The organism is Erythrobacter sp., from assembly GCF_030066995.1.
Classification (GTDB): domain Bacteria; phylum Pseudomonadota; class Alphaproteobacteria; order Sphingomonadales; family Sphingomonadaceae; genus Erythrobacter.
In genome coordinates this window covers 228,585-286,255 of record NZ_JASJAP010000004.1, presented here as the reverse complement: position 1 = coordinate 286,255, position 57,671 = coordinate 228,585, and the positions used below count along the sequence as shown (strand labels likewise).

General features: G+C 61.8%; 47 protein-coding genes, 1 tRNA gene and 2 pseudogenes (2 of these 50 cut by a window edge). 31 read left to right on the top strand and 19 right to left on the bottom strand.

The annotated features are described in order from the left end of the window. The 4 genes in view from QNI87_RS11440 to QNI87_RS11425 are tightly spaced (at most 46 nt apart) and all read left to right on the top strand, a layout consistent with a single transcriptional unit that may run on beyond the window. On the top strand, positions 1 to 309 hold the 3' portion of the coding sequence (locus QNI87_RS11440) for a flagellar biosynthetic protein FliR (RefSeq protein WP_300596562.1). It extends 492 nt beyond the left edge of the window; the window shows 309 of its 801 coding nt (coding positions 493-801); the start codon falls outside the window, past its left edge; the stop codon is at positions 307 to 309. Next, positions 306 to 1,451 (top strand): flagellar type III secretion system protein FlhB, encoded by a 1,146-nt coding sequence (locus QNI87_RS11435; RefSeq protein ID WP_300596560.1) that lies wholly within the window; start codon positions 306 to 308, stop codon positions 1,449 to 1,451. The genes QNI87_RS11440 and QNI87_RS11435 overlap by 4 nt, the downstream gene beginning before the upstream one ends. Positions 1,452 to 1,497: 46 nt before the next feature. Further along, entirely contained in the window at positions 1,498 to 2,925 is a 1,428-nt protein-coding gene (gene fliD, locus QNI87_RS11430) for a flagellar filament capping protein FliD (RefSeq protein WP_300596558.1), read from the top strand. An 11-nt stretch (positions 2,926 to 2,936) separates the two neighbouring features. Then, positions 2,937 to 3,311, top strand: coding sequence for a hypothetical protein (locus QNI87_RS11425; protein ID WP_300596556.1), 375 nt, complete (start codon positions 2,937 to 2,939; stop codon positions 3,309 to 3,311). Here QNI87_RS11425 and QNI87_RS11420 read toward each other — a convergent pair. After that, positions 3,308 to 4,186, bottom strand: coding sequence for an alpha/beta hydrolase (locus tag QNI87_RS11420; RefSeq protein WP_300596554.1), 879 nt, complete (start codon positions 4,184 to 4,186; stop codon positions 3,308 to 3,310). The two genes, QNI87_RS11425 and QNI87_RS11420, sit on opposite strands and share 4 nt — an antisense overlap. A gap of 14 nt (positions 4,187 to 4,200) precedes the next feature. Then, positions 4,201 to 5,424 (bottom strand): Na+/H+ antiporter NhaA, encoded by a 1,224-nt coding sequence (gene nhaA / locus QNI87_RS11415; RefSeq protein ID WP_300596552.1) that lies wholly within the window; start codon positions 5,422 to 5,424, stop codon positions 4,201 to 4,203. A 231-nt stretch (positions 5,425 to 5,655) separates the two neighbouring features. Here nhaA and QNI87_RS11410 point away from each other — a divergent pair, with 231 nt between their 5' ends. The 5 genes from QNI87_RS11410 (at position 5,656) to QNI87_RS11390 (ending at position 12,551) form a co-directional block, all read left to right on the top strand. After that, positions 5,656 to 6,696, top strand: coding sequence for an efflux RND transporter periplasmic adaptor subunit (locus tag QNI87_RS11410; RefSeq protein ID WP_300596550.1), 1,041 nt, complete (start codon positions 5,656 to 5,658; stop codon positions 6,694 to 6,696). A 23-nt stretch (positions 6,697 to 6,719) separates the two neighbouring features. Continuing rightward, positions 6,720 to 9,845 (top strand): efflux RND transporter permease subunit, encoded by a 3,126-nt coding sequence (locus QNI87_RS11405; RefSeq protein WP_300596548.1) that lies wholly within the window; start codon positions 6,720 to 6,722, stop codon positions 9,843 to 9,845. After that, a complete protein-coding gene (locus QNI87_RS11400) occupies positions 9,842 to 11,248 on the top strand; it encodes a TolC family protein (protein ID WP_300596546.1) in 1,407 nt (468 codons plus the stop codon). The genes QNI87_RS11405 and QNI87_RS11400 overlap by 4 nt, the downstream gene beginning before the upstream one ends. 159 nt (positions 11,249 to 11,407) lie before the next feature. Beyond that, entirely contained in the window at positions 11,408 to 11,908 is a 501-nt protein-coding gene (locus QNI87_RS11395) for a flavin reductase family protein (RefSeq protein ID WP_300596544.1), read from the top strand. 10 nt (positions 11,909 to 11,918) lie between these two features. After that, complete coding sequence (locus tag QNI87_RS11390) at positions 11,919 to 12,551, top strand: TetR/AcrR family transcriptional regulator (protein WP_300596542.1); 633 nt, start codon at positions 11,919 to 11,921, stop codon at positions 12,549 to 12,551. Positions 12,552 to 12,573: 22 nt separating this feature from the next. Here the strand turns inward: QNI87_RS11390 and QNI87_RS11385 are convergent, their stop codons facing one another. Next, positions 12,574 to 12,987, bottom strand: coding sequence for a PaaI family thioesterase (locus QNI87_RS11385; RefSeq protein ID WP_300596539.1), 414 nt, complete (start codon positions 12,985 to 12,987; stop codon positions 12,574 to 12,576). 628 nt (positions 12,988 to 13,615) lie between these two features. Here QNI87_RS11385 and QNI87_RS11380 point away from each other — a divergent pair. Beyond that, complete coding sequence (locus tag QNI87_RS11380) at positions 13,616 to 16,984, top strand: autotransporter domain-containing protein (RefSeq protein ID WP_300596537.1); 3,369 nt, start codon at positions 13,616 to 13,618, stop codon at positions 16,982 to 16,984. Positions 16,985 to 17,469: 485 nt separating this feature from the next. On the opposite strand, the gene QNI87_RS11375 is transcribed toward QNI87_RS11380, so the two are convergent. From QNI87_RS11375 to QNI87_RS11345, 7 genes are all read right to left on the bottom strand, one after another. After that, positions 17,470 to 17,790 carry a hypothetical protein gene (locus QNI87_RS11375; RefSeq protein WP_300596535.1) on the bottom strand — a complete coding sequence of 107 codons (321 nt, stop codon included), beginning with the start codon at positions 17,788 to 17,790 and terminating at the stop codon, positions 17,470 to 17,472. Further along, entirely contained in the window at positions 17,787 to 18,029 is a 243-nt protein-coding gene (locus tag QNI87_RS11370) for a hypothetical protein (RefSeq protein WP_300596533.1), read from the bottom strand. Before QNI87_RS11370 ends, QNI87_RS11375 begins: the two co-directional genes overlap by 4 nt. Continuing rightward, positions 18,026 to 18,973: an RHS repeat-associated core domain-containing protein gene (locus tag QNI87_RS11365; protein WP_300596531.1), complete on the bottom strand. Its 948-nt coding sequence runs from the start codon at positions 18,971 to 18,973 to the stop codon at positions 18,026 to 18,028. Before QNI87_RS11365 ends, QNI87_RS11370 begins: the two co-directional genes overlap by 4 nt. Positions 18,974 to 19,153: 180 nt before the next feature. Beyond that, on the bottom strand, positions 19,154 to 20,308 hold the full coding sequence (locus tag QNI87_RS11360; protein WP_300596529.1) for an HlyD family efflux transporter periplasmic adaptor subunit: 1,155 nt from the start codon (positions 20,306 to 20,308) through the stop codon (positions 19,154 to 19,156). Beyond that, the gene (locus tag QNI87_RS11355; protein ID WP_300596527.1) at positions 20,305 to 22,437 is read right to left on the bottom strand and encodes an ATP-binding cassette domain-containing protein; all 2,133 of its coding nucleotides are present in this window, start codon (positions 22,435 to 22,437) and stop codon (positions 20,305 to 20,307) included. The genes QNI87_RS11360 and QNI87_RS11355 overlap by 4 nt, the downstream gene beginning before the upstream one ends. Positions 22,438 to 22,448: 11 nt before the next feature. Beyond that, positions 22,449 to 23,810, bottom strand: coding sequence for a TolC family protein (locus tag QNI87_RS11350; RefSeq protein ID WP_300596525.1), 1,362 nt, complete (start codon positions 23,808 to 23,810; stop codon positions 22,449 to 22,451). A gap of 219 nt (positions 23,811 to 24,029) precedes the next feature. Continuing rightward, positions 24,030 to 25,097, bottom strand: coding sequence for a CDP-alcohol phosphatidyltransferase family protein (locus QNI87_RS11345; protein WP_300596523.1), 1,068 nt, complete (start codon positions 25,095 to 25,097; stop codon positions 24,030 to 24,032). A gap of 226 nt (positions 25,098 to 25,323) precedes the next feature. On the opposite strand from QNI87_RS11345, the gene QNI87_RS11340 reads away from it, so the two are divergent. Next, positions 25,324 to 26,109, top strand: coding sequence for a CDP-alcohol phosphatidyltransferase family protein (locus QNI87_RS11340; RefSeq protein ID WP_300596521.1), 786 nt, complete (start codon positions 25,324 to 25,326; stop codon positions 26,107 to 26,109). On the opposite strand, the gene QNI87_RS11335 is transcribed toward QNI87_RS11340, so the two are convergent. Continuing rightward, positions 26,082 to 27,245, bottom strand: a complete 1,164-nt coding sequence (locus QNI87_RS11335) for a glycosyltransferase family 1 protein (RefSeq protein ID WP_366146184.1) — start codon at positions 27,243 to 27,245, stop codon at positions 26,082 to 26,084. The genes QNI87_RS11340 and QNI87_RS11335 overlap by 28 nt on opposite strands. Positions 27,246 to 27,528: 283 nt before the next feature. On the opposite strand from QNI87_RS11335, the gene QNI87_RS11330 reads away from it, so the two are divergent. The 9 genes from QNI87_RS11330 to QNI87_RS11290 all read left to right on the top strand — a co-directional run bounded on the left by QNI87_RS11330 (position 27,529) and on the right by QNI87_RS11290 (position 36,764). Next, positions 27,529 to 28,629 (top strand): inositol-3-phosphate synthase, encoded by a 1,101-nt coding sequence (locus QNI87_RS11330; RefSeq protein WP_300596518.1) that lies wholly within the window; start codon positions 27,529 to 27,531, stop codon positions 28,627 to 28,629. Positions 28,630 to 28,673: 44 nt separating this feature from the next. Beyond that, a complete protein-coding gene (locus tag QNI87_RS11325) occupies positions 28,674 to 29,462 on the top strand; it encodes an NTP transferase domain-containing protein (RefSeq protein ID WP_300596516.1) in 789 nt (262 codons plus the stop codon). Next, positions 29,443 to 30,654 (top strand): glycosyltransferase family 1 protein, encoded by a 1,212-nt coding sequence (locus QNI87_RS11320; RefSeq protein WP_300596514.1) that lies wholly within the window; start codon positions 29,443 to 29,445, stop codon positions 30,652 to 30,654. Before QNI87_RS11325 ends, QNI87_RS11320 begins: the two co-directional genes overlap by 20 nt. Beyond that, positions 30,651 to 31,745 (top strand): hypothetical protein, encoded by a 1,095-nt coding sequence (locus QNI87_RS11315; protein WP_300596512.1) that lies wholly within the window; start codon positions 30,651 to 30,653, stop codon positions 31,743 to 31,745. Before QNI87_RS11320 ends, QNI87_RS11315 begins: the two co-directional genes overlap by 4 nt. Then, positions 31,745 to 32,584, top strand: a complete 840-nt coding sequence (locus tag QNI87_RS11310; protein WP_300596510.1) for an ABC transporter permease — start codon at positions 31,745 to 31,747, stop codon at positions 32,582 to 32,584. Before QNI87_RS11315 ends, QNI87_RS11310 begins: the two co-directional genes overlap by 1 nt. Further along, positions 32,581 to 33,279, top strand: coding sequence for an ATP-binding cassette domain-containing protein (locus QNI87_RS11305; protein WP_300596508.1), 699 nt, complete (start codon positions 32,581 to 32,583; stop codon positions 33,277 to 33,279). Before QNI87_RS11310 ends, QNI87_RS11305 begins: the two co-directional genes overlap by 4 nt. Then, positions 33,276 to 34,208, top strand: coding sequence for a class I SAM-dependent methyltransferase (locus QNI87_RS11300; RefSeq protein WP_300596506.1), 933 nt, complete (start codon positions 33,276 to 33,278; stop codon positions 34,206 to 34,208). Before QNI87_RS11305 ends, QNI87_RS11300 begins: the two co-directional genes overlap by 4 nt. Before the next feature lie 6 nt (positions 34,209 to 34,214). Then, positions 34,215 to 35,525: a glycosyltransferase family 1 protein gene (locus QNI87_RS11295; protein ID WP_300596504.1), complete on the top strand. Its 1,311-nt coding sequence runs from the start codon at positions 34,215 to 34,217 to the stop codon at positions 35,523 to 35,525. A gap of 81 nt (positions 35,526 to 35,606) precedes the next feature. Further along, on the top strand, positions 35,607 to 36,764 hold the full coding sequence (locus QNI87_RS11290; RefSeq protein ID WP_300596502.1) for a polysaccharide biosynthesis/export family protein: 1,158 nt from the start codon (positions 35,607 to 35,609) through the stop codon (positions 36,762 to 36,764). Positions 36,765 to 37,002: 238 nt separating this feature from the next. On the opposite strand, the gene QNI87_RS11285 is transcribed toward QNI87_RS11290, so the two are convergent. Further along, positions 37,003 to 37,269 (bottom strand): hypothetical protein, encoded by a 267-nt coding sequence (locus QNI87_RS11285; RefSeq protein WP_300596500.1) that lies wholly within the window; start codon positions 37,267 to 37,269, stop codon positions 37,003 to 37,005. A gap of 306 nt (positions 37,270 to 37,575) precedes the next feature. Here QNI87_RS11285 and QNI87_RS11280 point away from each other — a divergent pair, with 306 nt between their 5' ends. After that, a complete protein-coding gene (locus QNI87_RS11280) occupies positions 37,576 to 40,359 on the top strand; it encodes a DUF3857 domain-containing protein (protein ID WP_300596498.1) in 2,784 nt (927 codons plus the stop codon). 291 nt (positions 40,360 to 40,650) lie between these two features. On the opposite strand, the gene QNI87_RS11275 is transcribed toward QNI87_RS11280, so the two are convergent. After that, positions 40,651 to 42,021: a glycoside-pentoside-hexuronide (GPH):cation symporter gene (locus QNI87_RS11275; protein WP_300596496.1), complete on the bottom strand. Its 1,371-nt coding sequence runs from the start codon at positions 42,019 to 42,021 to the stop codon at positions 40,651 to 40,653. A gap of 72 nt (positions 42,022 to 42,093) precedes the next feature. Here QNI87_RS11275 and QNI87_RS11270 point away from each other — a divergent pair, with 72 nt between their 5' ends. Genes QNI87_RS11270 through QNI87_RS11260 form a run of 3 tightly spaced genes read left to right on the top strand, consistent with a single transcriptional unit; the run spans position 42,094 to position 46,133 of the window. Next, positions 42,094 to 42,897: a phytanoyl-CoA dioxygenase family protein gene (locus tag QNI87_RS11270; protein WP_300596494.1), complete on the top strand. Its 804-nt coding sequence runs from the start codon at positions 42,094 to 42,096 to the stop codon at positions 42,895 to 42,897. A gap of 4 nt (positions 42,898 to 42,901) precedes the next feature. Further along, positions 42,902 to 43,750, top strand: coding sequence for a hypothetical protein (locus QNI87_RS11265; protein WP_300596492.1), 849 nt, complete (start codon positions 42,902 to 42,904; stop codon positions 43,748 to 43,750). After that, positions 43,743 to 46,133, top strand: coding sequence for a glycoside hydrolase family 3 C-terminal domain-containing protein (locus QNI87_RS11260; RefSeq protein WP_300596490.1), 2,391 nt, complete (start codon positions 43,743 to 43,745; stop codon positions 46,131 to 46,133). The genes QNI87_RS11265 and QNI87_RS11260 overlap by 8 nt, the downstream gene beginning before the upstream one ends. Here QNI87_RS11260 and QNI87_RS11255 read toward each other — a convergent pair. The 3 genes and pseudogenes from QNI87_RS11255 to QNI87_RS11245 all read right to left on the bottom strand — a co-directional run bounded on the left by QNI87_RS11255 (position 46,130) and on the right by QNI87_RS11245 (position 49,136). Further along, positions 46,130 to 47,596 (bottom strand): annotated as a pseudogene (locus QNI87_RS11255) (TonB-dependent receptor). The gene QNI87_RS11260 and the pseudogene QNI87_RS11255 sit on opposite strands and share 4 nt — an antisense overlap. Positions 47,597 to 47,894: 298 nt before the next feature. Next, positions 47,895 to 48,290: a Plug domain-containing protein gene (locus QNI87_RS11250; protein WP_300596488.1), complete on the bottom strand. Its 396-nt coding sequence runs from the start codon at positions 48,288 to 48,290 to the stop codon at positions 47,895 to 47,897. A 759-nt stretch (positions 48,291 to 49,049) separates the two neighbouring features. Continuing rightward, positions 49,050 to 49,136 (bottom strand) — tRNA-Leu (locus QNI87_RS11245). Between the two features lie 223 nt (positions 49,137 to 49,359). On the opposite strand from QNI87_RS11245, the gene QNI87_RS11240 reads away from it, so the two are divergent. After that, the gene (locus tag QNI87_RS11240; protein WP_300596486.1) at positions 49,360 to 49,626 is read left to right on the top strand and encodes a hypothetical protein; all 267 of its coding nucleotides are present in this window, start codon (positions 49,360 to 49,362) and stop codon (positions 49,624 to 49,626) included. A gap of 1,095 nt (positions 49,627 to 50,721) precedes the next feature. Here QNI87_RS11240 and QNI87_RS11235 read toward each other — a convergent pair. Then, positions 50,722 to 50,844, bottom strand: a pseudogene (locus tag QNI87_RS11235) (MJ0042-type zinc finger domain-containing protein); the annotation flags it as partial. 179 nt (positions 50,845 to 51,023) lie between these two features. On the opposite strand from QNI87_RS11235, the gene ftsE reads away from it, so the two are divergent. The 4 genes from ftsE to QNI87_RS11215 are packed head-to-tail and all read left to right on the top strand — an operon-like array spanning position 51,024 to position 53,952. Beyond that, positions 51,024 to 51,806 (top strand): cell division ATP-binding protein FtsE, encoded by a 783-nt coding sequence (ftsE, locus tag QNI87_RS11230; RefSeq protein WP_300596484.1) that lies wholly within the window; start codon positions 51,024 to 51,026, stop codon positions 51,804 to 51,806. Further along, entirely contained in the window at positions 51,803 to 52,705 is a 903-nt protein-coding gene (locus QNI87_RS11225) for a cell division protein (RefSeq protein ID WP_300596482.1), read from the top strand. Before ftsE ends, QNI87_RS11225 begins: the two co-directional genes overlap by 4 nt. A 13-nt stretch (positions 52,706 to 52,718) precedes the next feature. Further along, positions 52,719 to 53,249, top strand: coding sequence for a YdcF family protein (locus QNI87_RS11220; RefSeq protein ID WP_300596480.1), 531 nt, complete (start codon positions 52,719 to 52,721; stop codon positions 53,247 to 53,249). A 22-nt stretch (positions 53,250 to 53,271) separates the two neighbouring features. Beyond that, positions 53,272 to 53,952, top strand: coding sequence for a lysophospholipid acyltransferase family protein (locus tag QNI87_RS11215; protein WP_300596478.1), 681 nt, complete (start codon positions 53,272 to 53,274; stop codon positions 53,950 to 53,952). Positions 53,953 to 54,099: 147 nt separating this feature from the next. On the opposite strand, the gene QNI87_RS11210 is transcribed toward QNI87_RS11215, so the two are convergent. Together QNI87_RS11210 and QNI87_RS11205 are read right to left on the bottom strand one after the other, a co-directional pair. Further along, positions 54,100 to 55,002: a prephenate/arogenate dehydrogenase family protein gene (locus QNI87_RS11210; protein WP_300596477.1), complete on the bottom strand. Its 903-nt coding sequence runs from the start codon at positions 55,000 to 55,002 to the stop codon at positions 54,100 to 54,102. Continuing rightward, a complete protein-coding gene (locus tag QNI87_RS11205; protein ID WP_300596475.1) occupies positions 54,999 to 56,111 on the bottom strand; it encodes a histidinol-phosphate transaminase in 1,113 nt (370 codons plus the stop codon). Before QNI87_RS11205 ends, QNI87_RS11210 begins: the two co-directional genes overlap by 4 nt. A 91-nt stretch (positions 56,112 to 56,202) precedes the next feature. Here QNI87_RS11205 and QNI87_RS11200 point away from each other — a divergent pair, with 91 nt between their 5' ends. Beyond that, positions 56,203 to 57,303, top strand: coding sequence for a homoserine O-acetyltransferase (locus QNI87_RS11200; protein ID WP_300596473.1), 1,101 nt, complete (start codon positions 56,203 to 56,205; stop codon positions 57,301 to 57,303). Then, positions 57,296 to 57,671, top strand: the 5' portion of a protein-coding gene (gene metW / locus QNI87_RS11195; protein WP_300596471.1) for a methionine biosynthesis protein MetW. 227 nt of this gene lie beyond the right edge of the window; only the first 376 of its 603 coding nucleotides appear in the window; its start codon is at positions 57,296 to 57,298; the stop codon falls past the right edge of the window. The genes QNI87_RS11200 and metW overlap by 8 nt, the downstream gene beginning before the upstream one ends.

The window sequence follows — 57,671 nt, the reverse complement described above, 5'->3', positions numbered from 1 at the left end:
TTTGCGATAGGGCCGGGCGCGGCGCAAAGCATCGTGTTCTTCATGGCCTATGGGTTTGCCACAGCCGCTGCGATTGCCCTGCCGGTCGTGCTTGTCCTCTTGCTGGTGCAACTGGTCACAGGGATCATTTCGCGCTCCGCGCCCGCGCTCAATCTCTTTGCACTGGGCCTTCCGGCTGGGACGCTCGCCGGGATCACCGCATTGATTGTCGGCCTTCCCATTCTGATCGAGCAATTCGTCGCCCTGCTTGAGGTCGCGTTGAGCGAAACGGGCAACCTCATCGAGATCTCCGGCGGGCTCGCACCATGAGCGAAGACAGCGACGACAAAACCTTCGAGGCGACCGACAAGAAAAAGCGCGACGCGGCGAAGAAGGGCGACGTCCTGCGCTCCAAAGAGCTGGGGACAGCAGCCGCCATGGCGACGGGCGCGCTCACGCTCAGCCTGGTCGGGCCGTGGCTGTTCGGCGGGATCGGAAACATTGCACGCACCAGCCTGAACTTCGATGCTTCCGCCCTGGAATATCGCGATCCGGGCGCGCTGGTCGCGCAGGCCGCAGGCGAGATCCTGCCGCCCATATTTGTGATCGGGTGCACCGCGGTCGTGACCACGCTGATCTCGCAATTGCTGCTGGGCGAAGGCGCGCGGTTCAATCCCAGCGCGATCGGCTTCAAGGGCTCGAAGATCAATCCTGTCTCCGGGCTCAAGCGCATTTTCGGCACGCAAGGCCTTATCGAGCTGGGCAAGAGCGTTCTGAAGCTTGCGTTGCTCGCCAGCCTTGCCTGGTGGTGGGCATCGCAGAACCTTGCACCGCTAATGGGGCTGGGGCGCGGCACTCTTGAAGCGCAGCTGGCCTTTGGGTGGGAGGCGGGGTTGAACCTCGTCGCCCTGCTGATTTTCGGCCTCGGGATCATCGCCGCGGTGGATTACCCGCTGCAGCGCTTCCAGCGGAACAAGCGCCTCATGATGAGTCTCAAAGAATTGCGCGACGAGACCAAGCAGGCCGAGGGCTCGCCCGAAGTGAAGAGTGCGCGACGGCAGCGCCAGCGTGATCTGGCGCGCGGCGGTGTGGCCAAGGCGATGAAGGAGGCGGAGTTCGTAATCGTCAATCCGCTCCACTACTCGGTGGCGCTGACCTACGATCCCGACCGCGCGCCCGCGCCGATCCTTGTGTGCAAGGGGCGCGGGGAAACGGCTCTCGCAATGCGCGATATTGCCGGTGAGGAGGGGCTGCCAATCCTCGAATACCCCGCGCTCGCTCGGTCTGTCTATTTCACCACTCAGCCCAACCAGATGGTGCGCGAGGAACTCTACGTCGCCATCGCCGCGCTTGTCGCGTTCGTGCTCTCTCTAAAGCGTGGAGAGCGCCCGTCTCGCCCCCGCGTCGAAGTGCCCGAAGACTTGCGTTTCGACGGGGAAGGGCGGCCCGACATCGCCGCTTCGCGTGCGTAGAACATGGCACTCTTAAGCTCTGGCGGCAGCAACCGTACTGTGTATCATGTCTGACACTGGCTCCTCCATCATTTCGGCGCTCGGCGCGGGCAGCGGTATCAACTTCAACCAGCTTGCCAACGATATCTCCGAGGCCACCTACAGCTTTCAGCGCGAAACCCTGCAATCGCGCAACGAAGCGCTGCAGACGCAGATTTCTGCGGCCGCGCAGTTGCGCGGCTCGTTGACCGACCTGTCCGGCGCGCTTGGCGACCGGATCCGCACCGGCGACGTCTCGCCGCGCGGGCGCATCGGCAACGCCAATGTTGCGCAAGTCTCAAGCGCCACCGGCACCAGCCCGAGCGGGAGCTATTCGCTCGAAGTTACCCAGCTTGCGGACAGTCAAACGCTGGTCTCGCCGAGCTATTCGAGCCGCGACGATCTGGTCGGCGAAGGGACCTTGCGCATCCGCTTCGGCGCGGTGTCCGACGCGACCTTCACCGAAGACCCCGATCAGGCGGCCTTGGAAATCAGCGTTGGCCCGACCGAAACGCTTACCGATCTAGCCGCACGCATCACCCTCGAAAGCGAGGGCGCACTGGAAGCCTATGTCGCGCAAGGTACGGATGGCGCGCAATTGGTCATCAAGGGGCGCGATGGGGAGCAGAACGGGTTCGTTATCGAGCCGACCAGCGCCGGGCCAGGTCCATCGAACACGCCTGGTGATCTGAGCTATCTTGCCTGGTCGCCGGCGAGCGACACCGGCCAGCTGCGGTCCAGCGCCCAGGACGCCCTGTTTGAATTGGACACGGTGCCCATGCGCTCGGCGAGCAATCGGGTGACCGATTTGCCGGAAGGCATCGAGTTGACGCTGACCGGCACCAATTCCGGCAATCCGACGCAGGTTGAATTCACACAGAACGCCGACGCCATCACCGGCGTCATGAACGATTTGACTGCGGCGCTGAACGACATTGTTGCGCTTCTCAATGGCGCGGGCGAAGGGGAAAACCCCTTGCAAAGCGATCCAGGAGCGCGCGAATTGCGCCGTGACCTGTCGGCGCTGACCAACACCGTGGTCATGCCGAACGCCGAGCCCGGTGAGCCGAGCACGCTTGCAGACCTTGGGCTCTCGCTGACGCGCGATGGGACCTTCCGGATCGACAGCGCCCGGCTTGAGCAAACCCTGAGAGACAGCCCCGAAGCCGCCGCGTCGATGTTCACGACGGGTGCCTTTGGCGTCTTTGCAACCATCGACAATCTTGCGCGGGAAAACACCGCGATCGGCAATCCGGGATCCCTTGGCGGCTCGATCACCCGGTACGAAAACCAGATCGAACGCAACGACGCGCGGCTGGAGCGGATCGCCGAGCAGCAGGAGAACCTGCGCGCCCAGCTTGCACGCACCTACGCCGCGGCGGAGAGCCAGATCGCTGCGTCACAATCGACGCTCGATTTTATTCGTCAACAATTCAATATCTCGGATGACGGTTGATGCAGTCGCTGGTGCGAACACCTTCCGCCGCCTATGCGCGGGTCGATCTTGACGCGCGAATTGAAGCCTCCAGCGGCGGTGATCTGACACGGATTTGCCTGGAGGAGGCCGTTGCTGCGCTGGGTCAGGCGCTGATCGCTCTCAGGCGCAAGCCTGCAACGTTTCCGCGCGACGCGTTGACCCGAGCGCACGGCATCGCCGTTCACCTCGCGCGGTCGGTCGCGCCCGATAGCCCAATGCACGATGCGCTGGTGCAATTCTATGGCGGTCTTGCCGCAAGTCTCGCGCGCAATATGGCCGAGCCGCGTCTTGAAGAGATCGCACAGGCGCGCGTGGACTTCCAGGATTTGCTCAGCGTCGCTGGCGAATGCCGACGATCCGTCTAGCCGGCTATCGCTTCGCTGATTATCGCCGCCGCGTCAGCCGGATCCTCGAAGGGGTGGAAGTGAGTGCGGTCCGGGCGCGGCAAGTCGGTGCCCTTGGGGATCTGGTCGGCTAGCATCGGCCAGGTCGGGGAACCTTTGAAATCCATGGCTTCGGTTCGCTTGGCGCGGACGACCAGAGTGGGGGCTTCGATCCGTTTAACCGCTTCGTGAATGCCGGAATTGCTCAGACTTGAGCTGTAAATGCTGGCTTCCATTTCCGGGGAACAGGCAAGTTCATAGCTCTGTCCATCCGGCTTTCGCCTCAGGCCGAAACGGCAATAGTCCTCAAACACCCGGGCTTCGAATAACGCGTAAGGCTCGCGCGAGCGAAACCGCTCCATCATCGCCTCGATGCTGGCAAAATCGCGCTTGCGGCGGATCGCTGGATGCGGGGCGCTCGCCATGGAGGCGGCGCCCTTGGCCGTGTAGCGGTCTGGCTCCATTATCACCGGATCGAACAGGATGAGGCGGCTGAACGCGTGCGGGGCATCGGCGGCGCATTGCGCAAGGATGTGAGCCCCCATCGAATGGCCAACGCCCACAGCGCGGCGGATGCGCAGCTGGTCAAGCAGGCCCGCGACCTCGCCAATCACGGTGCCCCAATGATCGATCGGCCCGCCTTCGGAGCGACCATGCCCGTGCAGATCGACGCTGATGACGCGGCGACCGGGAAAGTGTTCGATGATCGCGTCGAACACTCTTGAGTGAAACCCCGTGGCATGCGCGAAGAGCAGAGGCGCTTCGTTATTGCCTGGATCGGCGCGCCATTCCCAATAGGCGACCTTCACGCCCTTGACCCCGGCGCTGCGAGCAATGGGCTCGGCTCTGACGTTCACGACCTACACCTCGGCTACTTCGCGAAGTCGGGAAGCGCTTCCGCGTTGTCGGTCGACTCGTCAACCGGCGCCGCGTCGGGCAGGGCAGACTTGATGAGGAAGTAGCCCGAGAGGGCCGCGACCAGCGAGCCGGCGAGCACGCCGATCTTGACCGCGTCAACCTGCGCGGGGTCTTCAAAGGCCAACCCGCCAATAAAAAGGCTCATCGTGAAGCCGATAGCGGCGAGTAGGGAGAGACCGTGGATCTTTCTCCAGCCAATGCCTTCGGGAAGGGAAGCGAAGCCGATCTTGACCGCAATCCAGGCCATGCCGACAATTCCGATCTGTTTGCCGATCAACAGACCAAGCGCAATCCCGAGCGGGAGCGGGCCAAGGATCATCGCAGGCGACACGCCGATCAAAGACACGCCCGCATTGGCAAAGCCGAAGATCGGGATCACCAAGAACGCGACCCATTTGTGAAGGGTGTGCTCCATTTCGTAGAGCAGGTTGGTGTTTTCGCGCGTCTGGGTCGGGATCATCATCCCCGCCGCCACTCCGGCAAGCGTCGCGTGGACACCGGATTTGAGCACGAACACCCACATGATCACGGTCAACACCACATAAGGCATACCTGAGGCGAGCCGCATGCGATTGACCGCGAAAAGCAGCGCGTAAACCACCGCAGCGCCGATCAGCATGTCGGTCTTGATTTCACCCGAATAAAACAGAGCAATGACGGTGATAGCGCCGATATCGTCGATCACCGCGATGGCGAGCAGAAGCGCCTTCATCGCCACCGGTACGCGCGGGCCAAGCAACGAGAGGATGCCCAGCGCGAAGGCGATATCGGTCGCCGCGGGGATCGCCCAGCCGTTGATGTTGGCAGGCTCGTTTAGGTTAAAAGCGACGAAGACCAGAGCGGGGATGGCCATCCCGCCGATCGCCGCCATCAGCGGCAAGGAGGCCTTGTCCCAGCTCGACAGCTGGCCGCTCAGCATTTCGCGTTTCACTTCCAGGCCAATAAGAAAGAAAAACACCGCCATCAGCCCATCGTTGATCCACAAGAGCAGCGGCTTGTTGATCTCGAACGCACCATAAGAGAGGTTAAGCTTGGATTCGAGCGTGCCGAAATAGAAGGGCGCCAGCGGGCTGTTCGCGATGATCAGCGCCAACAGGGCCGAGGCGATGAGGACAATCCCCCCCGCGCTCTCCTGTTTCAGGAAGTCTTTCAGTGCGTCTCCAAACCGATCGATCATTCGCCCGTCCTTAGCCTCAGCGGTTATCTCTGAACCGTAAGCCTAACGTGCAAAAGGTGCATGTGTGCCCGAAAAACGATCGGCGTTTGCGAATCGCGAACAACTGTTTACGCATTGCGATGCTGAATGATTTTACCCCGACCGCGCCCTTGTGTGCCGCGAAACGGGGACAAAAGGGGACATTGGGCTTTTACGATGCGTCTTTTGCGCTCCCAAGAATCGACTGGCCCCATGGCCATTCTGGCAGCGTCTGCGCTTGCGCTTGCAGGGTGCGGAGCGGAGGCAGTCGAAGTCGTCGACAGTGAGCCAAAGCCCGCCAAGCTCATGGTCGTCAAATCCGCGAGCGAAACGAACCAGGTCAGCTTTCCAGCGGTCATCCGCTCTGTGCGAAGCACCGACCTTGCCTTTCAGGTGGGCGGAGAAATCGTCGAATGGAACGCGATCGACGGGGCGCTGTTCTCTCGCGGAGACGTGATTGCAAGGCTCGACTCAACCAGTTTCAAAGCCGCCGTGGAGCAGGCAGAGGCGCAATTCATCAACGCGGAGAGCGAATATAAGCGTGCCCTACGTTTGATCGAGGAGGACGCGGTTTCGCAAAGCGTCGTGGAAAGCCGCGAGGCGCAGATGCAGGTTGCTGAAGCCGAGCTCGACACCGCCCAGAAGAACCTTTCCGACACGGTGTTGCGCGCGCCGTTCACAGGCGGTGTGGGCCTGACCTATGTCGAAGAGTTTCAGAACGTGGGCCCGCAACAGCCAGTGCTTGTGCTGCAGAGCCGGGCCGTCGAGGCGATCGTCAATGTCCCGGCCAGCTTTGTGCTGACCTCCAACCAGCGCGCGCCAACTAACATCATGGTGGAACTGGACGCTGCGCCCGGGCGCCAGTTCCCGGCCGTATTTCGAGAAGCGCGCGGGGTCGCCGACAGTTCGACGCAGACTTTCGAAGCGCATTTCAGCTTTACGCCGCCGTCCGAACTGCTCGTCCTTACCGGGATGACCGCCACTCTCTTCTTTGAGAGCCAAGTCCTTTTTGATCCGGACGTACCGGATCAGATGGAAGTGCCACTGTCGGCGATTATGGTCGAAGGTGACAAAAGGCTGGTCTGGGTTGTCGAAGGCCCGGACAAGACGCTGGGGCAACGCGAAGTCACGATCGGAGACGAGGTTGGCGAGATGATGCGCGTTACCAGCGGGCTGAAAGCCGGTGAGACGATCGTTTCCGCCGGTGGCAATTATCTGCGAGAGGGCGACCGGGTTCGTCCCTGGTCCGACTGATCCGGGCGCCGGGACAGACGCTCATGGACATTGCCGCATTCAGCATCCGCAATCGGCTGATCATGTGGATCGTGATCATCCTATCGCTGGGCGCGGGGTGGACCGCTTACCAGAATATGCCGCGTTTCGAGGATCCAGAATTCACGATCCGGACCGCGCAGATTTTCACCGCTTATCCCGGAGGGTCGCCGGAAGAGGTCGCGCGTGAAGTGTCCGCACCGCTCGAAGAAGCGCTTCAGGACATGGCCGAAGTCGATGAGATCCGTTCGGTTTCCTCGGCTGGATTTTCGGAAATATCGGTCGACATCAAATACGCAGACAGCCCCACCAAAGATTCGCTGCAGGGCATTTGGAACAAGCTGCGCAACAAAGTTCGCGATGCAGTTGCGGACTTGCCACCGGGCGCGTCGTCAAGCCAGGTCTTCGATGAATTCGGCGACGTTTTCGGGATCTATTACGTCCTGACCGGCGATGGCTTCACGATGCCGGAATTGCGGCGCTACGCGAAGCAGTTGCGTCAAGACCTGCTAACCGTTGACGGTGTTGGCAAAGTCAATCTGACCGGTGAGCAGGAAGAGGTCATCTATGTCGAGATTTCGCGGCAGCGGGCCGCATCCCTTGGCACGACAGTCAGCGCGCTTTTCCAGCAGCTTTCCACGCAAAACACTGTCGTTGACGGCGGCACCGTCGAAGTCGACGGCAAGCGATTGGTCATAACGCCCAGCGGCGATATCGATTCAGTCCAGGCAATTTCCAACCTTCTCGTGTCGTCTTCCGAGGGGCGCGTGGTGCAGGTGAGCGATATCGCGACCGTGACGCGCGGCCTGCGCGAGCCCAAGAGCTTCATCACCTATTGGGATGGCAAGCCCGGCCTTGTGATGGGAGTAGCGGCGGTCTCCGGCAGCAATGTCGTTGCGGTCGCAGAGCGACTGGCGGACAAGATGGCGCAGCTTGAAAACCAGCGCCCCGTCGGCATCGAAATGCACGAATTCTACAATCAGGGCGAAGTGGTGGACGAATCCGTGTCGGCCTTCCTCGTCAACGTGATCATGGCGCTGCTCATCGTGCTTGGCGCGCTGGTCGTTTTCATGGGGTTCAAGTCGGGGCTGGTCATTGGCATCGGCCTCTTGCTCACCATCGCGGCAACGTTGGGCACGATGTATTTCGGCGATATTCCGATGCACCGCATCTCGCTCGGCGCGTTGATCATCGCTCTCGGCATGTTGGTGGATAACGCGATTGTCGTGGCCGATGGCGTTTTGACCGGCTGCCAGAATGGCCGCAAGATCATCGAGATCGCTAGCGATGTCGTCAAACGTTCGATCTGGCCGCTTCTGGGCGGGACGCTGGTCGGTATCCTTGCCTTTGCGCCAATAGGTCTGGCTCCGGGAGACACGGCCGAGTTCACCGGCGATCTGTTCTGGGTCATCCTCATTTCGCTGCTCTACAGTTGGGTTTTCGCGATTACGCTCACGCCCTTCTTGTGCTCGATCCTGTTCAAGAAGATTGAGGATGAATGCGCGGAGAAAGGCGGGATTGCTCAGGAGGAAGAGGGTAAGGCCGGCGGCCTCATGGCGCGGTTCAAGGGCCTTATCGCCTTTCTGGTCGGGCAGAAGACGCTCACGATAGGCGCGGCAGTCGGCCTTTTCGTGGTCTCGATCTTCGGCTTTGGCTACGTGACATCGGGCTTTTTCCCAGCGTCCACGACGCCGCAACTGGTGGTCGACTATTGGTTGCCCGAAGGAACAGACATCGAGCAGACCGACACCGACATGCGCGCTTTGTCGGAGTACATTGCCGAGCTGGAGGGTGTCGATCACGTCCATACGCTCGTGGGTGGCGGGACCTTGCGATACATGCTCGTCTACGCGTTCGAGAGCAAGAACTCGGCCTATGGTCAGCTGCTGGTGAAGGTCGACGATTACAGCCGCCTCGACGCGTTGATCCCTCAAGTCCAGGAGCACATTGATGCGAATTTCCCTCAGGCCCAGGGCAAGGTCTGGCGGTTCATCCTGGGGCCGGGTGGCGGTTCGAAGATTGAGGCGACTTTCTCGGGGCCGGACCCCGATGTCCTGCGTGACCTCGCGCGTCAGGCCCAAGAGGTCTACCACGCGGATGGGGGCGCAATTGCGATCAAGGACGATTGGCGCCAGCGCGTGCCCGCGATTGAGCCGGTCTATTCCGAAGTCAAAGGACGCCGCGCCGGGGTGAGCCGTGCCGACCTGGCCGACGCTCTCGCGCGCAATTATTCTGGCCAACAAGTGGGCGTATACCGCGAGAATGACGACCTCATCCCGATCCTCTCGCGCGCGCCGGAGAACGAGCGTCTCGATGTCAAGGGTATGGGCGCGATCCAGGTCATTACGGCGGCGGGCAGCGCGGTGCCGATTGACCAGGTGACCGATGGCATCCACACAGTCTTTCGCGACAGCCGATTGCGGCGTCTCGACAACGTCTGGACGATCAAGGCTCAGGCCGATCCCGGGCCGGGCGTGCTCTCCGGTGACCTGCAGGAGCGGGTCGAAGCGCCGATCGAGGCGATACCACTCCCGCCGGGTTACAGTTTCAAATGGGACGGTGAGAAGGGCAATTCGGCCGAAGCGAACGAAAACCTGGCCAGCGTTATCCCGCTCGGCTTTGGAGCGATGATCCTGGTGACTATCCTGCTCTTCAACGCGCTGCGCCAGCCGCTTGTGATCTGGTCGGTGGTTCCGCTCGCTCTCGTGGGCGTCGTGTTCGGGCTGCTGGTGATGAATGTCGCCTTTGAATTCATGGCCATTCTTGGCGTGCTCTCCCTCGCGGGTCTACTGATCAAGAACGCTATCGTGCTCGTCGATCAGATCGATCTCGAGATCGGCGAGGGCAAGCCGCGCATGGATGCGCTGATCGATAGCGCCGCGAGCCGCGTTCGCCCCGTGCTGCTCGGCTCGGGCACCACTGTCCTTGGCGTGATTCCGCTCTTCACGGACGCCTTCTTCAAATCGATGGCGGTTGTCCTCGTTTTCGGCCTTACCTTTGCGACCGCCCTGACCTTGGTTCTTGTGCCCGTCGTGTACGCGGCGGTGTTCGGCATTTCGACCGACGAGCGCGCAAACAAGGGCCGATCCCAAGACAACGCCCCCATTGGCGGCGAGGGAGCGCTCGCATGATCAAGCGCGCGCTTCTTGTTTGCGTGGCCACCGTGGCTCTTACGGGCTGCGCGACGCTCAGCACAGACGAGGACGTGTCCGAGGCAACCGCGCAAAGCCTGCCCAGCCTGCCGGAAAGCTGGGCTGTCGATGGCGCGGTGCCTGGCGAGGTGCGCATAGGATGGATCGAAGCGGTCGGCGATCCGGTGCTGAGCAAGCTTGTCGTCGAAGCGCAGGTCAACAACCCGGACATTCGCGCGGCGGCGGCCAATCTCGATGCCGCGCGCGCTTTGGTCGTGCAGGCGCGTTCCGCGCTTTTTCCGCAAGTTAACGCAAATCTCAATATCGATCGCACGGAGTCCCCGTTACCCTTCGCGCTGAACCAGACCCAGTACCAGGCGACCGCGCAAGCCGCCTGGGAGCTTGACCTTTGGGGCCGTGTTCGAGCGGGCCGCAACGCCGCATACGCCAGCGCGAAGGCCGTCGAAGCGGACTTGCTCTTTGCCCAATACGCGCTCGCCGCGGGCGTTGCTTCGGCCTATTTCGCTAGCATTGAGGCCACCCAGCAAGTCAGCGTCGCGCAGCGCAACGTCGACGCCTTGACCGAAATCGATCGTATTGTCCGCGTGCGCTATCGCGAAGGGTTCGCCTCCCGCCAGGACACCGCAACGACGTCAGCGGACCTTCAGTCGGCGCGCGACAATTTCGTGCAAGCGCGCAACGCCATGCGCAACGCACGCCGCGCGCTCGAAATCCTCCTTGGCCGTTATCCGATGGAGAAGGTTGCGCTTGGAGAAGAGCTCCCCGAAGCCCCTCCTGCCCCGCCCGCCGGGCTTCCCTCGGAGTTGCTGGAGCGCCGACCGGACGTCATCGCCGCTGAGCGGCGCGTAGCCTCGGCTTTTGCATCACTCGATCAGGCCAAGGCCGCGCAATTGCCACAGGTTGTCCTGACGGGAGCCGCTGGCGTGGTTTCGACCGATATTGGCGATATCCTTAGCGGTGATTTTATCTGGTCGATCGTTGGCGATGCGCTTCAGCCGGTGTTCGACGCCGGCCTTCGCGGCGCCCAGGAGGACGAAGCCGACGCGAACCGGCGCGCGGCCATCGCGGCCTACGCCGCCACCGCTCTCGAAGCCTTTCGCGACGTGGAAGACAATCTGGACGCGGTGCAGGTGCTCGCCGACCGGGAGATGATCCTGGAGACCGCAGCCGAAGACGCCGGCACGGCATACGCATTGGCTCAGCTTCAGTATCAGGAAGGCGAAGTCGACCTGATCGACGTGCTTAACTTCCAGCAGCGTCTGGTCTTGGCTGAAAGCAACCTTGTAAGCGTGCGCCGTCAGCGGATTGATCAGTGGGTGGCGCTCAATCTGGCGCTCGGCGGATCGTGGGATAGCGCGCCTGCGCCAGCCGGGGCGCAATAGGCACGGGCGGGTCTGCGGCCATGTTGTGGTGGCATTGACACGCGGTCCGCTCTGGCACAACGCAGCCTGCTGCCCCATATACGCGCGATATCCCTTGCGCGGGCGCGAATGCGCGCCGCGTTTTTGCCGACACACCAACCCAATTCTCGGAGCTTCCTTTTGCACGACGTCCGGCCGCCTGACCCGATCGACACCAAGGCCTTTCGTCGGCTCATGGGGCAGTTTGCGACCGGGGTGTGCGTGGTTTCAGCGGCCGAAGCCGATGGCGCGCTCGCTGGAATAACCGTCAATTCCTTCGTCTCGGTTTCGTTGGACCCGCTGCTTGTGTCTTGGAGCCTTCACAACACATCAAGCCAGTTCGATCTGTGGACGAAGACGCCCGATTACACGGTGAGCATACTGGCGCATGAGCAGGCGGAGCTGGCCGGTCGCTACGCCAAGCGCGGTGGGCATGAGACGAAAGCGGAGGATTTCGACCGCTCGGTCCGCGGTCTTCCGGTGATTGCGGGCGCGTTGGGGTATCTTGAGTGCCGGCACTGGTCGCTCTATCGTGCGGGTGACCACACGATGGTTTTTGGAGAGGTAATCGGCATCCAGCAGGCCGCGCGCGGCGACCCGTTGGTTTTCTTCGGTGGAGATTTTCGTCGGATCGCCGACTAAGGGACGCAGAATGCAGTTGGAACAAGCGCGCCCCGTGGTGGGCGACGACACTCGCGAGCGGCTGCTGACGGCCGCGCTCAGCCAGTTTGCCGAGCGCGGCTTTTATGGCGCCAGCATCGCGCAGATCGCGGGCGAGCTGGACCTCACCAAGCAGGCCCTTCTTTATTACTTCAAGCGCAAGGAAGACCTGTATTCAGAGGTGTTGCGACGCATCTCGCAGCGCCTGTTGTCCGCGATGCGATCGGGCGTAGACGAAAATGCGAGCCCGGATGCGCAGTTTGAGGGCATGATCCTCGCGATTTACGAAGAGGCCATGAAGCGACCGCTCGACACGCGCGTGCTGCTGCGCGAACTGCTCGAAAACCAGGAGCGCGCGGAAAAAGCCGGCTCGTGGTATCTGAAGCCCTTCCTTAACGAGATCGTCGAACCGCTAAACCGGGTGGAGGATCTGATGAATATACCGGCCCCGCGAAAGTTCGCGGCGGTTTATCAGATGCTGGGCGCGATCGAGTACTTTGCGATTTCGCGCCCAACGCTAAGCCGCATGTACGGTGAGGCGGAATACCACCGGATCGCGCAGGCGTTCCCTGCCGAGTTGCGCGCGCAGATCCGCCGGTTCATCGAATGCGGGCAAGGTTGCTGACGCGCTTTTCGAGCGGCCAAAACTAATACAGGACCATTTGTGTGCAGCGGAATAGCGCGAGGGTGCGTCCGCTGTCTTCGTGGTGCACCTTGGATCGCCACACCTGCGTCGTGCGCCCTAGATGTTCCGCGTCGGCCCGCCCGATCAACACACCCGCGTTCGCCGTACCGACAAAGTTAGATTTGAGCTCGATCGTGGTGTAGCCTTTCGCCCCTTCAGGCAGGGCCTGCCCAGCGGCAAAGCCGCACACGCTGTCGGCAAGCGCGATGAGACTGGCGGCGTGAAGCGCGTTGGTGCCAGAGCGCAGGTGATGCTGAGCGATCTCCATGCGGGCCTCCATCCAGCCCTCGCCCTCATCGATCAGGGTAATCCCCATATGCGGTACAAGACCACCGGCGGGAGGGTGAAAGCGCGGATCCTGGAAGCGGTCAGTCATGCTGAGAGACATAGCACCGCCGTCGCCGCGCGCCAGCGGGCTGGGCGAGAAGTTCCGGGGCAAACCCACCGTTCGGTCAGGCGGTGCCTTGGTCGAACGGCGAGATCTTCAAGTGGAGTTGAGACCAAGGAGCAAGCGAGCGAGGTATCCAACGGCTTGCTTAGCAGTCCCGATGCCTGATCGCGGTTAGGCGTGAAGGGAATCGCGATTGAAACTGCAAACAATAAACGGAATGCGATTTTGAAAAGCCGAAATCATTTTCAATGTAATTCTCTAAAACCGAGGGACTCCTCGTTCACGCAAAGTCGGTTTAAGGTAATGCTATCTTGAATGAAGTCACTTGATTGCCATTTTTGCGTGTCCTCGCCCGTCGTGACCGAGTCTAGTCTCTGCGTCATAGGAATCGGATACATTCTGATACAATGATTAACACATCGGTGTATTCGGTTATCAGCCAGTATAATTGTTCGAAATCATGATAATATTTGAATTATATTTGTTAACATGGCGTCCAAATTTGCTAACCTGCAAACACGGCAATGAAAAATTTATTTAAAGAATCACTTGAAGGTTTACCTATTCAGATGCATTGTTTCCAAAGGTTAGGGGTAGCCTAAGGGGAAAACTTATGAAGATGGTGCGTTATCTGACGAGCGTAGGTCTCGTCGGCTTGGCTGGTGGGCTTTTTTCGGCTCCTCTCAGCGCTTCGGGGACTCAAGACGATGAAGTCGAACCGGTTTCACTTCAGGCGCAAGGCACGTTTCAAGGCTTTACGATAGAGACGCGCAGCGCGACGAGCGTCACGCCAGACTTGTCTCAGTTGCCCGACTTTACCAATCGGCGAACCCTGGAAGCCGCACCTGTTTCGCCGACGCCTGAGATTATCGCGCGCGACGATGTCGGCCTTGGTGGATCGGTTGACGTCAACGACACGCAGCCTTCGGTTGTGCAGCTGTTCATTCAGGACAACCTGACCGGCGGCGTGTTCTTCAATTGCACCGGCACCGTCATCAACCCGCGCACTGTGCTGACTGCTGCGCACTGCCTCAACGACGTTTCCTCGGAAAGTTATGGCACGCCCGGCTCTGCCGACAGCGCGGTCCTTGTGGCGAGCGGGGTCGACACCAGCGTGCGCCTGTTTGAATACCTCGGCACCGGAGCCGGATACAATGAAGGCGGCGTAGCGACGAGCACGGATGTTGTTATCCATCCGTCCGCCAATATCGATGATGGCGGCCTGCCCTTCCCATGGGCGGACCTTGCCTTCGTTGCTTTGGATGCGCCGATAACGGATGTGCCATCCATGCCCATCTTGTTGACGCCTCTTGATGAGCTCACGCACGTGATCCAGGTCGGCTACGGGAGCTTTGGAACGGCGGAAACGGGCGATGTTGACATCGGCTTTCTCCGCCGCGTCGGTGAAAATATGCTCGGCGCTCAGGCGTCTCTAGCGGACCTGAATGACGCGATTTTCCCGGATTTTGCGCCCACGGCAACCAATTTTGGTTCGACCTCGCAGGTCTATCACTTCACCGATTTCGACAACCCCTTCCGGACACCGGAAGAACAGGCGGGCTGCGAATTCGATGGCTCGGGCATCTCGTGCGAATCGTTCGACGCCGTACGAGCGATCGACTGGTTCGATGGCGACGCCTTACCGAACGAAGTCGGCACCGCAGGCGGAGACAGCGGCTCTCCGCTCATTGCCGATGAGCTTGGCGGTCCGCCCGTCGTCACCGGAGTCTTGAGCGGCGGGGTGAGCTTTTTCGATATCGGCAACACCTACAGCGATATCAGCTTCTACAACCCGCTGTTCCCGTTCTTTGAGTTCATCACTGAGAACACGCCATACAAATACGTGTCGGCCAAGCGCGGATCGGGCAATTGGTCCGATCCCGATCACTGGACTCAGGACCTCGATCCCGGCTTCTTGGTCGATGACGGCACGGGCACGCTGGTGAACGGCATACCCGAAGGCGAAGAGGAAGGCGTCTTTGCAACCGGGCCGAATGTGGGCACCATTCTGGGTCAGGACGTCGCTGAGTTCGAGGAAGTCAACTCAATTGTCCTGCCGCCGGAAGGCACCCCGAACTTTGGCTCCGAGCTGCCGGAAAGTTCTGCGCTGCTCGGGCCCGGTTCGACCGGTTTTGTGCCCAACAACACCGACGGCACGCCCGGCGTTTCTTTTGAGGCTCCCGCGCAGTATTTTGACGTGATCCTCAATCGCGCGGGCCGCACCACGGTCGATATGGATGTCGAAATCGACCGGCTGACGCTTGATAGCCGACAAGCGACCTTCCGTTTGCCTGACGAGTACACCTTCACGAGCATCATCGGTTATGAACAGTATAACGGTCGGGCTCAGATCGACGGACAGTTCAACGCCGGTCTGGTCGCGCTGTACGGGGGTACACTCGAGGGCACGGGCACGATCACGAGCGACGCTGTGTTCAATCTCAGCGCAGCGATATCGCCCGCCGGCGATATCTTCTCGGGCACGCTGACCATCGATGGCGATTACATCCAGGCTAGCGAAGGCGCGCTTATCGTAAACGCGCGGTTTGTTGATCGCGGCCGTATCACGACCGATCTCTTGCAGGTCACGGGCGATGCGAGCCTTGCAGGGGGGCTGATCGTTTCTGCTCGCGGGCGCCTGCGGTTTGGAGACGAGTTCACCGTGCTCAGCGCGAACTCGATCCTTGGCGAGTTTGACGACACCTTGCTCGTCACACGCTCGCCCCTGCTGTTCGCTGAATCGCGCGTTGATGGAGGTAATGTGCTCGTAGAAGTTCAGGCGCTGCGTATGGGCGACCTGTTCCAGAGCGACCGCAATCTGAGGTCGATCGGCGAAGCGCTCGACACCTTGCGCTTCGACGGAAGCTACAACGATTTCGCCGGCCTGTTTAACGTGATTGACAACGCCAGCGTGGACTCGCTCATCCCGACCCTGAGCGCACTCACGCCGACCAGCGCCTTCAGCCAATCGATGATCGCCAACAGCTTCTCGCAACGTTTCACCGGGCAGATCTCGCAGCGCACGCTGTCGTTGCGAGGCGGCAATCGGGGCGCGGCGGGCTTCTCCTCGGCTGGCGGCGCTATGGCTGGTATCGCTCAAACCGGGGGAGGCGAGGCAAGCCCGCTCGGCTTCTTCGGCACTGTAAGCGGTCAGTTTCTGGTGAGCGCCGAAGATCGCAACTCGGGCGTCAACGCGCTTGAGGAATCGGCCTTCATTCAGGCGGGCGAACTGACGCTGGGCGCGGATATGCGCATGTCCGAGGATCTCACCATCGGATTTGCCGTAACCAACATCCGCAACGGCGCGGCGCTCAACGGTCTACGACAACGCGCCGATGACACCAGCCTTTCGGGCGCGGTCTACGCCGCGATGCACAAAGGTCAGGCGTTCACGGATGTCTATTTCGGTTTCTCGCGCCAGAACTTCGGTATGGAGCGGGCCAGCCAGGGCGATTTCAGCTTTGCCTTCGACAGCGTGACCGGCTCGGCCGACGGCTCGCAGACGTTTGGCGGCGTGCGGCTCGGCTACGCCTTCAGCATTCTGCCGGGGCTCGAAGCCGGACCGGTGGCGAGCGTCGATTACATCCGCAACGATTTGGGCGGGTATTCCGAGTTTGGCGCGGGCGAATTCGGTCTGACTGTCCTTGACCGCTCGCTCACCTCGGTCGGCTCCAAGGCGGGCATGATGGCCTCTTTCGACACGACGGTGGCGCGGCGTTGGCAACTGAGCGCCTTTGGGTCTGCGGCCTACGCGCACGAATTGGCCGACACCGAGGACGTGGTCACCGCCACGCTGCGCGATGCGCCGGACGTGCCGTTCTCAATCGTCAATCAGCTTGATCCGAACTGGGTCTCTCTGACAGCGGGCGTCGACCTTGCGCTGAACCGCAGCTTCAGCGTCAGCCTCAGCGGCCAGTCGGATCTGGGACGCGGGGTTCTGACCAATAACGAGGCGAGAATGAGCCTGAACTGGCGCTTCTAAAGCCCCTTGGCACGAACGATAGCAGGCCTCGCGAAGTGTTTGGCTTCGCGGGGCCCGTTTGCGTCGATCTCTGGCAAACGCCCTCAAAGATGCGCGGTTTGTCGCCGATGTGACCCGTCCTTTCGCATCGACGGTGATGGTCGAGTTGTAATAGGTGCCCGGAGCCACACCGGAGGCCGAGAGCGTCGTCGTGGTGCCGCCGGAGGTCGTAACATCGCCTGTGAGGTCGCCGCCGGTGACACTGGTGGGACTGCCGAAAACCGCGATCTCGCCTGTGTCGGGCGCGCCTTCATGGGTGACGGTGTCGTCGAGCGCGGTGTCGACGCAGGCCGCGACGGCGTTGAAATTGTCCATCACTTCGCTCGCGTCGGCGACCTGGCCGTTGGCGAGCGTGTTGGGGACGGTGCATTGCTGGGTCTGGGCGCTGGCCGGAACAGCAAAGCCAAGAGCCAGCAAAGCGATCGTCAGAGCCTTTTTCATATCCTTCACTCCGTTCTGGTGTGCCTAAATCGGCCGATCCAAGGCGCGCGGGCAGCGTCCGGACGAACCTGCGCCTTCACGGCGCTGGCCGAGGCGCCGTGTTGTCCTCGCTGCGCTCGTTCCGCTCCGCTTCCGGCCACCTCGCGGCCCCCAAAAACAGAGAGCGCGTCGGTGACAAACCGCCGCGTGCCCGTCGGTTTATCGACCCGCACGCGGTCGCTCATGCCGTTATAGGTGTAGCTCTGCGCGCCGATATTGGTGCGGTCATAGGTGGCGAGGCGGCCATCCCTATCAAAAGCTACGGCGACCGGACTCGCTGACATCATTGAAGCCCATCTAAATTTTTGAAAGCTTTTTTAAAGCCCGTGATAATATCTTGGACTTCTTCAAGAGTACCCTTAACCTCTTCAAAGTCTCCGGCCTCTAAATGAACTGAAATACTATTTAAAAGACTCGATATGTTATTCAGGTTATCATATTGTATTACGATACCGGGTTGCTGCCTCTCTGGCAGTTGGACCAAAACTGCATTTGTATATCCACCTAGTCTTTTTATATTATTCATCTTTTTGGCCTTGGATGAAAGGGAATATTCGGGCGGTTCGTATCAACGGGCTCATTAAAAACATCAATGCCACTGTCGCCACGTGGCCCTACCTCACCACCTGCACGACCTCTTGGTAATTGCCTTTTGGCCTTTTGTCTTAGTCGGCTTGTAGCTCCTGAGGCACCAAGAATGTAATCAAAGTCAGACCATTTGTTTGCGCTACCGGCAGCCCTACTTCCGACAACATTGACGGTTACGCCATAGCGATCAGCAAAACGCTGGATAACTCGTGCCTCGTCGTCCGTAAGAGAGCCAAGATTTCTCTTTGCCTTAGCAGCTCTGCCAATTGGATGAGTAGTCGCCGCGCCCAAGAGAATGGCTGCACCAACCTCCCAAGCGTTGAAACAGTAGAGAGGCACTCCAAACCTGTGAGCATTGGCGGCCTCCAGAGCATCGCCAGCTTGTCTGATCAGGATCATATGACCTGACATCACCAAATCATCAGCGGTAGATTTCAATCCCAGTGGATCGATCAGATTGACTGGGTCCGAATTCGCATAGATGTACGGATTCACGTCCCCCATCAGCCCAATCGGGTCCGCCTGGATGTACCGCCCCGTTAGCGGATCGTAATCGCGCGCGCGGTTGTAGTAGAGGTCGCTCAGCACTTCGCTTTGGCCGGGGAAGCCGGGGCGCAGGAAGTCGCCCGAGGGCGTCACCACCTGGCCTTGTGCGTTGGTCGTCACCACCGGCACGCCGAGGTGGTTGCCGTGCACCCAGTAGAGCTCAAGCTGGCTCGAGGAATTCTCCGCCACCAGCGCGAGCGGCGCGTAGCCCGCAATATGGTCACCGCCGCCATAGGGCGAGTTGTCGCTCGCCGCCGGCGGCAGCGCCCAGATAAACTCGGCCTTCACATCGCTCGCCGAGGCGCCGTGTTGTCCTCGCTGCGCTCGTTCAGCCACGCATCGAGCCATCACCCGGCCCCAGAACACCCCCCGACCCGGCTGCAATCGCCGTTTAGGACACCGCTATCGCTCGGGCGCGGGCCACGCGGACCGCGCTGCAATCGATTACATGACGCCGGAGCTTGTCGGGTAAGGAAAGGAGGGGCGCCCTTTTTGGCTGCGCACCTGCCAACGGGCCTACTGCTCTTGCAGACTGTCCGAGAAGGTCTTCAGGATCGGCTTGGTCAGATAGGTCCACACGGTCGATTCCCCGGTGAGTATTTCCGACGTTGCGGTCATGCCCGGCTGAAGGTTGATCCGATCGCGTCCGGGCACTTCGCGCATTGGGGCGGTGTCGACCTCCAGATTGACGCGGTAGTACGTTTCGCTCGAGCCGTCCTGCGCCTGCTCGGTCAGCGTGTCGGGGCTGATGAACACCACTGTCCCATCGGCCGAACCGTAGATCGCGCTGTCATAAGCGTCGAAATTCACACGCGCGCGTTGGCCGGACTTCACGAACGCGATGTCGCGCGGCGGCACGCGCGATTCGACGATTAGCTTTTCCCCGACCGGGACGATCTGCAGCACTTCTTCGCCTGCGCGCACCACCCCGCCAATCGTGGTGAAACGCACATTCTTGACGATCCCGGCTGTTGGCGCGCGCAGCGTGGCGGCCGCGAGGTTGTCCTCGGCCCGCGCGAGGATCTCGCGCGCAGCGGCCAGCTCCTCGTCGGTCTGCGCAAACTCGGTCTGAAGATCGCGGGTGTATTCCGAGCGCAGATTGGAGATACGCCCTTGGGTTTCCACGACCGAGCGCTGCATCCGGATAATCTCCGAGCGCGCGACGTCGCCGGTTTCCAGCAAAGGAAGGCTAAGCTCCAGTTCCTGGCGCTGAAGGTCCGCCAGATCGCCCAGCGTGCGCAGCTCATCAGCAAGCGCCGCGCGGCGGCGCCGGAACAACTGGCGCTGATTGGCGATGAACTCTTCATAGCCTTCAATCGAGGGCGGGAAGGTCAGCGCGCGATCGTACAATTCGGCGTTGATGCGGGCCATGCGGCTTTCGAGCGCGGCCACCTTGACGCGGGCTTCGCGAAGGGCGGCTTCGAGTTGCACCGTGTCAAGCTCCACCAACAACTGACCTTCGGACACCTCTTCGCCTTCGCGCACCGCGATCCCCGAGATTGCTCCGTCCCGTTCGCTTTGAACGATCTGGATGCGGGAGAATGGCACCACACGGCCCGGCGCGCGCGTCACCTGGTCAAGTTCGGCCCAATGCGCCCAGCCGATGAAGCCCGTGACAAACAGGCCGATCGTGATGATGATCAGCGAAGCGGGCCGGGTCAGACGGCTCACCGACCACCTCGGGAGCGTATCTGTGTGGTGATTGTCCTGGCGGCGGAGGTGGAGGCGGAGGCGGAGGGCGCACCCGCTCCGTCGCGACGTTCTCGCACCTTGCGCAGGAATTGCTCGGCGCTCTGATCGCTGATGACCGCGCCGCGCGCAATCACCACCACGCGGGTGAACCGAGCCAGCAAGTCAACCTTGTGCGTCGCCATGACGAGCGTATCGCTCTCGCCAAGCGCACTCTCTAGATAGTCGAGCGCCAGTTTTTCGCTGGCAAGGTCTAGCGCGGCGGTGGGCTCGTCGAGGAGCCACACCCTGGGGCGTTGGTGAAGAAGGCGGTTGAGGCCGACAAGCGCGCGCTGCCCGCCGGAAAGCCCCGTGCCGCCTTCCTGAACGAGCGCGTCGAGACCCGGCTGGCGCTCGCCAAAGAGCGACTCTAGTCCGGTCGCGCGCGCCGTTTTGGTCAGCGTGTCGTCGGAAACATGGGCGAGCCCCATGCAGAGCGCTTCGCGCAAGGTGCCGGTGACAAGCCGACTGGACTGCGAGAGGTAGCCGATACGGCGCCGGATGACGTCTTCAGCGAGATGCGCCAGATTATAGCCCGCTAGCGACACCGCGCCACTTTGCGGCGCGTAGAGCCCCGCCGCGACCTTGAGCAGGGTTGATTTGCCCGCCCCCACGCCGCCGACAATCGCAATCCGTTCACCCGGGGCAAACGCCAACCGATCAATGTCGAGCGCGGGCGCGCCCTGATCGTAGGCGTAGGATACATCCTTGAGGACCAGGGGGCCGTCGAGATCGGCCGGGCGCAAGGCGGCGCTCGCCGCTGTCCGCTCGACCGGGTGCTGCATCAACGCATCGAGCGCCTTGAGTGAGGATCGCGCGTAGCCCCATTGAACGATGAGGGCCGGCAATTGTGCAATCAGCGGTCCGTTGATGCGCCCCACGATAATCGAACAGGCGAGCAAACCGCCCGTCGTGATCCGCCCGGTCGCAGCGAGATAGGCGCCGTAGCCCATGACCGCGACGTAGCTCGCCTGCTGGAGGCTGGAGAACAGCGACCCGGACACCGCCGAAGCGCGCTTCACGGGGTCTTCGTAGTGATGGATCTCGCGGATCAGCTTGTTCCAGCGCCCGATCATCTGCCATGCGCCCAGATTGGCCTTGATCGTTTCGGAGGCGTCGAGCATCTCGACCAGCAATCCGTTCTTCTGGTTGCCCGTCACCTGCGCGCGCTCGGCGCCCTTGCGGATGATCGACGCGAACGCGAAGGCCATGAGCATGGCAATCGGCAGGCTGACGATCGGCACCAGCGCGACGCTGCCACCGATCCCTGCGATGACTGCGATGAACAAGAGGGCGAAGGGAAGGTCGGCAAAGACGAACAGCGAGCTTGCCGACATGACCTGCCGGATCTGTTCCTGCCCCTGTATCTGCGCGGCCATCGTCCCGATCCCCTTGGGCCGCGCGTCCAGTCGGATCGCTTGCGCGCGCGCAAAGAAGAACTCGGACACTTCCTTGTCGATGTTCTGCGCCTCGGTCTCGATCAGCATGGCCCTGAGGCTTCGCAAGGCCAGATCGAGCAGCAACGCAAAGACAACACCCACCGTCAGCACGATCAGGGTCTCAAAGCTCGCAAGCGGGATGACCCGGTCGTAGAGCTGCATCGCGTAGAGCGAAGTCGCAAGCGTCAGGATATTGGCAAAGACGGTCGCCAGCCCGGCGACTATCAGCACACGGCTGCGCCGCTTGATTGCTTTAGCAAAGACGCCGAATGCGCTGGGTTCACCCTCACGCAAGGGGTCCGGAATAGTGAGCGCGAAACCGCTTTGGCTCTCGGACCAGGACAGGGGCTGCGCCTCTCCGATGACGGCGAGCTCGTTCTCCCCGATCCACTGCCGCGCGACCAGCCAGCCGCGATCCGGATCGTGGAGCAGAAGCGGCAACTGATCGGGCTGCGGGCGCCCCTCCACTTGCATTGGAGCATCCCAGCTCATGGCGGTGCGCAGCGTCTCGAGCGCGTCCACGCCTGCGGGCCAATCGCACTCGCCAAGATCCGCGCTCCAGGCCGGGGGCAGGGTCACGTCGCGCGCGCGGGCGTAGGTCTCGACTGCGGTTGTGAGGTCGCAAGGGGCCATCGGATACACTCTCAAACGCCTTCCGGGCGCCAACGGCATGACAAGGCAAGTATGCGCGCCGCGCTGCCCGCCACGCCCACGCTCGCGTCGCTTTGCGACACGGCGGCGACCACCTTTTCGCGCGCGGCGTTGAGGACGTCGAGCCAGCTTCGTCGCCCAGCCACGAATTGGCGCTCATAGCTCTCGACCAGCGCGCTCGAGGCTTCCAGAGCGATCCGTCCCGCTGCTTCGCGTCGCTGGCTTGCGCGAAGGTTGACATATTCGGTGTTGAGACGGGTGCGCGTCTCACGGTCGGCCTGACCCAAAAGCGCGATCGCCTGTCCTACGCGGGCCTCGGCGCTGTTTGTTGCGGCGAATTGTGAAAGGCCGTTGCCGCTCTGCCAGCGCAGCACCAGAGCAGCGCGCGCGCCAGTCAGTTCGTTCTGCGACAATTGCAGCAAGAGTCGCGGGAAAAGATCGCTGCGCGTCACGCGGACGTTAGCGTCGGCGAGATCGACCTCGGCGCGGAGCCGGTCAAGCGAAGGCGAGCAGCCGAGAGTGTCTTCAAGCGCCAGCGTTTCGACCGGAACCTGAGCGGCCAGATCGCTGGCCGGAAGAACCGGTCTGGGCACCGGCGCGCCGACAAACTCGCGCAGGCGCAGCATGGCGGCGGCGCCTTGCTCCTGCGCGGTTGTCAGATCGACCTCAAGCTGTGTCAGTCGCGACCGGGCAAGCGTGAGGTCGGCGAGCGGTGAGACCTGCTGAGCGACGCGCCGCTCAATCGACGAAACGAGGCCGCGCATCTCCGCCAATCCCTCGTCAAGCACGCGCGCGCGCTGGAAAGCTAGCAAGGCGTCAAAGTAGGAAACGGTGATCGCGAGCATGATATCGTAACGGATTTCGCGCAGAGCCGTCTTGCCCACATCGCGGCTGATCCGAGCGGCGTCGATCGCGCTGTTAATGCCGCCGCCAGCCCAGATCGGCTGCTCAAGCGCCAGATTGACCGCAAGCCCATCGGCATCGGCCGCGTTCGATCCACCCGTGGTCGCCAGGACCTCGGCAGTCAGCGCCGGGTAACGCTGCCAATTGGCGGCTTTGAGGTCGCTGTCGAGCGCGGCCAATTCGGCAAGGCCAGCGAGCACCTGCGGATTCTGCGCCAGCGAGGTTTCGACCGCGGTGACCAGAGGCGCAGGCACTGCGTCCGGCGTATAGTTGAGAGCGGATGGGGAATCGGTATCAACCTCTGGATCGATTGCTGGGCCGTAAGTCTGCGCAACTGCGGAGGAGGCGTTAGCCATCATCGCCGCTGCACACAGCACCACGACGCCAACGCGCGCTGCGTTCAGGACCCGCGTGCGCGCGCGAGAACCGGAAACCGTATGTGAAGCGTTCATGCCGTCGATACCCCACGCCCTCTTGCACTCAGGCGCGGTCGATTACCAGCCTAGAAACGTCCATTTACCAGCCTAGAAACCACTGAGCGCGAGTGTGGGCGCATGGAGGACAAGTCTCGATTATTGGTAAACAATTCGAGCGATCCAGTTAAGCCAGCCAACTGACGCCGCGTTTTCGTTGCCATCAGCCTCGCTTTGTGCGCGTGCGGACAGAGAGGATCAGCGCGGCTTGGCGCTTGTCGTCAGCATGATCAGCGCGACGGCAAACCACACACACACCGCGCCTGCGAAAAGGGCAAGCGCCGCCGGGGCAAGTCCCACCAGAACCAGCGCGGCCAGAACCAACGCGTAGACATCGCGCGAAGCGATCTTGGCGAGCGCGCTGAGAACGGGCGAGGACGCGGTGCGGTCATCGTGCTTGAGCGCGTCGAAACTGAGCCCGCCTCCCGCTCTGACAGAGCGCAGCCCCAGAAGCGTCAGGCCAAATGCCAGCAGGATCATCGCGCCCACGCCCATCTGCCCCGCAACGACATCGCCGCTCAGCCAGAGATTGGCGCTGACCCCGGCGATGAAGGCAAAGTTGGTGAGCGCATCGGTGAGAGTATCCAGCGTCGCCCCCATCTTCGAGCTGCGCTGGGTGGCGCGGGCGATCTCCCCGTCCACACCGTCGACGATCGAGGCGGCCTGAAACAGGATTGCGCCCAGAGCCAGCCCGGTGGCCCCGCCCAAAAACAGGCAGACCGCCATGGCAAGACCCAGAAGACCCGCGGAGAGAGTGGCGTGGATGGGGCGGACCCATGCGACCTTCAGGGCGTGATAGGAAAGAAACTTCGATACGGGGCGATTGAGAAAGCGCGAGACGAAGCCGTCGGTCGGTTTGCCGGTTTGCGCCACGATCCGGCGGCTGGCGGTGTCGAGCGCGGCGCGTGTCGCTTGGCTTTCTCGCGCCGCCGCTTCCCGCGCCACGATCCCGAGTGGCCGGGCGAGGGGCGGCTGAACGCCGGTCAGCAGCGAGACCGCGTCGATCGCGGGCCGATCGCTCGGCCCTTGCTGAGTGCTTTCAAGCGTTTCGAATTGGACCGATATCGAGGTAACCAGACGCCGGATTTCCGCCTCGATGCGCTCGGGACGCCTCCAGCCACCAGGCGCTGCCAAGACAACACAGTATCTATTTTTCAATATCTTAGTATCGGCCAATCGCCGGCACACCCGCGCCGCGAGCGGGAGTCCAGCCACTAACGCCGCCGCCGTTTCCTCGCTGTCGAAGACGATGATGGGGTTGACCATTTGTCCCAATTGCGAAAGCGCTTTCCCGCGAATATGCGCGCCGACCGGTGGCGCCCGCAGTAAGTGTCCTCTTGGCACGCTCTAATCAAGGCTGACGCGTCCGATGGCGAGCGCAGACGATCCCTCTTCCGAAACTCGCCAAGCTGAGTCGCCGCTTAGGCCCGACCGTCCCGTTGAACTCGAGGATTGGCTTAACCTTCGCTTGTACCACCCGCTTTCGTGGCGAATGGCGCTCGCGTTCAAGGACACGGTGATAACGCCCAACACCCTTTCGGTCCTGGGCGGCGTCACCGTCATCATCGCCGCGCTGATCTACACTTACACAAGCGGGCCGTTATGGGCGCTGGTCGCGCTCGCTCTTCACATGTCGTGGCATGTCATCGACGGCGCGGATGGCGATCTTGCCCGGCTGACCGGAAGCGCCAGCGAGATGGGAGAGGTGATCGACGGAGTGTGTGATTACGCAAGCCACATCGTGCTCTACAGCCTTCTTGCCTCGGTGATGGCGCGTGACTGGGGCGCGTGGGGCGCAACAGCCATGGTGCTGGCAGGGTTTGCGCGCGCGTTTCAGGCCGTTTTCTACGAGACCCAGCGGCGTCAGTACCTTTTCTGGGTGCACGGCAAGATCTGGCTGCGGGTTTCGAACGAGACGCCTCATGCGCGCCAGGGGCTGTGGCGTGCGCCCGTGCGCGCTTATCTGTGGGTCGGCGAGACATTGGCCACAAACGGACCGCGTCTGGATGACGCGCTGTCGCGGTTGAGCCAAAAGGACCGGGCGCAGGCCAACGCCCTGATGCGCAAGACCGTCCTTCCAGTGGTTCAGCGCCTCTCGATCCTCTCCGCGAACACGCGCACGTTGGTGATTGGCATCGCCATGATCCTGGGCGCCCCGGCGCTGATCATCTTCTTCGAACTCGCGCTGCTTTCGGTGCTGACCCTTGTCTTTATGCGTCGGACGCGCCGGGCCATTGATGAGGTGATCGCTCAGTTGGAGCCAAGGAGCTCTCGATAGATCGCGATATTGGAGCGCGCAAAGTCGATCCAGGAAAGCTCCTGCGCGCGTTCCAGTCCCGCTCGTCTCATTCGGTGGCGCGCCGACTCGGCCTTCCAGACGGTGCGTATAGCTCTGGCAAGCGCCACCGGGTCGCCGGGATCAATCAGAAGCGCTGCGTTGCCCGCCACTTCGGGCATGGCGCTGCGGTCGCTGGTAATCACCGGGCAGCCGCACGCCATCGCTTCGGCGACAGGGTTGCCAAAGCCTTCGCAAAAGGAGGGATGGATGAGCGCGCGGGCGCGCGAATAGAGCTGGATGAGGTCATCCTCGCTCACCGGGCCTGTGAAGACGAGCCGTTCCGCAAGGCCAAGCGAGCGAGCCAGCGATTCTAGCTTGGCTCGGCTCGGCCCTTGCCGCTGCACCAGCACCAGTTTTGCACCAATAAGCGCATCACAGCCCTCTACCGCGCGGGCAAAACCGCGCAGCGCGCCTTCGTGGTTCTTGTAGGGCGCGAACTGGCCGACCACGAGCGCGAACGGCGCGCTGCCAGCCAGGCGGTATCGCGCCAATGTCGCCTCGTCGTGCGGCGCGGGCTTGAACCTTTCGCCTACGCCCGAGAGCGTGACATGGCAGCGCTTGGCAAGAGTGGGTTGGCGCGCGAGGACGGCGCGTCTTGTCGCCTGGCTAATCGCTGCGATTCGGTCCGCGTGGGCGAGCGAACGCCGGATGCCCTGGCCAAAGTACCAGCGCTTGAGCGCAGCGTAAGGCGTCTGATCGCACCATTCTGGATGATCCAGCCACATAAGGTCGTGCAGCGTGACGACGGTCTTGACCGATAGACCGGCGGGCAGCGTGTTGGCCGTCGCGTGAAACACATCGCATCTCTCAAGCGGTGCAAACCGCGGCAAGAACCACATCGACAGCGGGTTGTTCGAACCGATCGTAACGACATGTTCAGTTACGTTTTCCGCCGCCTCGAAACCCTCTGGAGCGTGGGGGTTTTTCAGAAGCAGAAAGTCGAGATCGGGCGCCAGAGCGGGCGCAAATCGAGCCAATGCGCGTGCCAGTTCGGCGATGCCGCTGGGGCGGGCGCCGAGATAACGGCAATCAATGCAGACAGTGGAGATAGCTCGATCCGTGACGTGAAGACCCAAAATCTGTCGGTTTTGTACAAAAACCCAAGAATAGGTCCATTTTCGTGGTCAAAGCGCTGCGTGTTCAGCGCCCGGTGTGGCACTTAGAGTTCAGTTATGCAGAACTTGAGACGACATTTTCTGCCCGCCGCGTTGTTTCTTGAATCAACGCATTAATTCGAGCGCTTGAAAGAGTCGAGGCAGTGCCTGCACGGGAATTAACATTGGGCTCGCTAGCGCGCAGCGCCGCGCGGTCCGTTAATTCAGGGCGATGGCACCGTCGGACATGAAAGGAATCTCGCATATGACGGCAATCAGGATCGCCGTTGTGGGCATTGGCAACTGCGCCAGCTCCCTCGTTCAGGGCGTCGCCCATTATCGTCGTCAACAAAGTTCGACCGGGTTGATCCAGGAATTCGTCGGGGACTACGCCGTCGGCGACATCGACGTCGTACTGGGCATCGATGTTGACGAGCGAAAGGTTGGCCGCCCCCTTGGCGAAGCCATCTTTGCCAAACCCAACAACACAAAAGCGATTGAGTCCGACATGGCGTCGAACGCCGCGCCTGTGATCATGGGAAAGTGCCTCGATGGCGTTTCCGATCACATGCGCGCCGCTGGCGAACGCGGCTTTGTCGTGTGCAACCGGCCCGAGGCGACACAGGAAAGCATCGTTGCCGCGTTGCGCGAGCACGATGTCGACGTGCTAGTTAACTTCCTTCCGGTCGGCTCGCAGGATGCAAGCGAGTTCTACATGAACTGCGCGCTTGAAGCGCGGGTCGGCGTAGTCAATTCGATCCCGGTCTTCATCGCCAGCGATCCCGAATGGGACGCCCGCTTTCGCGAACGCGGCCTGCCGATTGTCGGTGATGACATAAAGGCGCAAGTTGGGGCCACAATCGTGCACCGAATACTGAGCCAGCTATTCGCACTGCGCGGGGTCGGCGTGGATCACACCTACCAGCTCAACACCGGGGGCAACACCGATTTCATCAACATGATGGATCGCTCGCGCATCGATTCGAAGAAGGTGTCAAAGACCGACGCGGTGCAGAGCGCGTTGGCGGCGCGGCTCGAAGATGACGATATCGTCATCGGCCCATCTGAGTACGTGCCCTGGCAAAAGGACAACAAGATCTGCTTCTTGCGTTTGGAAGGGCAGCAATTCGGTGGCATCCCGATGAACCTTGAGCTGCGGCTCTCGGTCGAAGACAGCCCCAACGCGGCGGCATGCGTCGTCGATGCGATCCGATATTGTCGGCTTGCTATGGAGCGCGGGATGGCGGGCGCGTTGACGGCGCCCTCAGCCTTCTATTGCAAGCATCCGCCGGTCCAGATGCCCGAGGAAGAAGCCGAACGGCTGCTGGCCTGGGAGTTCGGTGCGTTTCGGTGCGCGGCTGAGTAAAGCGCAGAGGCGAGGCCGCAGACCACTTAAAACGAGGCGATAAATTGGTAACGCAAGCCATTATATTGGCAGCCGGTTTCGGGCAGCGCCTCCGCGCGCGCTCGACCTCCAAGCCCCTGACGCATGTGTGCGGTGTCAGCTTGCTGGAAATCAGCCTGCGCCAGCTCGTTGCAGTCGGGGTCACACGCGTCGTGATCGTGACCGGGCATGAGGCGCAGCGCATCGAACTCGAAGCGCGCGCGCTTGTGCCGCGGATCGACGCTGCGATTGAGACAGTGCAGTTGGAAGACTGGTCGCGGCCAAACGGCTGGTCGGTGATCGCCGGGGCAAGGAAACTCGACGTGCCGTTCCTGCTGGTGATGGCCGATCACCTGTTCGGCGATGGACTGCTGGCCCGGCTTGCCGCGCAGCCGCTTGACGATTGCGACGTTGTGCTGGCGACCGATGCGCTCGACAACCCCTTGATCGACCCGGATGACGCGACTTGGGTCGCCTGTGATGATCAGCGGCGCATTGAGCGGATCGGCAAGACGATAGCCCCCTATGACGCGGTGGATTGCGGCGCGTTTTTGGCTACGAACACGCTGGCTGAAGCGATTGCGTCGGCCATCGCGGCGGGAAGGCCCGGCAGCTTGTCAGACGGCATGCAAACCCTCGCCGACGCCCGCCGCGCAGTGACCAATGATGTTGGCGGCGTCTGGTGGCTCGACGTCGATGATCCAAGAGCGCTTGATCTCGCTGAGGCGCAGGCAGCGCAGCATATCGGCTTTCTGTCCGCGCGAACGGCGCTCGCGCCGATGCCGAATACGCAAGGTGAGCGCCGTGTTGCCTGAGGAGCCAAACATTCTGCTCGACGTCACGCGCCTCGTCTCGCGCAGCTGGACGCAGCGCCGCTCCACCGGCATCGATCGCGTGTGCTATGCCTATTTGCACCACTTCCGGTCGAACGCGCTAGCGGTCGTCCAGCACCGCGGCGCCATCAAGGTGTTCGACGCGGTGGGCTCTCGGGACCTTTTTGAACGGCTGCTTGCGCCATCGGAAGGGTTCCGCGCCAAACTGATGGCGATCGCGCCAAGGCTGCTGATGAACACGCTTGCGAATGAGGCGATCGCGGGTCGCACTTACGTCAATGTCAGCCACACTGATTTCGACTTGCCGCAGCACACCCAGTGGGTTCAGCGCCATGGGCTGCGAGCGGTCTATCTGATCCATGACCTGATCCCGATCACCCACCCTGAATTTTCGCGCCCGCACGCGGTCAACCGTCACCTGGGGCGCGTGCGCTTGGCGCTCAGCGGCGGCGCCGCGATCGTCGTCACCTCCCACGCCGTGGCCGATGAGCTGGCGGACTTCGCGGCACGCGAGGAGTTGCCCAGACCTTCGCCCCTGGTGGCGCCCTTGGGGGGAGAAGCGCTCCTGCGCCTGCACGCTCAGCGCCGCGCCGCGCCGGCATCGCCGGACTCGCCCTCTGGGCATTTCCTGACCGTCGGAACGATAGAACCGCGCAAGAACCATCGCCTCCTGATCGAGGTGTGGCGCGACCTTGTCATCCGCCACGGCGCGGCCGCTCCCAAGCTTGTTATCGCGGGACAAAAGGGGCCGATGACCGGCGATATCCTCGAGCCGATCCTTCATGATCCTCGCCTCGCCAAGCGGATCGAATGGCGCAAAAGCGTCAGCGATGCGGAGCTTGCTGGCCTGATGGCGAGCGCCCGCGCCGTGCTTTTGCCCAGCCTTGCCGAAGGCTTCGGCCTCCCGCTGGTGGAAGCGCTGGCTATGAGTGTACCCGTGATTGCCAGCGATATCCCGGTCTTTCGTGAGATCGGTCAGGCCGTGCCTCAATTGGTCGATCCCAGGAACACGCAAGCCTGGCGTCGTGCGATCGAAACTCACATGGCGCGCGAGGTTACACCGAAGCCCTTTGCACCGCCCTGTTGGGACGATCATTTTGCAGCGCTTGCGCCGATTGTCGAAGCTTTCCGTTTGAAAAGCGCGGCCAAGTGTGAAGGCAGCCTCGCCGCGTGATGGACCGGCTCAAAATCTTCAACCCCTTGGTGGTTGCAACGTTGATCGTGCCCACGATCATCGCGATCCTGTATTTCGGAATCTTTGCCGAGGATATCTACATATCCGAATCGCGCATCGTGGTGCGCAAGCCAGACCAGGCGCCCAGCTTCGGATTCGAATTCGCCCTCGATCAGACCGGCTTTGGTTCCGGCAACGAAGGCAATGATGCGGTTATCGCCTATCTGCAGTCGCGTCAGGCGATTGTGCAAGGGAACACAGACGGGCTGATCAAGGCGGCCTACACCCGCGACGATACCTTTTGGTTCGATCGTTTCGGTTGGCTGGGCGGCAAGAGCGACGAGCAGTTCTACCGGTACTTTGAGAACAAGCTGGAAGTGACCGAAGGCGCAACCACCCAGGTCTTGACCATCACCGTCAGCGCGTTCGATCCGGTCGAAGCGCAGGAGATCAACGCGCGTCTGGTCAAACAAGCCGAAGAGCTTGTGAACAGTCTCTCGGGCCGCGCGCAGAGCGATCTGATCGCCATCGCCGAGGGCGAGGTGGAAGAGGCGGCGGACGAGGCGCGGCAAGCCGCGGTCGAGCTCGCGCGGTTTCGCGACACCAGCGGGATTGTGGATCCCGCGCAGCAATCCGAAGTCGGTTTGCAGATGATTTCGAAGCTTCAGGATGAGCTGATTGCCGCGCAAACCCGGCTTCGCCAGCTCAAGACCTACACGCCCGAGGCCTCGCAGATACCGTTCCTCGAAACCCAGGTCAGCCAACTTCGCGCCGAGATCGAACAGGCGCGCGGCGAGCTGACTGGAGGACGCGCTTCGCTCTCCTCGGCGATCGCGAAGTTTCAGGAGTTGGAAGTCAACGCGAAGTTTGCCGAGGCGCAGCTGGCCGCCACCCGAGCCTCTTTGCAAGAGGCACGCGCCGAGGCGCGGCGCAAGCAGGCCTACCTCGAACTCATCTCCGCGCCCAGCCTGCCCGATTACCCGATGGAGCCGCGCCGCGTGCGCAGCATCATCGCCACGGTGCTCCTCGGCCTCCTGGCTTGGGGTGTTTTGTCCATGCTGGCTATCGGGGTTCGGGAGCACCGCGACTGATGGCGAGCCAAGTCCCTCAAAATGCGCAAGACAGCGCCCCGCCCAACACTTCGTACGGACGCTCGCTGGGTGAGAGCCTGAGCGTCCAGCGCCGGGTCATCGACGCGCTTTTGCGGCGCGAGATGCTCACCCGCTATGGGCGCCATAACATCGGCTTCATGTGGCTGTTCGTTGAGCCGATGATATTCACCATCGGGGTCACGATCCTGTGGACCTCGACAAAGTCGATCCATGGCAGCGATCTGCCCATCGTCGCTTTCGCGCTCACCGGCTATTCGAGTGTGCTTTTGTGGCGCAACATGCCGGGCCGCTGTATTGGCGCGCTGCAAGCCAATCTTCCGCTGATGTACCACCGCAACATCAAGGTCGGCGATATATACACCGCGCGGCTGTTGCTTGAGTTTGGCGGCGCGACGATCTCCTTTACGGGGCTTTCGGTGCTGCTGATCGCTGCGGAATGGATGGAGCCGCCCGACGACGTGCTCAAGGTCTTTGCCGGTTGGTTGTTGATCACTTGGTTCGGGTGCGCTCTGGCAATCGGCCTGGGGGCGTTGTCGCATATGAGCGAGCTTGTCGATAAGCTGTGGCACCCGTTCTCCTACCTTCTCTTTCCACTATCAGGCGCCGCTTTTCTCGTCGTTGCGCTGCCACAATTTGCGCAGGATATCGTCTTGTGGATCCCAATCGTCCACGGTATCGAATTCGTGCGTGAAGGCTTCTTCGGATCGCGCGCCCGCGCCATTTACGATCTGGGATATCTCATTCCCTTCAACCTCGTCATGAGTGTGGTTTCACTCATTGCATTGCGCTACGTCTCGCGCCGGGTGGTGCCCGAATGATGCGCGTTCGCGACCTTCGCAAGGTTTACCGCACCCGGTTCGATGACAACCTTGTCCTCGACGGCGTCAGTTTCGATCTGGCGATGGGAGATCGTCTCGGTATTCTGGGCCGCAACGGCGCCGGAAAATCCACCATGATCCGGCTTATCAGCGGAGCCGAGCGCCCAACGGCGGGCACCATCGAGACCTCCATGTCCGTATCCTGGCCGCTTGCTTTCGGGGGCGCCTTTCAGCATCAGCTGACCGGTTTTGACAACGTGGCCTTTATCAGCCGCGTTTACCGACAGGACTTTGAACGCAACATCGCCTTTGTTGAGCAATTCGCTGAGCTCGGTCCGTATCTGCGCGAACCGGTGATGACCTATTCTTCCGGCATGCGGGCACGTCTCGCCTTCGCGATTTCGATGATCATCGAGTTTGATTGTTTCCTGATCGACGAGATCAGCGCGGTCGGCGATGCGCGCTTTCATGACCGGTGCAACTACGAATTGTTCGAGAAGCGGGGGGATCGGGCGATGATCATCATCTCGCACGACGCTGCTTATGTGCGCGATCATTGCAACCGCTGGGGCGTGCTGCACGATGGCAAGCTCGCCCTCTACGACGACTTCGAAGTTGCTTATGCGGATTTTAAGAAACTCATCGGGTGGAAGCCTCCCCCCGGTTGGATGGAATTGCAGGTATCGACGGCATGATCAAATCTTTTCTCAATCGATTCAAAGACCGCGCTCCGGCAGCGTTGAGCGAAAGCGACACGACCCATCCAGAGCCGACCTTGTGGCAACCCGTCTCCCAGAGCTGCACGCAGAACCAGTTCCTCGAGCCCCATTATTCACGATGGTGTGGCGCCATTCGCGAAGAACCGCGCAGGCACCGCAAGCAGTGGGAATTCTGCTACATTCTCCAGGCTCTCAAGACGCGCGGCATGATGACCGAGGGCAAGCGGGCGCTTGGCTTTGGCGTCGGCCAGGAACCTTTGGCTGCGTTGTTTGCCAGTCACGGTGTGTCGGTGCTCGCAACCGACCTGGAGCCTGCGGAAGCGGCCGATGCCGGCTGGGTCGAGACCGCACAGCACGCGCAGTCAAAAGAAGCGCTGAACGAAAGGGGAATTTGCGATCCGGAGAGTTTCGACAAGCTCGTCGAATTCCGTTTCATGGATATGAACGCGATCGCCCCGGAGCTTGACGGTCATTTTGACTTTTGCTGGTCCGCTTGCGCGTTCGAGCATCTCGGTTCGATTGCGCAGGGGCTTGAATTCGTGATGAATTCCGTGCGCTGCCTGAAGCCCGGCGGCGTCGCGGTGCACACAACCGAGTTCAACTGTACATCGAACACAGACACGCTCGACAACAACAGCACCGTGCTCTTTCGCAAGCGCGATCTTCTTTGGTTGCAGCAGCGCCTTGCAGAGCAGGGCGCCTCTATGGAGCTCAACTTCAATCTTGGAGAGCAACCGCTGGACAAACACGTGGATGTGCCGCCTTACAGCAGAGACCCCCATCTCAAGCTGCAATTCGAGAATTGGATCACCACTTCGTTTGGCCTGATCGTGCGCAAGTCTCCTCTGACAGATGACGAGGCTGCATCCGCTGCGACCCACGGACAAACCAAGGCGGAAACCTAAACCGCAATGGCCCGGCTTCTCATCGATGGCTACAATCTCGGGCTCGAAAAGGGCACGGGCGTTGCGACCTACGCGCGCAATCTCAGCTACGAGATCGGTCATCTCGGGCATCGGGTGGACGTGCTCTACGGCAATCGCATGAGCACGACGCGCGATGACCTTCTGAGCGAGATCTATTTCTTCGATGGCGGCGGCGAGGAGCGCATCCGCATCCTCGAAATACTGGAGCAGATCCAGCAGGCGATACACGGCCCGCTTACCTTTCGAGCAAAACCGGTCCCCGTGACCGGGCGGGTCATTACCCGAACTTTTGCCTCACGCCTCCCGCATTACGATCGCCTGTTCAATTCGCCCGACCTGTTTGCCCGCGCGCAGAGCGCGTTCAAGCTGTGGCAGCGGCCGTCGACCATACGCCTGCAAGAGAAGCCCGATCTGGCGCACTGGACTTATCCGATCCCGCTCTGGGTCAAGGGTCGCCCGAACATTTACACCCTCCACGATGTCGTGCCGCTCCGGCTTCCCTATACCACGCTTGATCACAAGCGCCGCTATCTGCGCCTGCTTCAGCAGCTCGACAAGAAGGCCGCGCATTTCGTCACGGTCTCGGAAAACTCGAAGCGCGATCTTGTCGAGCTGGTCGGGATCGCGCCCGAGCGGATCACCAACACGTATCAATCGGTCAGCATTCCGGAAAAGTACCGCAACAAGCCCGAAGATCAGGTGGCGCGCGAGGTCGAAGGGCTGACCGGGATTGATTACAAGGGATACTTCCTGTTCTGGGGCTCGCTTGAGCCCAAGAAGAACATCGGGCGGATGATCGAGGCCTATTTGTCTTCGCAGATCGACACGCCCCTGGTCATGGTTGGCGCGCAAGCGTGGAAGTCGGAACAGGAATTGAAGCTCTTGGGCGACACACAGACGCTCCATGGAAGCATCGAGCGTCGGCGTGGCGCGCGAAAGCGAGTTGTGCAATTGCCCTACGCCTCGTTCCCCTTGCTGGTCAGCCTTATTCGCGGCGCGCGCGCGGCCCTGTTCCCCTCGCTCTACGAAGGGTTTGGCCTGCCCGCGCTCGAAGCCATGCTGCTTGGCACGCCCGTAATTTGCTCGAACACCTCGTCGCTGCCCGAGGTGACGGGCGAGGCGGCCTATGCGGTCGACCCCTACGACACGGCCGGCCTGACACAGGCTATCCGCGCGATCGACGCCGATGAAGCGATGCGGCAGGAATACGCGAAGCGCGGCCTCGCTCAGGCAGCGCGGTTCAGCCCCGATGCGTACCGCGCGCAGCTCAAGGCCGTGTATGACCGATATCTCTAGCCCGACCGGGCCAAGGACACTGCAATGCCGAACGCAAACGCACGATTGAACCCCCCATCACGCCAACGTACCCTTTGGCGCATGAGCCTGACCTTGCTCGTCGCCATGGCGGTCACTGGCTGCACGACTTTGGGCGGCGCGGGGCCGTCGGCCGGGGGCATCCGTGGAAGCGTCGAAGACGGGGTTGCGGGAACCGCGATCCAGGTGGTCGAGCTCAACGGCCGGGTCAATCAGCGGCTCAACGCGCACAAGGCCTCGACCACCTTTGCGCAAGTGTTTGGCGAATCCAGCGTGTCGCCGACGATTGTCGGGCCGGGGGACATCTTGGATATCGGGATCTGGGAGGCGCCCCCGGCGGTGTTGTTCGGAGCGGCGCCTGCGGGTGTACAGCTGGCTGGCGCGATGGACGTGTCCAGCACCGCCGAGATTCCGCAACAGCAGGTGGGCGAGGACGGCAAGGTCACGGTCCCCTTTGTTGGCCGGATTACGGTTGCTGGGCTGCGCCCTGACGAGATCGAGGCGATCATCGTCTCGCGCCTCGCGGGCCGAGCCAACGACCCGCAGGCGCTGGTGCGGCTGGTCCAGAACGAGACCCGGACGGTCACCGTGCTCGGCGAAGTGGCGCAAAGCGGGCGGATGGTCCTGTCCGCGCGCGGGGAGCGCGTGCTTGACGCGCTGGCAAACGCCGGTGGGGCGAGCAAAGCGATCGAGCAATCCACAATCCAAGTGGCGCGCGGCTCCGTTCAGGCGGCGATGCCGCTCGAAAACGTGATCGCCGATCCGACCCAGAACATCGGCTTGCGGCCCGACGATGTGATCACGCTCCAGCACCAGCCGTACAGCTTCGTGGCGCTTGGCGCGGTCAAGGCCAACGCTGAGGTGCCGTTCGAAAGCCGCGGTATCAGCCTAGCGGAAGCTCTGGGCCGTGTGGGCGGCCTCAATGAGACGCGCGCCAACGTCAAAGGCGTTTTCGTCTTTCGCATGGAACCCTCCGACGCGGTTGATCCGCTGGTTGGGGCGGACGCGCCGACCACGGCTGATGGCCGCGTGCCTGTCGTCTACAGCCTGCGCATGACCGACGCGCAGAGCCTTTTCGCGATGCAGGATTTCATGATGCAGGATGGCGACGTGCTCTACATCGCGACCGCGCCTGGCGTGGAGCTGGAACGCTTCCTCTCCACCATTGCAAGCGCCGCGTTCACCATCGTCGCCACGTCCAACGCGCTCAACAGCCAGTAGGGACGGCCATCGCTGAGCTTGTGGGTTTGCCGCGGGAGAGCGGCAGTCCGGAGCGCCAACGCGGCTGTCAACGGCGGAACGTCTGGTTCACAACCGCGCAGGAAGCGCCCGCGCCCGACAAGCTCGCGGCCAGCCCATCCGCCACCGCTTACGCCGCCGCCCCCAACCCGCCATCCGCCCCGGCTGCGATGAGCATCGAGGACATGACACCCGAGTTCTTCGGCTAGAAGGGGACGTTTCACCAGCCGCTGAGGAAAAGACGGCTGTTAACCCCGTCTTTGTCTTGATGGTTCATCGCCTGGTCAATCACCACGCCTATAACCTGGCTTACGACCCAGAGAGCCACGTTTTTGATAGCGGGTTCTGAGACTTTATGGCTCCGCCCCAGGGCGGGGCCTTTTTTTCGGAACACTTGCATTTTTGCTGGCGCGAGCCATCCGACGTCGGCCCAGAATGCAGGGCTTATCGGCGATTTGCGCGTCATCGCAGCTTTCGGATCGGGCAAGCACGCGTTCCTTCTCCACAATCGAGCAGGCGGGTGGCTTCGGCGACGAATATCGACCACGCCGGCAATCCATAATCGGTTTGTGGGGCGTTTACTCATCCTGGACTGCTCCATGCCAAGACGACCCGATCGGCACAAGACGATCCAAAAGGTCTTGTGCAATCGTTATGAAATCTCTCTGATTTTTGTCGGATTTAGATCTGCGATGCCAAACAGGGTATTCATGCTGAGCCAAAGGACAACGCGATGCGCGTGACTGCGAAGACACTAAAACGATCGAACCGGCTTCAAGAACGCCCGCATGTTATGGTGACATACCTCGTTTCTGGAGCTTCGGCGCTAGCGCTCCCCATTCCAGCACTCGCTGGCGACGAGGTCATCTACCAACCGGCCCCGGAATGGGTCGAGGAAGCTGATCTTGTCCAAAAAGGAAGGACGTCCAACTCCCCGCTTGTGCTCCTTGATCAGCAGTCGCGCATCGAGGATGGCGAATTGTGGACTTACGTCAGCACCGCAGCGGCGCTGGACACACCGCAAGCGCTCACTCAGTTTGGCACACTCACCGCCGAGTGGCTTCCCGACAAGGGCGATCTTATCGTCCATTCGGCCGAGATCATCCGCGAAGGCGAGGTGATCAACCTCCTTGCGGATGGAGCGCAGTTCGAGGTGCTTCGCCGCGAGCAAGGCTTGGAAGCCCGGCTGATTGATGGCTCGCTTACCGCAACCTTGAATGTCCCCGGAGCCCGTGTCGGCGACATCATCCATCTGGCCTATTCGGTTTCGCTCGATGATCAGGCGCTGGAAGAGAACGTCCAGTGGCAATCGCCACTCCCGGCCAAACCCTTTCCCTTGGAGGATGGTCGGGTCAGCGTCTCATGGCCAGTCGATCTGGAGGTCTCGCGCGTGAGGCTTGGCGACGGGTCGGTGGCCGAGCCCACTCTCGAGGACGGCTATTACACATGGTCCGCTTCGCTTCCGGTCGATGAACCCGACGAAGTTCCGGTCGATGCTCCGCTACGGTATAAGATCGGCGACCTGATGCAGGTTACGACCTACCAGAATTGGGAAGATGTATCGCGGCAGATGGCGCAACACTATCAGGTCAATGACAGCGTTGGCCAAGACGATGATCTTGCAGAGGCGATCAAGGAAATCGCGAAACAGACCGCTGACCCGCTGACTCGCGCCGCCCTTGCGGTCCAAAAGGTGCAAGACGATGTGAGCTATCTGCTCAATGGCCTGAATGGCGGGAATTACCTTCCGCAGGCGCCCGAAGAGACTTGGGAAAAGCGCTTCGGGGATTGCAAAGCCAAGTCGCTCCTGCTGCTCGCCATGCTGCGGAAGCTGGACATCGAAGCGGAAGTTGCGCTGGTCAGGACCAGAGGTGGCGACGCTCTCCCAGGGCTTGCGCCGATGCCCGGCAACTTCGATCACATGATCGTTAGAGCGGAGATCGGCGGGACGAGCTATTGGCTCGACGGCACGACAAGCGGCACGCGGCGCCAGAACATCGATGTGGTTCCCAGGTTCTATTTCGCGCTTCCCTTGCGAGAGGCGGGCTCTGAACTGATACGGCTTGATGAGCGGCCACCGCAGACGCCGAACCGTTCCCTGAAGCTGACGATTGATCACAGCGCGGGGATCAGTGTGCCGGCCTTGCTCGATGTCGAGATCGAGTACACCGGCGCCGGGGGAGCGGCATGGCGCGCGATGGCAAACCAGGCGGACGAAGATGTTCGAAACAGCGCGATCCGAAGAGCCGTATCGGGTCTGCTGGGCGAAGCGCATTTGCTCGACGAAGCGCTCCGCTATGATCAGGAAACGGGAGTGGCGACGATATCGGCGCGCGCCCTGCAGACCACGCAATGGACGCAGGATAGAGCGGTCTTCGAGTTTGAACCGCCCGCACAGGCCGCCAAGGATGTAAGCTTCGACGCTGATCGCGCGCGGGCGGCCTGGCGCGATATCCCGCTGCTTTTGAATGGACCCGTTCACTATTCGAGCCGCCTCGAGATCATCTTGCCGAACGAGCCCTCAGGCTTCGAAATTGAGGGGCAAAGCAAGGTTTCCGAGATAATCGGCGGCGTGGAGCTGAACTCGAACGCTGAATTGGAAGACGACAGGTTCATCTTGTCGCAGCGCATGCGTGGCCTTGATGAGGAACTGCCCGCCAACGAGTTATCGAGTGCTCGTCGTAACCTCACTCGCTTCAGCCGATCATTGCCCGTGCTGCGCTCGCCGACCGAAGTGCGCTCAAGGTGGGAGTATTTCGGTGACGAACGCGCTTTGCTCGCGCCTCTTGAGGCGTTCTACGCGCAGTCGATCGAAGAGGCCGAGCCCGATGATCCGACCGCGCTTCTCAATCGCGCGCGCTTCCTTTCCGGCATCTTCGACTACACTGCGGCGCTGGCCGATGTAGAGGCGGCGCATGACATTGAAGCCTCACAGGAAATCTATCACTTCCGCGCGGCGCTCAAGCGCCAGGTTGGCGATCTTCAGGGGGCGCTGGACGACTATCGCCTTGCGGAGGATCTAAAGCCGGATGGTTCGACCCATTACGATCAAGTCGAGCTGCTTTCTTTGCTCGGACGTCATGATGAGGCGGTCTCCATAGCCGAAGAATATGGCGACTATGTCGATGACCGGGTGTCGGAGGCGGAACTGATGGCGCACGCGCTTGCGTGGGGCGGCTCGCTTGATGAAGGGCTGCAAATCCTTGAGGATCTGAAGCTGCGACGTCCTGGAGACGGCTCGTTGCTCAACGCCATCTGCTGGCTTTCCGGAATTTGGAACAAGGTCGACATCGAGCGCTTGGGCACGTGCACCGAAGCGGTCGAGAAAAGCGATTATTCGCTCGCGGCGTTGGACAGCCGGGCCATGGCCAACTTCCGTCTTGGCAATCTGCATGAAGCGCAATCGGATCTGGATGCAGTGTTGCTCGAAGACCCGAGCATGGCGGATTCCAGGCTGTTGAGAGGCGTGGTCCGCGCAGCTCAGGGCGACCCGGGCGCGCGCGAAGACGTAGACTTGGCGTTGGCGATGAAGCCGTCGCTCCGGGAAGTCTATGAAGCGTGGGGACTTCGGTTCTGATTGACGTGTTTGGCGTATCGAGAACTTGCTTACGTCGTGAAATGGCTATCTCAAGGCGCGGTGAAACCGGAGGCCTGTACCCAGAAGACCACGACATAACCGTGTGACCATGCTGCAGCGATCAGATCGGGCGGGCGGAAGGCGTCCCCTGCTATGAAGTGACCTCCGCAACGCTACCCTGTTGCAGGTGGTTTCAAAGGCGGACCGGTGCCACGCCGCTCGCAGTGGTTAGCGAAGGCGCTTGAACTGCCGGTCTCTTCGGGCTCAAACGCCGCGCGTGGGCTGGCGATCTTACTCAATCAAACCGGATTTGATTTCGCGATGCCTATCCTGATCAAGTGTGTAGCCGCGCAGCATGACGATGATGGCCATTACACCCAGGGCCGGAATTCCAGCCATCATACCTTCAATGGCGACCAGCGTGCCCGGTGCCTGCTCCGTGTTAGGGACGTATCCCGCGATATCGAGCAATGCGCCCAGCAAGAGCGCGTTTATTCCGACGGCCGTTTTTTGCGCAAACGTGGCAAATCCAAAGATCTTCGTTTCGCTTTGTATTCCGGTCTTCCAGCGTCTGAATTCGACGGTGTCTGGAAGTATCGCCCAGAACAGCACAGGCAATGAACTGCTCCCAAAACCCAGAATGCAGATACTGGCAAAGGTCCCGAAGATCGAACTTGCCGGCACTGCGAGGAAGCAAAGATATCCGACCAAGGCTATCAGACAGCCGTAGTGGAGTGCTCTGGCCTTGGTTGTTCTGGATGCCACCCAGACCCAGAAGGGCACGCTTACGAACAACAGGGCTGCGGGTAGGGTGAGTGCCCAGATCGCAAGGTCTTCGCGTTCAGCGATGTACTTGAAATAGTGGAGGATATTTTTCGAGAACATCGCCAGACAAATGGACGCTACGACGACAATCGAGAAGACTCGGATCAATGGCTCGTTGGCCTTGAACAAGATCGGAACGCTGGCGATATCCTCACGCAGAGAGACGGCGGGTTCGTGAGGTCCACTGGCAGGTTCCCGAATTGCCAAAGCGCAGTACACGATCCCCGCAAAGGTCATGACGCCTGCGATCGATGCGGCGATTTGGTAAGCCTCCGCTGCTCTCGCCGAACCAAGCATCGAGACGATCAGCGGTGTCGCAAAGACAACGGTTAGCCCGCCTAGAGCCGCGCCCGCCATACGAAAGCCGGCCAACCTAGTGCGCTCATCCGCATCCTGCGTGAGCCTGGCCTGCAGAACGGAAAACGGGACACCGACAATTGTATAACAGGTTCGCAGCAGCAGATGGGTCCCAAGCGCCCAGACGACCGGATCGATAGTTGAAACAAGTGGCTGAGAGAAGGCCATCGGATAGCTCAGAGCCAGCGGCACGCTGCCGATCATTAGCCAGGGGCGATAGCGTCCAAAACGCGTCCGCGTGCGGTCTACGAATACAGCGATAAGCGGGTCGGTGACCGCATCCCAGACCATGGCGATCAGATAGATGAGCCCCGCGGTGGCCGGCGCAATGCCGAGGATATCCGTGTAAACGAACATCAAGAGCAGCGCCGTGCCATTCCAAACCAGATTGAGCGAGGAATCTCCCACACCAAAAGCCAGGCGAGCGGGCCAGGCGACGATATCTTCCTCGGCACGAGAAGTGGTCTTTGCATCTTGCATCGAGTTTCAATGACCGAATGGTCAGTGAAATGTACCGGTCGGCGAAACGGGCAAGCGCGAGGCACCCCACCAATGGTTTCAGAAATGGGAAGTGTGGAAGACAGGCAGGCCGACAATTTGCGGCGGATAAAGGACCGGTTCCAGACCGATGGCTTTGCTGTCGTCCGCGGGCTTGTTGGCAAGAAAGGTTTGGCCGAACTCCAGGCCGCATATGATGACGCGCTCTCAGGGAAAACCGACTTTGAAGCCGATGACCGTCACCTGGGCGGCCTGACGCGGCAGTTGATGAACCCGCATCTGCATGACGCAAGATTTGCCGAGAACGAAGCCGTGCGTAACGCGGCACAGATCGCAGGCGGTATAATCGGAACTTCCGATTTGCCCTTGATGTTCTCGATGCTGATCTACAAACCGCCGGGGCATCGGCACGAGACACCTTGGCACCAGGACATGGCCTATGCAGGCAGGCCAGTCACCGAAGCTGGCGCGACCCTGCCCAACGATGCAATCCTGCAGTTCTGGCTGGCCCTCGACGATGTCGACGAAGAGACCGGGTGCATGACCTTTATCCCGGGCAAGCAAGCCGACCCGATGCCCGAGCACATCGTCTCGAGCGGTGACCCCGATGATGAGGGCAGACTTATGGCAATGACGCATCCCGAAAGGGATTTGGATCTATCCAAGGCGGTGCCATGTGCGCTCGACGCAGGCTCCGCGACGGTCCATGGTTACGCGGCGCCGCACTACACCGGTCCCAATCGTACCAAAGACCGCCACCGTCGCGCTTTCATCTTTTCCTTTGCCAACGCCAACGCGCTGGCGGCCATTGCGGGCGACCGCGGCGACTGGCAATCGCACGATCCCTTGCAGAACTGACGCCATGCGGTTCCACATTAACGCAGGAGTCCTGTGGTCTTTGCCGACGTCGAGCGCCGCACCCCTGGACGAAAGCGGCACCGATTGGCGTGCTGTCAGGAACGCCGGGTTTGTGGGCCTCCAGCATTATTTCCCCGAGCCTGCCGCAATCGAAGCTGGGCTGGAAATGAGCGGGATGGCGCGCATAACCGATCCCGAAGAGGCTCGTCCGATAGCGATGCAGCACAAGGCGTGGGGATTCGTTTGCTCCACCTGGCGTGTGGGTACCGGCTTTGAAAGCGATGCGGAGATGGACGCGCCGGCGCGCGCGACGCTTGATGCATCGTCTGACTCTGGCCTGCCGGTTTACATCGAAACCCACCGGGCAACAATGACGCAGGATATGCGCCGCACAACCGATCTTTGTTCCCGCTCTCCCGATCTAAAGTTCAACGCGGACCTCTCTCATTGGTATACAGGAGCGGAGATGCGATACGGTGACTTTGAGGCCAAGCTTGCAGCGCTCGCTCCAGTTTTTGAGCGAACCCGTTTCATGCATGGCCGTATCGGACACAGTTGCACGATGCAGCTTCCGCTTGAACAAGCGCGCGACCACGAATGTTGGGAGGATTATCGCGCGATGTGGCGCTTGTGTCTCGAGGGCTTTGCCAACGCCAACGAGAATGAGCCGACAGTTTTCGCGCCGGAAACGCTCCCGGCCTCGGTCGATTTCCAGGGCACCACTCATCGGATCAACTATGCAACGCTGCACGAGGGAGAGGAAGTCGGTGATCGTTGGCGGGACGCTCTCGCCATGTTGGAAGTGATGGACGCTCTCAACGCAGAGCGAGAAGGAACCCGGTCGAATGACTAAGCCGAAGAGCGATTTGACGCTTGATCAGAAGATCGACCTCCTGACAGGCAGCGACTTCTGGCGCACCGCCTCTTCAAACAGAACGGGCATACCGCAAGTCAAGCTGAGCGATGGGCCGAACGGCGCCCGCGGCGACCTTGCGAATTTCGTGACGGCCGCCAGCTTTCCGGTTGGTGTGTCCCTCGGCGCATCGTGGAACACTGATCTCGTGCGCGACATCGGGCGAGCGCTCGGCGAAGAAGCCCACACCAAGAGAGCCCACGTGCTTCTTGGACCGACGATCAATTTGCAGCGGACCCCGATTGGCGGGAGGAACTTCGAATGCCTGTCCGAAGACCCAGTCCTTACCGGGTTCTTGTCCACCGCCTATGTGCTCGGAGTTCAATCAACGGGCGTCGGCGCTTGCCCGAAGCATTTCGTCGCGAACGACTGCGAAGTCGATCGACTGACCGTTGATTGCGTCGTTGACGAGCAGGCCTTGCGCGAGGTCTATCTGCGTCCCTTCGAAATGACCGTAAAGGCTGCGGACCCATGGATGATCATGGCAGCCTACAACTTCGTAAACGGCGTTCAGATGTGCGCGCATGGCGACCTTATCGAAGGCGTCCTGCGCAGCGAATGGGGATTCGAAGGTGTGGTCGTCAGCGATTGGGGCGCTGCCAGGGATACGATCGGCAACGCGCTTGGTGGGCTCGATCTGGAAATGCCAGGCCCCTCGCGCGTTTGGGGCGATCAACTCAAGACGGCGCTGGAATCGGGTGACGTCCCGCTCGAAGTGATCGACGCCAAGATCGCCAGACTGGAGCGCCTTGCCGAGAGAGCCCAAGCGCAGGGAGATGCCGACGATCCTGAAGCGAGCGTTGACGATCCAGAGCGCAGGAAGCTGATACGTCGGGCCGCTGCGGAAGGGACGGTGTTGCTCAAGAACCAACGCCAGGTTCTACCCCTCGACCCAGCCGATCTTCGCTCGCTGGCAGTCATCGGACCGAATGCGCAGCATGGACAGATCATGGGGGGCGGCAGTTCCTTCGTACGCTCGCACCCGATCTCTCACCCGCTCGCAGCTCTACGCGACCGATTGCCAGGCGTTGATATCCAATTCGAGAAGGGCTGCTCCAACGCCAAGTATGTCGAGCCTGCCAGCGACGAGGAATTGCAGAACGGAGCCGGCCAGCGCGGATTGATGCTTGCCCGCTTCGACGGACCAAGCGAACACCATCCATTGGTCAGCGAGGAAAAACACGCGGCGAATTCGCTGTTGTTCTTCGGCGAAGCAAACCTCACGGAAAACGAACAATTCGTGCGCCTGAGCGGCGAATTCATCCCTCAGAAGGACGGCGATTTCGACCTTGGCCTGTTCAGCGCGGGGCCAGCGCGTCTGATCATCGACGATGAGATCGTGATCGACAACTGGGACAGTTTTGCGCCCGGCGGAAGCTATTTCGGCTTTGGGTCGGACGAGATCAGGGCCACCAAGGCTTTCGTGAAGGGATGCCGTTACGCGCTGCGGATTGAGTATCTGAAGCCGGCAAATGCGCTGATCGCAGGTTTTCAATTCGGCATCGCGAAGCCCTCGCCCGCGGATTCAATTTTGCGGGCGGTTGAGTTGGCGCAGCAGGCGGATAGGGTTCTGCTGGTTCTCGGGTCCAATTCGGACTGGGAAACGGAGGGTGAAGATCGATCGACCCGTGCTTTGCCCGGCCCACAGGATGAATTGGCAGAGGCGGTGCTCGACGCTCGCCCAGACGCAATCGTTGTTATGAACGTCGGCGCGGCAACAGCGATGCCGTGGTACGATCGGGCCTCGACGGTGTTGGTGCCGTGGTTCCCGGGAGAAGAATTCGGCAATGCGCTGGTCGATGTGCTGCTTGGCGAAGCGGAACCTTCGGGTCGGCTCCCTTTCACATGGCCGCGCGAAGTAGGCGACCATTCGCACAGTGCGTTTTACCCGCCCAAAGACGGTCGCCTCGTCTATGGCGAAGGGCTCCTGATTGGGCACCGCTGGTATGATCGGCGCGGCAAAAGACCACTCGCTGCGTTCGGTTTCGGGCTTGGCTACGGAAAGGCCCGGCTCCTGCAAGTCTCGACAGCGGACAACCTTGAAAACGCTTGCGTTGTATCGATACACAATGACGGCGATCGCCCGACAGCGGTCGTGGTCCAGATCTATGCAGAGACAGCCAGCGCCGACCCCAGCATGCCAATTCGCGTGCTCGCGGGTTTCGCGAAAGTGGTTGTCGAGCCCGGTGCCACAATGGACACCACCGTTCCCATCGATCCGGCAGTGCACTCTTCATGGAGCAAGGACTTGGGCGACTGGCAAACGAACCCGCGGCGTTTGTGTGCAGCGCTTTCTGCCGCGGGGCCGTTCGTCTATTCCTAGAAATCGAACCCGACGCGCACGCCGACACGACGATCGGCGTCTCGGGTTACAAATTGGCCAAGCCCGCCTGCTCCATCAAAGGGCAGCTCGAAGATCGAAGTGACATAATTCGTGTCGAGCAGGTTGCGCCCCCAAAGATCGACCGTGATCCGTTCATCGTTGAAGGTCGCGCCAACAGTGGCGTTCAATATGCCATATCCATCCTGCTCGGTCGGGTTGGGTATATTCGCGGGATAAAGGCCAAAAACGGTATCCGATCGGAATGAATAGAGCGCCTGGACGAACCCTCCGACCCCCGATGACGGGCTGATATCAAATTCGTAAGTGCCCGATACATTGCCTGTCCACTCCGGCGCGTTGGGAACCTCCAGCCCCGAGGCGTCGAAAGAGGTTGCGTTCGGTCCTCCGGCCACCTGCGGACCGCATGGCGCACCAACCGTTGTAACCAAAGCGCCAACGCTCGGACAAGCGGCTCCCTCGAAGCTGACAAACTCCGCATCGTTGTAAGCCAGTCCAAAGGCAAAATTCAGACCTGGGACCGGCTGCGCGCCGAGTTCGAGCTCGAAGCCCTGGCTAAGGAGTTCGCCAGCGTTGCGGATCGCGAAAGAGCCGATCTGGGCGCCTTCTGCAAATTCGACGACCTGAGCCTAAAAGTTTTCGACTTCGGTCCTGAAGATGGTGAGGCTTCCGCGGAAAACGCCGTCTGGTTCTGCGTATTTGATCCCGACTTCGAAACTTGTGGGGATTTCCGGTTCGACTTCGGCAAACTCCGCCGCCGTCATCCCATCCGGTACGGTAAGATCGAGAAGGTTGTTGAACCCTGGACCTTTGTAACCGCGGCTCGCCGTCGCGAAGATGTTGAGATCCCGGTTGGGTTGGAATTCCAGGCCCCCACGCCAGGACAGCGCGGTGTCATCGGTTTCGGCATCGAACGCCAAGGGAGCAAAGGCCGGTCCCAGAATGAAATTGAACGCGCTGGCTCCGGGCGTTCCCACCCGTTCGTAATCAAGCGAGACCTGAGAGTAAATGAGACGTGCGCCGCCAATCAGTGAAAGGGTATCTGTGATCCGGGTTGTGGTCTGGCCGAACACGGCGATATCTTCGACATCAATATCGGACTCGATATCTCGGCCAAAGTTCTGCGAGGCCGGAAGCACGAGGCCCGGTGCAAGCGGCACATCAAAGTTCGCTGCCTGCGCTTGAGCAAGACCGACGGTGAATCGGCCAACCTGACTAAAAGAGCCTCGATTTGAGCTTGGATAATACAACGCGCCGCCGACAAATTCGAAAGCGCCGCCGGTGGGTGAGGTCAGGCGCAATTCCTGGCTGAATTGCCAAAGATCGTTCGCTCCGAAATTTATGTCGAGGACGTTGAGCTGCGACAGGTCAGCGTCGTTGTTATCTTCCTGCTTCCACTCGCAATAGGCGGTTTGGGATGCGAGGGTAAACTCCCCGAGAAACACGTTCGCCTCAACCGAACCGCCGTAGTTCTCGACCAGATTCTCGATCGCGCCGCCTGGATTGATGACATCGGCGGAAGGCCCCTCTTCGATCGGGCCTGTTGCACTTGAAAGGAAAGCGGTGCCCGGACGTGGGTCTGTTGTGGGATCGGCGAATTCGCGAACGGTCCAGATCGATCCCGCGTTGTCTCTCTCTCCGACCAGTCTCCGCGCAGGATCACTTCGAAGTCGTCGCTTGAAGTAAACTCGATTTGGCCGCGCACACCGTATTCGTTGCGATCGTTGTATTCCTCGCCAGTCGTCAGGTTCGTGACGATACCGTCAGCGGTGTTGTAATGTTGATGAGCCCGGCAGACGCGTTGCGCCCGAAGAGCAGGCCTTGAGGGCTTCGCAGGACTTCGATGCGCTCGACGTCGACAAGATCGGCCAGTCCCTGACCGGCTCGGGCATAAGGAACCCCGTCAACCACCGTTCCGACGGATTGTTCGATCCCGTCCGCGAACACGCTTGTGCCAATACCGTGAATTCGAAACCCTGCGCCTCTCGGCGTGTTGGCGTCGCCCAACGCCAGCCCCGGAGTGGTCAGAACCAGATTGCTTGCTTCGGAAAGATTGTAGCGCTGGAGGGTTGTGCCATCCGTGACGGCAACAGAAGCGGGAACCTCGATCAACCGCTCCTCGCGCCGCTGCGCAGTCACGACAATCTCGGGGGCCGAATTCTCTGCACCGGCGCTTTCTGTGTTCTGCGCTGCACTCTGCTGATGAAAGAATACGACGCTCGCGAGCGCTGTCCCTCAAGAAAGTTTCCTTAAACTCATTTCCCTCTCCCCTGTTCACTGCCCGCTTCGCGGATCGGCGCTTTCATTGACCGCACGGTCAGTCAGTCGCTTGCCGAATGGACGGTGAAATGTGAAGCGGAAGTTACACTCGCACTCGATGATCATTGATCCGGGGGACAGAAGGCTTTGGCCGTTCAACCAGGGCGGCGGAGCGGCGGCTCTTCTAGGTCTGTGCGTCGATCGGATTGCGCTGCTGGTCCACAACTGTGATGGACGTGGGCAAGGGCGGATGCGAACGTCTTCAGGCTCTCCCTTTGCTGGTCTGGATGAAGGCAGCCCGTCGGTCATGATGATCAACGGAGCGCGGGTCGAAGGGACCAATTCTAATGATCCGCACCTCTGGATGCGGCGCGATGTGAAGCGCGGGAGTTATCCGCCCGGCAAGCCCCACCGGTCGGTCGAGGCGTTTCATTGGCGAATTCCACATAGCCGCACGCAGCCCGACTTGGCCCGTGACCGCACTCAGCTTTACCACGAAATACAAGCTACCCTTCGAACCGCCCGAATGGGCGCGAAACAGCGACATGGATGTGCATCCACGCATCGACGCCCGAGCAGCGTAACCCCACGCTTGCCGAGACCCTTGTGCAGGGGTGTTCCGTCATAAAAAGAAGGAATTGGTGCGGTCGAGAAGACTCGAACTTCCACGGGCGTTAGCCCACAACGACCTCAACGTTGCGCGTCTACCAGTTCCGCCACGACCGCACTCAATGAAAGGCCGGGACACAGCAAGGCTCACCCCGGGGTAGGAGCGGCCCGATAGCAACCCGGTTTGACCTGCGCAAGCCTTTTGACGCGGCCCTTCCGATACGCCGAATGCGCCCGTTTTTGCTCAAGGCGAGACGCGCCGCGCGTCGCCGCTCGCCTGTCGAGCTGTTCCGCGACGGGACGCGGTTAACGAAGGCCTTGCAAACATGGTTAAGAGCGCGTGAAGGTCCCGGCCATGGCGATAGGTCTGTCTCTTGCGCTGTTCGCCGCCGCCGAGGGTGCGGCCGCAACGGACGTCTCTTCGCAGCGCGGTCGCGCCGCTGACGCCGCGCCCGTAGCCTCCGCGCGCGCCACCGCGCGGATCGTGCGCCCGGTGAGGGTCCGGATCCGCCGCGATGGAGAAAGACCGGTTGTCGATGCGCCCCGCCAGCAAGAGCCGCAAGAACAGCGCGACGAAAACGGAACGCTCTGGATCGAGTTCAGCTGAGCTTGCGACCAAACCGACCAAACGCCTGTCGAAGGCGCCTTAGCTGGGGGCCCATCCCAGACGCGCGCGCCGCGCTTCGGCGGGGTAATCGGAAATCCCCTCGGTCACGTTGAGGCTCTCTCCGGGGGCCAGCTCGTTCTTGGCGGGCACGACCGTCTTGCTGAAAATCTCTTTGTCGTTCTCATCGACGAACACGACGATCAGGCGCGGGACGGTCTCGGTCTCGGTGCCCGCATTGGTGATCGAGCCGCGCACGCGAAAGATCTCGACGCCGGTTTCGAGGATTTCCTTGCGTTGCTGTGCGGCGGGGAAGTTGAGCACGAGGTCGGGTTTGCCGATGCCGAAGGTCGGGCGATTGAAGGGCAGCCCGGCGGGCAGGCCGACATAATTCACCGCAATCGCGGTGCCGCCCGCCATCAGCGCGAAGACGACCGCTGCGATGGTCCACATCTTGAGCGGGTTGCGGCGCGCGGTGAAGGGCGCGCGATACTCGAATTGCGAGACGTCTTCTTCGTCCTCACCCTCGGCATAGCGGCTCTCGTAATCGTCGTCGAACGGGGTCGCGCCTTCGGAATATTCGCTTTCGGGCTCGTCCTCCTCAGCGAGCGTATCGGGAAAACTCGAAGCGAGCGGGTCGCGCTCAAAGCCGAAACCCGCTTCGCTGTCCGGTGCGTCTTCGGAACGCGTCTGCGCGCTCTCGGCCCCCGCGCTGCGCGCCTGGGCGGCGATGGAACTCATATCGGCGTCGCTGGTCGTCCAGTGGCTGACCGAGGGGCCATCGACCGCCTCCCCAACCTCGCCGTCGGGCTCGTTCGCCGGTGCGGGCGGTGTCGGAATACGCGGGGGAGAGCCCACAGTGTCCGGTGTCGTCGCGCCCACAGGCTTGGGGATCACCGGGCCGCGCTGAGTGGCGGGTCCGGATACCGGTTCCTCTGGCGCGGGTTCGGCTGACGCGCCTTCGGGCGGTGGGGGTGACGGGGCCGACACAGAGGGCGGCTCAGATGACGCGGGCTCGGTCGCTGCTTCCCGAGGAGCTGTCGGAGCGGTCTGCGAAGAACCATCGACGGTTTCGGTCTCGGCCTCGACCAAAAGGGATTCGGGCGGCTCCTGAAACCAACTGTGCTTGCACTTGGCGCAGCGCACGGTGCGGCCTTCAACGCCGATGGCGGTGTCCGGAACCGCGTAGCGCGTCGCGCAATTAGGGCACGAAATTATCATCGTCCTCTTGGCCATACTTGCCGGTACCCTGCGCACAAGGGTGCTGAGCCCCTAGGTGGGGTGAATAGGGGCATTTTTCCACACCGCTGACCCGGTTTTGCCGTGTTGGGAGCCCCTGGGCGCTGCTCGGGCGCGATCATGGGCTTTCCCCGCAACGGGGGCGCTGATAGGGCCGCGCCATGACCGAGCGCGCAAGCGAAATCGTGAAATTTGACAATGTCGGCGTGCGATATGGCGCGGATCAGGAGGTCCTGAGCGATCTGTCGTTTACGCTGTACCCTGGCAGTTTCTACTTCCTCACCGGCGCAAGCGGCGCCGGCAAGACCACGCTTCTAAAACTCCTCTATCTGGCTCAGCGCCCCTCGCGCGGGGGGATCCGGATGTTCGGGCGCGACATGATAACCCTGCCGCGCGCCGACCTGCCCGATTTCCGTCGACGGCTGGGCGTTGTGTTTCAGGATTTCCGCCTGATCGAGCACATTTCCGCGTTCGACAACGTGGCCTTGCCGCTGCGCCTGGCCGGCGTTGAGGAACCGCGCGTGCTGAAGGCGGTCCACGACATGCTCGACTGGGTGAATCTTGCCGACCGCGCGCAGGCGCTCCCGGCCACATTGTCGGGCGGGGAACAGCAGCGCGTGGCGATCGCGCGCGCGGTGATTGCCCGCCCGCAATTGCTCCTCGCGGACGAACCGACCGGGAATGTGGATCCCGAGATGGCGCTCAAGCTGCTGAGGCTTTTCGAGGCGCTCAACGCCCGAGTGGGGACGACGGTGGTGGTGGCGACCCACGATGTGCAACTGATCCAGCAAATGCCCGATCCGCTCATCATGCGTCTCCATAAGGGGCGCCTGGCCGATCCCACGCGCGCGCTGCGTTACCCGCCGGCGCGAACCCGCTCGCCTCAGCCGGGCCGCGACCCTTTCAGCGCTGAGGGCGCCGGGGGCAATGGGGGCCAGGCGTGAGCGACCACGACCATCCGATCGACGCGCGCGAAGCGGCCCGGCTGTTGCCCACTTCGCGCTTCAAGGGGCCGATACCCTGGGTCATCGCGATCCTCATGGCGCTCGTCGTTATCGCCGCTGCGGGCGGATTGGCGCTTGGCAACCTTGCCGACACTGCGCGCGCGGACCTGTCGAACGCGGTAACCGTGCAGATCATCGAGGCGAACCCGCAGACAAGGGCCGAGCGCGCGCAAGCCGCCGCCGCAGCGCTGGCCAGCCAGCCGCTTGTCGTCTCCTTGCGGATCGTGCCCGAGGAAGAGCTGATCGGCTTGCTTGAGCCCTGGCTGGGAACCGGTGTTGGCGGAGAGGATGTGCCGATCCCGGCGCTGATCGATGTCGAGCTCTCCCGCCGCGCCACCGCGAGCGAAATTGCCGGCCTGCAAACGGCGCTCGACCGGGCGGTGCCCGGAACCAAGATCGATGCGCAGTCCACCTGGCTGCGGCCTGTCTACGATGCGCTCGCCGCGCTGCAATGGCTGGCGCTGGCGCTGATCGCGCTGGTGGCGATCGCCACGGCGGGCGCGGTGTGGCTTGCGGCGCGCAGCGCGTTCGCCAACCACCGCGAGACAGTGCAGATCATCCATCTGCTGGGCGGCACCGACAACCAGATCACGCGCATCTTTCAGCGCAGCGTTACGATCGAGGCGAGCCTTGGCGCCCTGGTGGGGGCCGCTGTGGGTGTGGCGGTCGTGTGGCTGCTCGGTTTTCAGTTTGCCGCCTTGGGTAGCGGGATGATCGGCGGGGCGAGCCTGACGGCGTCCGACTGGGTTATCGTCGCCGCCATTCCGCTTGCCGGAGTTCTGCTCGCTCTGCTGACGGCGCGGATCACCATTTCGCTTGCGTTAAGGGCGATGCTGTGAAGAAGAGCCGGTAATGGTTCGCACATTCCTATCGGTGGCATTTCTGGTCTGGGCGCTCGGCTTCCTGTGGTTCGCGGTTGATCTGCCGCAGCCAGCCAAGAAGATGGCGACCGACGCCGTGATTGTACCCACGGGCGGCGCGGGGCGGATCGCGCGCGGGCTCGATGTGCTGGATGAAGGTTTGGCGCGGCGGATGCTGGTCACCGGGGTCGATCCCGAAGTGAAGCCGGACGAGTTCGCGGCCCAGTTCGATGTACCGGCAGCGCAGATGCAATGCTGCGTCTCGCTCGGCTTCATGGCGCTCGACACACGCGGCAACGCGTCCGAGACCGCCGAGTGGGTGGAGCAGAACGACGTCGCTTCCCTGCGTCTGGTGACGACCGACTGGCACATGCGCCGCGCGGCGGGCGAGCTTAACCGCAAGCTGCCCGATGGCGTGCGCGTGGTGCGCGACGCGGTGCCTTCGCAGCCGAGCATGTGGGCGCTTTTTCTTGAGTATCACAAGCTGATCGCAAGCCAGATCGCTGGCTGGCTCAACGTCTGAAAAGGAGCGCCTCCGCCCTCCCATGCCCTTCGCGCGCAGCCTGCTGTTTTACCCCGTCTTTTACGGCTTCAGCGCTCTGCTGGTCGTCGCCTCGGTGCTGGCCATTCCCTTTGGCCGTGAGCGGCTGCGCGGCGTGGTTGCCACATGGGGGCGCTGGCATCGCTGGTGCCTTGAGCGTATCGTCGGGATAAAGGTGGTCCTTGAAGGGACGCTGCCCGACGGGCCGGTGCTGATCGCGGTCAAGCATGAAAGCTATTTCGAGGCGATCGACATGCCGCGCCTGTTTCGCTTTCCAACAGTGTTCGCCAAGCGTGAGCTGTTCCTGATTCCGGGCTGGGGCTATTCGGCGCGGATTTACGGGCTCATCCCCGTGGCCCGTGACAAGGGGGCACGCGCGTTGCGCGAAATGATCAAGACCGCGCGCGAACGCGTGGCGGAAGGGCGACCGCTGGTGATCTTTCCCGAAGGAACGCGGGTCGAGCACGGCTCGCAGCCGCCATTGCAATCGGGCTTTGCGGGCACGTACAAGCTGCTGGGTCTGCCGGTTGTTCCGATCGCGGTGAACAGCGGGCCGGTCTATCACCGCCTGATCAAGCGACCCGGGACGATCACATACCGCGTGGGGGAGACCATTCCGGCGGGACTGAAGCGTGAGGAAATCGAGACCCGCGTGCACGCGGCGATCAACGCGTTGAATGCGTGACGAGCGCGGGCGTGTTTTCCTACTTGCAAAAGGCCTGCTAGCTTTGCTGCGGGCCGCTTTACGCTCAATCCTGGCGAACAATCGGGCGAGGAGTTCGTTCACCCCCCTCCAGGGATGTGTTTGATCAACTAACTCCGATTCGGCGCGTCAGTGTTCCCGGCCAAAGTCGGGTTTTTCGTCGTCCTGCCCCTGATCGATGACTTCGCGCCGGATCGCGCGGGTGCGGCTGAACAATTCGTGCAGCGTCTCCCCATCGCCGGATCGGATCGCGCGCTGAAGGGCGGTGAGGTCTTCGGTGAACCGGCCCAGCATCTCCAGCACAGCGCCCTTGTTGTTGAGGAACACATCGCGCCACATTACGGGGTCGCTCGCGGCGATACGGGTGAAGTCGCGGAAGCCCCCGGCGGAATATTTGATGACTTCGGACCTCGTCACGTCCTCAAGGTCGCTGGCCGTGCCGACAATCGTGAAGGCGATGAGGTGGGGAATATGGCTGGTCACCGCCAGAACCAGATCGTGATGCTCAGCGTCCATAAGCTCGACGCGCGCGCCCAGCTTTGTCCAGAAGTCCGACAGCGCCTCGAGGGCCGCGGGATCGGCGTCGGCGGGCGGCGTGAGAATGCACCAGCGCCCGGCGAACAGCGTCGCAAAGCCGGCTTGCGGCCCGCTTTGCTCGGTTCCGGCCACGGGGTGCGCGGGAATGATCGTACGGCCCGGCAGAGCGGCGCTGAGCGCTTCGATCACGCTCTTTTTGGAAGAGCCGACATCGGAGATGATGGCGCGCTGCGGCAGGTGCTCGGCGATGGCGCGCGCGGCCGCTTCCATGGCGCCGACGGGCACGCACAAAATGACGAGATCCGCCTTGGCGACCGCCTCCGCAGCGCTCTCGCACACCGCGCCCACCAGACCGCGCTCGCGCGCGGCGGCGCGCACGGCCTCGTCGCGGTCATAGCCGGTGGTGACGATGCCCGGAGCGCGCTGCGCAATGGCCAGCCCGATCGAGCCGCCAAGCAGGCCCAGCCCGATAATCGCGACGGTCTCGATCTTCACGCCGAGACCCCCGCCGCCTGAGACAGGGTTTGCGCGACCACGTCCATATCGTGCGGCGTGCCGATCGTGATCCGCAGGTGATTGGGCAGGCCCTGGCCCGGCAGATGGCGCACCGCATAGCCCGCATCGCCGAGCGCCTGCATCGCCGATTGCGCGCTCAGCTTTCCGGCAAACTCGACCAGTACGAAATTCGCCTCGCTCGGCAGAGCGCGCAGACCACGATTGCCCAGAGCCTCGATCTGGGCGACGAACCGCGAGCGCGCTTCGCGGTTGCTGGCCGCCGAGCGCTGGACGAACTCCTGATCGCCGACGGCAGCGAGCGCGGCTTTCTGCCCGCTTGCGCTGACGTTGAACGCGCCGCGCAGGCGGTTGAGATAGTCGATCAGATGCGGCGCGCCATAGGCCCAGCCGATGCGTTCAGCGGCCAGACCATAGGCTTTAGAGAATGTGCGCGTGACCAGCACGTTTTCGTGTCTCCGGGCAAGCTCGAAGCCCACCGGCTGGTGCGCCTCGGGGAGATACTCGGCGTAAGCTTCGTCAAGCACGAGCAGGATGTCGCCGCGCAGCCCGGCATGCAGGCGGCGCACGGCGTCGGGATCGATCCATGTCGCGGTCGGGTTGTTCGGATTGTCGAGCAACACAACGCGCGTCGCCGGCGTCACCGCCCCCAGCAGCGCGTCGACATCAGCCGCGTAGTCCGCGTCCGCTGCCATCACCGGCGTCGCACCGACCTTGTGCGCGATCAACGGATAGAGCGAGAAGGAATAGCGCGAGAAGAGCACCTCATCGCCAGCGCCCGCAAACGCCTGCACCGCGCAATGCAGCAATTCGCCCGAGCCGGTGCCGCACACGATCTGGTCCGCTTCCAGACCATGCAGCTGTGCCAGCGCTTCCCTCAGCCGTGTGCAGGCCGGGTCCGCGTAAAGCGCGGCTTGCTCGCGCGCTTCGGCCAGGGCTGCCATCGCCGCGCGGCTGGTGCCGAGCGGATTTTCGTTCGCCGAGAGCTTAATCAATGCGCGCCCATCGGCCGCGCTGGATTTGCCCGGCGTGTAGGCGTGGATTTGGTCGATCCAGGGTTTGGCACGAGGTTTGGAAGCGTGTTTGGTCATCGCGCCGCGAGGCTTGGACAAAAAAAGCAAAAGCCACAAGCCGTCATGCGCGAACTTGTCGAGCCGCGCTTTTTCCTCTTTAGGCACCGGGATGAAGCCGGCCTCCGCCTCGAACCTCTACGCCATCCCCGGCGAGCTCCCGCTTGACAGCGGACAGAATCTGGCTGGTGCACAAATCGCGTATGAGACCTATGGCGAGCTGAATGCGGACAAGTCGAACGCGATCCTGATCTGCCACGCTTTGACCGGCGACCAGTTTGTGGCGAGCGCGCATCCGATCACGGGCAAGCCGGGCTGGTGGGAGCGCATGGTTGGTCCTGGAAAGCCGATCGACACGGATCGCTTCCACGTCATCTGCGCCAACGTCATCGGATCGTGCATGGGATCGACCGGACCCAAGAGCCTCGCGCCCGATGGCGAGCCCTACGCGATGCGTTTCCCAGTCATCACCATCCGCGACATGGTGAGAGGGCAGGTGGCGCTGCTCGATGGGCTTGGCATCGAGCGATTGCACGCCGTCATCGGTGGATCGATGGGCGGGATGCAGGCGCTCAGCCTTGCGGCCAATTGGCCGACGCGCGCGCAGCGCGTCCTCGTCATCGCCTCGACCGCGCGGCACTCTGCGCAGAACATCGCCTTTCACGAGGTTGGTCGTCAGGCGATCATGGCAGACCCGGCGTGGTGCGATGGAGATTATTATGCGAGCGGCTCGCGGCCCGACAATGGCCTTGCGGTGGCCCGGATGGCTGCGCACATCACCTATCTTTCCGAGGAGGGGCTGACCGAGAAGTTCGGGCGGCGTTTGCAGGATCGCGACGCGAAAAGCTTCGGCTTCGACGCCGATTTTCAGGTGGAAAGCTATCTGCGTTATCAGGGCAGCGGCTTCACCCAGCGCTTCGATGCGAACAGCTATCTCTACATCACCCGCGCAATGGATTACTTTGACCTGGCCGAGGAGCACTGCGGCAAGCTGGCGGACGCCTTTTCCGGTACGACGGCACGCTTCTGTCTCGTCAGTTTCGACACTGACTGGCTCTATCCCACCAGCGAGAGCCGTCACGTGGTCCACGCGCTCAATTCGACGCGCGCGCAGGTCAGCTTCGTGGAATTGAGCGCCAGCGCCGGGCACGATAGTTTTCTATTGCCGCACGATCAGCTCGATCGCGTCGTGGAGGGCTTCCTCAATGGCTAAGCCCCCTCTGCGTTTTGACCTCGCCGTGATCGCTCAGGAACTGCGAGAGAAGGCTGGCCAAACCGTGCTTGATGTTGGGTGCGGTGATGGCGCCTTGATGGCGGTGCTGCGCGACGATTGCGGGATCGACGCGCGCGGGATCGAGATCGATGCGGAGCTGGTCGAGAAATGCGTTTCGCGCGGACTGTCAGTGGTGCAGGGCGACGCGAACCGAGACCTTGCCGACTATCCGGACAACGCGTTCGATTACACCGTGCTGGGCCAAACGCTCCAAACCAGCGCGCGACCGGACAAGACATTGGAGGAATTGCTGCGCGTGAGCCGCACGGCCTTCATCAGCTTTCCAAACTTTGCTCACTGGCGCACGC

Excerpts from the sequence above, each read along its gene's own strand:
- QNI87_RS11215 (WP_300596478.1), top strand. The coding sequence starts at position 53,272 with ATGCCCTTCGCGCGCAGCCTGCTGTTTTACCCCGTCTTTTACGGCTTC.
- QNI87_RS11205 (WP_300596475.1), bottom strand. The coding sequence starts at position 56,111 with ATGACCAAACACGCTTCCAAACCTCGTGCCAAACCCTGGATCGACCAA.
- QNI87_RS11340 (WP_300596521.1), top strand. The coding sequence starts at position 25,324 with ATGGCGCTCGCGTTCAAGGACACGGTGATAACGCCCAACACCCTTTCG.
- QNI87_RS11305 (WP_300596508.1), top strand. The coding sequence starts at position 32,581 with ATGATGCGCGTTCGCGACCTTCGCAAGGTTTACCGCACCCGGTTCGAT.
- QNI87_RS11280 (WP_300596498.1), top strand. The coding sequence starts at position 37,576 with ATGGTGACATACCTCGTTTCTGGAGCTTCGGCGCTAGCGCTCCCCATT.
- QNI87_RS11370 (WP_300596533.1), bottom strand. The coding sequence starts at position 18,029 with ATGAATAATATAAAAAGACTAGGTGGATATACAAATGCAGTTTTGGTC.
- QNI87_RS11410 (WP_300596550.1), top strand. The coding sequence starts at position 5,656 with ATGGCCATTCTGGCAGCGTCTGCGCTTGCGCTTGCAGGGTGCGGAGCG.
- QNI87_RS11435 (WP_300596560.1), top strand. The coding sequence starts at position 306 with ATGAGCGAAGACAGCGACGACAAAACCTTCGAGGCGACCGACAAGAAA.
- QNI87_RS11270 (WP_300596494.1), top strand. The coding sequence starts at position 42,094 with ATGGTTTCAGAAATGGGAAGTGTGGAAGACAGGCAGGCCGACAATTTG.
- fliD (WP_300596558.1), top strand. The coding sequence starts at position 1,498 with ATGTCTGACACTGGCTCCTCCATCATTTCGGCGCTCGGCGCGGGCAGC.
- QNI87_RS11290 (WP_300596502.1), top strand. The coding sequence starts at position 35,607 with ATGAGCCTGACCTTGCTCGTCGCCATGGCGGTCACTGGCTGCACGACT.
- QNI87_RS11355 (WP_300596527.1), bottom strand. The coding sequence starts at position 22,437 with ATGGCCCCTTGCGACCTCACAACCGCAGTCGAGACCTACGCCCGCGCG.
- QNI87_RS11405 (WP_300596548.1), top strand. The coding sequence starts at position 6,720 with ATGGACATTGCCGCATTCAGCATCCGCAATCGGCTGATCATGTGGATC.
- QNI87_RS11350 (WP_300596525.1), bottom strand. The coding sequence starts at position 23,810 with ATGAACGCTTCACATACGGTTTCCGGTTCTCGCGCGCGCACGCGGGTC.
- QNI87_RS11200 (WP_300596473.1), top strand. The coding sequence starts at position 56,203 with ATGAAGCCGGCCTCCGCCTCGAACCTCTACGCCATCCCCGGCGAGCTC.
- QNI87_RS11260 (WP_300596490.1), top strand. The coding sequence starts at position 43,743 with ATGACTAAGCCGAAGAGCGATTTGACGCTTGATCAGAAGATCGACCTC.
- QNI87_RS11265 (WP_300596492.1), top strand. The coding sequence starts at position 42,902 with ATGCGGTTCCACATTAACGCAGGAGTCCTGTGGTCTTTGCCGACGTCG.
- QNI87_RS11390 (WP_300596542.1), top strand. The coding sequence starts at position 11,919 with ATGCAGTTGGAACAAGCGCGCCCCGTGGTGGGCGACGACACTCGCGAG.
- QNI87_RS11400 (WP_300596546.1), top strand. The coding sequence starts at position 9,842 with ATGATCAAGCGCGCGCTTCTTGTTTGCGTGGCCACCGTGGCTCTTACG.
- QNI87_RS11295 (WP_300596504.1), top strand. The coding sequence starts at position 34,215 with ATGGCCCGGCTTCTCATCGATGGCTACAATCTCGGGCTCGAAAAGGGC.
- QNI87_RS11300 (WP_300596506.1), top strand. The coding sequence starts at position 33,276 with ATGATCAAATCTTTTCTCAATCGATTCAAAGACCGCGCTCCGGCAGCG.
- QNI87_RS11375 (WP_300596535.1), bottom strand. The coding sequence starts at position 17,790 with ATGATGTCAGCGAGTCCGGTCGCCGTAGCTTTTGATAGGGATGGCCGC.
- QNI87_RS11345 (WP_300596523.1), bottom strand. The coding sequence starts at position 25,097 with ATGGTCAACCCCATCATCGTCTTCGACAGCGAGGAAACGGCGGCGGCG.
- QNI87_RS11220 (WP_300596480.1), top strand. The coding sequence starts at position 52,719 with ATGGTTCGCACATTCCTATCGGTGGCATTTCTGGTCTGGGCGCTCGGC.
- QNI87_RS11275 (WP_300596496.1), bottom strand. The coding sequence starts at position 42,021 with ATGCAAGATGCAAAGACCACTTCTCGTGCCGAGGAAGATATCGTCGCC.
- QNI87_RS11330 (WP_300596518.1), top strand. The coding sequence starts at position 27,529 with ATGACGGCAATCAGGATCGCCGTTGTGGGCATTGGCAACTGCGCCAGC.
- QNI87_RS11380 (WP_300596537.1), top strand. The coding sequence starts at position 13,616 with ATGAAGATGGTGCGTTATCTGACGAGCGTAGGTCTCGTCGGCTTGGCT.
- QNI87_RS11310 (WP_300596510.1), top strand. The coding sequence starts at position 31,745 with ATGGCGAGCCAAGTCCCTCAAAATGCGCAAGACAGCGCCCCGCCCAAC.
- nhaA (WP_300596552.1), bottom strand. The coding sequence starts at position 5,424 with ATGATCGATCGGTTTGGAGACGCACTGAAAGACTTCCTGAAACAGGAG.
- QNI87_RS11385 (WP_300596539.1), bottom strand. The coding sequence starts at position 12,987 with ATGACTGACCGCTTCCAGGATCCGCGCTTTCACCCTCCCGCCGGTGGT.
- ftsE (WP_300596484.1), top strand. The coding sequence starts at position 51,024 with ATGACCGAGCGCGCAAGCGAAATCGTGAAATTTGACAATGTCGGCGTG.